We start from the raw sequence: 57,671 nt of genomic DNA on the forward strand, positions 1-57,671 counted from the left end.
TGTGATCCTACTCTACCTGTCGCTCCTAATATGCATACTTTCATATATTATCCCCTCTTCAGTTCTTTCTCTCTATTTTTCCCTAATACATACAAATATACAACAAAAAAGCTTCCTCGTTTATGTGAGGAAGCTCTATTATTTATTTCTTTTCTTTCGAATCAGAAGACTTGTCTGTTCCGCTTGTTTCTTTATCTTTCTTTTCATCTTGCTGTGAAGTTGTGTCATCCTCTTTCTTTTTATCCCCATCTTTACTACAACCTACCATTAATAAAGAACTTGCAAGTGCCATAGCAGTTAATGACTTAACCCATTTGTTCATTTGCGTTTCCTCCCTTTGATAGAATATGTACAATCCCATATTACTCTTTTTTTTTAAAGGGAAGATTTAAAAATAGTAAAGATACAGTAAACTTTTGTAAATTTTCAGATAACATAACCAATCTTTAATCCTCCCATTCTAATTAGACATAAAAAAACTAAGGCGCCTTTCATTCCACCTTAGCTTTTCACGCGAATTTTTCACTTTCATATACATGTTTAATCTTATATTCCTTCTTCACAACATATTGCCAAACACTATAAGCATAACGATTCATTTTCACAAAACAATTTTCCAGAAAAGAACGAAACTCCGGGTTCGCAACTTCTACTGCCACTTGAGCAAACTTTAATGCTAATCGTTTCAAATGTGTAATATAACAAATAGCAATCCCAATATCCCCTGTATACTCATTATCTGTTTCCCTATCCATTTCAGTAAATTCCGGCCACATTTGTTTACAAGTTATATGTTGTATATTTTCTCCTTCTTGAAAATTCACTTGTTCATTATATGCTTGTAACATATACGGCAAATGATGCTGCAAAATATCTTTTAATTCTTCATCTCGAACCTTGCTCGTGTATTCTCCAACTTTATATATAAGTGTGTAACTATATGTCATCAATTCTTTCATACAATCCATTAAAGCGCCTCCCTTCCTATTTCATCTCTATACTATAAATATGATGCGATAACATTTGATATTCTTGCTAGAAACCAATCCCATCTACTAATTTTCTCAAAATCTTCTTCAGAAAATCGTTTTGATTTATGAAAGTCTTCTTTTAATCGACTCCAGACGTCAGCAACGACTGTCTTATCATATATGAAACAGTTAGATTCGCTATTTAAGTAAAAACTTCTATTATCAAAATTTGCTGTACCAATATCAACCATTTCCTCATCGATGATTGTTACCTTCCCATGAAAAAATCCATTTCGATATTGATAAATCTCCGCTCCAGCATCTAACATGTCTTTCAAATAAGGATAGGCAGCCTGTTTTAGCAATACTGCATCACTTTTAAATGGGACGAGGATTTTTACATGGACACCACGATTTAATGCATCTTTCAGCCCCTTCACCATTTCTTTACTCGGTACAAAATATGGTGTAGCGATAATTAAAGAATGTTTTGCCTTCTTTAAAAACGCTCCATACTCCTTCCATAAACCTTTTCCATTCGAAAATACGTATTGATATTTTACATTTCCTTGTACAGGTAACTCTTGGTGTATAGGCAACTTTTCTCCCGTATCTTCTTGCCAATCTTCCGCAAACTTCCGTTCCATATCAGTAGCTCCATTCCCTTCGATGCGTACATGATAATCACGCCACGGACCAAATTTAGGATCCTGTCCAAGATATTCCTTTCCGATATTGAAGCCACCAATGTACGAAACTTTCCCATCTATAGTAACAATGCGTCTATGATTACGTTGATGCAAAGAATAAAATAAGTTTTTTAATTTAGGTTTTTTACTAAATGTAAACTTCACGCCTTTTTCTTTTAATTGATTAATTATTTTTTTCTTAAGCTTATATCCGCCAATGCGGTCTACTGACAATTTCACATCTACTCCGCTAGATGCTTTTTTCTCTAATAACTGTAAGAATTCTTTACTTACCTCATCTTTACCCACAATATAAAAATGAATATATACATTCTTTTCTGCACGATTTATATCCTCAAATAAGCTTCTATATAACTCATCACCGTTCGTATATACTTGAAAATCCCCTGATCGGATTTTTTCTAATTCATATCCACTAGCCATTTTCTTCCCCATTTCCACATCAACGTTCATCCATATGAATACACCTATAAAACAAATTATTACAATTAAAAAGTGCTTCATGGATACGTTCCTTTCTCTAACTACTGTTATTCCTATATCTTTCCTTTTTTAAAACATTATCATACAAAAAATATGTCATTGCATGATATACGTCCATATCAAACAGGAGCTCATCTGCATATTGTATGTTGTATCTTAAAATAAAAGGAGGAAATAACAATGGGCTTCGCACATGGTAATGGATTTGCGCTACTAGTCGTATTATTTATCCTCTTAATTATCGTCGGTGCTGCTTGCTTCTGCTAAGCAGTTATTGTAGTACGATATGGGGATGAAAAAACTATAAAAGCGGACACCTATTTTTAGGTGTCCGCTTTTCATTTCAAAAATCTCCTAACCTATTACAAAATAGTACCACTAGGAAAGTATTTTACATCAAAAAGTTAGCAGTGTAGCTACCTTCTTACTCTCTGCCTTACGAATATGGCGCTGTTCTGCACGTAACACAGCAATTCGATGCAATTCTTTCTCCTCTTCTGTCTCAGGGATAACACGCGGTACAGGGACTGGATTATTCTCCTTGCTAAGCGCAACAAAAGTAACGAATGAAGTTGCTGCTACACGTTTTTTACCTGAAATTAAATCTTCTGCTACTACTTTCACAAATATCTCCATAGAAGTTCTTCCCGTCCAAATTACGAAAGATTCATAACTAACACAATCTGAAGAACGTACTGGATGTAAGAAATCTACCCAATCCATAGACGCTGTGACACATTCCATTCTCGAGTGTCTCGTTGCTGAAATTGAAGCAACCATATCCATCTCCGCCAATATCTTTCCACCAAATAGCGTGTTATGATCATTTAAATCCGTTGGAAATACTCGACTCGTTTTAAACACCCTTGATTCATTAGCTGTTTTACCCTTTACTTCAGTCATTGTTATCACCCCTTTAATTATTTATCCCTAATATCCCAATATACACTACAACTCATGAACTACACGTTTAATATTAACAATTTTTAGAACTTTTAGTCCATAAAAAAGAACCGATTTTATCAATCGGCTCCTCTAAATACATATTGTTCTTTCGGCTGTTCAACTTTATTCCATTTCGTTACCTCTAAAACAGGAATATTTGCATGGAACGGCTGATAAAATTCAGTTGAAATTTCTCCCTCTATCTGAATCCAATCATCATTTTTCCACTCTACACCTTCTGGTTTTTTAACTAACATACCATATACACCCGAATCCGCTACACAATGTATAATACCGAAACGGAATAAGAAATATTGTTCCTTTTTAGAAGAATCATCTCGGAAAACAAATCCTTTATAAGACAGGGTTTTACCAGTAAATTCACCAGGATAATTATAAATTGTCTCCATACCCTTTAAGAAATCTTCATCTTTTAAAGTGATATTATCTTTCGTAACAAACTCTTTCTTCCCTTTTTCCATTACACCACGGTATCCTTCTTTCCCGTAATAAATGCTCGTGTCAGGTCTTAGAAATTGCCTTGTCATAAATGGATCTTTACTTTCTGCTTGCGCTACTGGAAAATGGAATCCCTTCGCCTTAACAATATCGGAATCTAATGTTGCAATTGGGAAAAACAATCCTGTAATGATTGGAAAACAGAATAACGTGTAAGAAAACACTTTTTTCCACCATGTATTCTCATCTTTCGAATGATCATGCCCACAATGACTATGATCACAACTACAATCATGTTTCTCTTTTTCCTTTTGGTGCTCTTTTTGGAAAACGATAATAATTTGTACAATCGTTAAGAAACCTAAAATAATAGCAGCAGTTTTTGATAAATAGGCGTACTTCATATTTATATACTTCGTAATGTTACCGGAAATATGAAGCTGTCCAATTAAAATTGTAAAGCCTAATAATATATATGCTCGAAACATAACCTACCACCCCATCGCATAAATGAGTAGTGAGCTTGCATAAACAACAAGTGTAACTGTAACCGTCACAACAATTACAAATTTTGTTTTAAATGTCGCAAGCATCATAAACATATTTTTAATATCCACCATCGGTCCATATACGAGAAACGCGACAAGTGACGCTGTTGAAAATGTACTTTGGAACGAAGAAGCAATAAATGCATCCGCCTCTGAACAAAGTGATAAAATGAAAGCAAGTCCCATCATTACAGCTGATGAAGAAAACGGACCTTGTCCAATAGCAAGCAATGTTGAAGTTTGTACAAACGTTTGAACTGCAGCAGCAATTAACGCTCCTAACACTAAGTATTTTCCCATTGAGAAAAATTCCTCAACAGCATGTGTACATACATCCCACATTTTTGTACGTAACGGACGCTTATGATTCACTTCTGGGAAGTGATCATCTCTTAATTGATGTTCTTTAAACATAAATGATAATATAATTCCAACGATAATTGCTACGATAATCGCTACAATAGAACGATACCATACCATGTGCATACTACTTCCAAAAGCAACATATGTTGCAAATAATACAACTGGATTAATAATCGGTCCAGTTAACATAAATGCAATTCCTGCATAGGGTGGAACCCCTTTTCCGATTAATCGTCTTACAATCGGAACAATTCCACATTCACATCCAGGAAACATCATACCTAAAAAAGTAGCTAATAAAACAGACAGAAATCGGTTTTTAGGCATCCATTTTGCCACCATATCTTCTGTCACAAACATTTGAATGAATCCTGAAATAAATACACCAATTAGCACAAAAGGAAGTGCTTCGATTAATATTGAGATAAAGATTGTATTCATTTGCAGGAATGCTTTCGGTAATTGAAACAATTCCATGATGTATTTCCTCCAACTTTTCATTAACAATATGTAATTTTAACCCCATTTCATTATTTGAACAAGAGTTATATGGAATTCATAACCTTCATACACATTACATTTCACAAGTTATATTCTGTTCCAAAATTGAGATTTCATAGCAAAAAAAGCTGCGCTAGCACAGTTTTATAACTATGCTAGCGCAGCTTTCCTATCATTAAAAGTAACGTTTCTTCCAAAAAACAAATGCTAAAGTGAAAGATAATGTTACACATATTATAAGTACAATTACAAAACCATGTGCTTCCCCTTCAAACGGAACCTTTACATTCATTCCAAAGAAACTAGAAACCATCGTTGGTAATGATAAAATGATTGTAATAGAAGTCAACAGTTTCATAACACTATTTAAATTGTTAGAAATAACCGAACTAAATGTATTCATCATTCCACTTAAAATGTGACTATATATTTCCGCCATTTCAATAGCCTGCTTATTTTCAATTAATACATCTTCTAGTAAATCTTGATCGTCTTCATACATTTTCAAAAATGTACTGTTTCGCATTAATTTTTGAATTACAATTTTATTTGCCTTTAATGATGTTGTAAAATAAACTAAACTTTTTTCAAGGCCGAGCAATGTGAAAATTTCTTTATTTTTCATCGACTTATTTAATTGGTGCTCTAAATCGATTGTTTTCCGATTAATTTGCTTTAAGTATCTTAAATAATAAGTAGAAATTGTATATAAGAGCTGAAGTGCGAAGCGCGTCTTTTTAAACGTATAAAATTCTTTAATACGTTGATTAATAAAGCGTTCAAAAATTGGATTTTCTTCTAAACAAATAGTAACAAAACAATCTGGCATTACAATCATACCTATTGGAATCGTGTCATAAATTGAATTTCCTTCTTCATCATGTCTGACTGTCGGAATATCCACGATAATTAAAGTATTATTGTCTTCCTTTTCAATACGAGAGCGTTCTTCATCATCCAAAGGGTCTTTAATGAAATCTAAGTCTACATTTAAAGTTTGTACTAGATACTGAATTTCTTCTTCTGTTGGATGAAGTACATTAATCCAGCAGCCCTTTTGCATTTCCTCAACCTCTTGTAGTTTTCCGTTTCGGTCTGTTAAATAAATATTTAACATACTATCACCCCGATTCTTTTTACATGTGGGAATCTACCTCACTTAAACAACAGTTTTTGAACCGCTATTTTCAGCATATGAAACAAACGATTAAATTTCAATAGAAAAATTATTTTGAAAACGTTTTTTTAAGAAAAATCTTGTAAACATAGAAAAAGACAGAGTGTTCTCTGCCTTTAAAAAAGCTTATGTTGCTTTTATAACATATTTAGAAAGCATCCACAAGTTAAAGCCGACTGAAATCGTATAGCCAGCGTATGTTGAAATGATAAAACTTACATAATCAAAATACGGTAGCAATACAATATTTAAAACTATCTTCACAGTTATTCCGATTACTAATCCTAGCACTGTTTTCTGTTGTTGATTAATTCCTTGTAACATGGCAGCGGTTACTGTAAATAGTGAGAATAGTATACAAGCAGGAGCATAATACTGCAAAATAATACTGCCCATCTCCGGATCATTTCCAGCACCAAATAAAAGAGTATACACTGGTTTTGCTAAAATCATCATTCCAATCGCCGCCGGTACGGTAATTCCTACCACTAATAAATTTGTCCTTGTAAAGTGTTTATACAGTAGTTTCTCATTTCCCGCTGTATAAGCTTTCGTCATCTCAGGTACAAGGGACATACTAAAAGCTGTTGCAACAGAAACCGGGATAAGTACAACCATCTGAACAAGGCCAATAATCGCATTAATCTTTTCTGCTTCTCCTTGCATATATCCTACTTGTATAAGTAGCTTATTAATTGTAAATGTATCAATCGTCTGATATAACGGAATCGCTAATCCAACTACAACGAAAGGAATAGAATATGTAAGCAGTTCTCTATACAACGAAAAAAAAGTTTTCGTCGTTTGTGGTATACTGGCAATCTCTTTTTTCTTTAAATGTTTTCTCCTTCTTATATAATACGCACTTAAAACACTTAATCCACCTAGTGCTCCCATAAATGCTCCAAACGTTGAAATACCAACTGCCAACGAAACAGAAGCTTTTATAACATATAAAACGACAAAGCTTCCTATCAAAATAGTTAAGACCCGAAAAAATTGCTCTACAACTACACTGAGCGCAGAAGGTCCCATAGATTGAAAACCTTGAAAGAAACCACGTAACAAGCTCATTACAGGAACGAGTATTAACGCAAAACTTACAATTTGAATATTGTGCGTGACAGCTACCACACTATTCCCCGACTGATCATTTCCATCAATCACAAGTTTAGCTAAATGTGGTGCTAACATATATAATGCTAAACAAGAAATAACGCCCATAATGACCATGAAAACGATACCACTCTTTAGCACTCTCTTAACAGTGTGATAATCATTGAGTTGATCATATTTTGAAACCATTTTTGAAACGGCAAGTGGCAATCCCATCGTTGCAATACTAAGCATAATTGTATAAGGACGGTATGCATACGTATATAATACGTACCCACTCGTACCCACCATTGCTGTAAATGGTATAACATATATAAACCCTAACATTTTAGATATCATCGTTGCTATCGTTAAAAATATCGTTCCACGTAAAAACGGTGATCCTTTCATCACATTCCCCCGCTACGCTTTATTATTACACATTATGGACAACTCCTTTTTTTTAGAACCCAAACAATTAAAAAAGCCAATGAAAAATCATTGACTTTAACGCGCTGCTTTTTTCTTTTTTAAATACTTTAAACCGAAGTATAGAGCAACAAAGAGAACAGCTCCTATAATTATGTAATGTGTGTAATCAGATGCATACTCTTTAATGTGTCGCCAATTTCCACCAAGCTTTTCACCTAAGTATATAAATAGTATTGACCATGGAATAATCGCAACTACTGTATATAGTGTAAATAGTTTTAACGGCATTTTAGCTAATCCTGCTGGAATAGAGATTGCATGACGTACTACTGGGATAAAGCGTGCAGAAAAGATTACTCCTGCTCCGTAACGCTTAAACCAACCTTCCGCTATGTCTAAATGGTGTTTATTAATAAGTAGATATTTCCCATATTTCTCTACAACCGGACGCCCTCCGTAATATCCAAGCCAGTATAAAAAGATTTGGGCTAAAGTACCACCAATAGTTCCGGCGATAACTGCACCGACAAAACTAATTTTACCATCCGCTACTAAAAATCCAGCATACGAAAGTACAATTTCACTCGGGATAATTTCAATCATTAAAGCTAGTGCTACTCCAAAGTAACCTAGACTTGCAAAAAATTGCAATAACTGATCTATTATGCTTGCTAACATATTATTTTCTATCTCCTTTTTTCTTCACATACCATCCCATTATTACATAAAGGTTGCATTCTGCCAATATCTTCATTTTAACAATATGTACAATTCAAGCAGTATTAATCTATTATTTTTTCTTTCTGCGGGTCTTTCATGTAGGCAAACATTTCTTTAATTTGCTCTTCTGTATTTCTAGCAATTGATAAATCCGGCAATTTATCTTCACCAAAAAACTCTATTTCTTCTGTTTCAATACTAACTTTCTTTTCCCCACCAACAATATTACAGCCAATAAAAATCTTATATACATGCGTTGCTGAAGGCGATGGCTGATGCTTTTCTTTATCAAATATAGCTAGTAACTTAAAATGATCTACTTCATATCCTGTCTCTTCGAAAACCTCTTTTGCTGCTACTTCTGTTGGCGTATAACCAACATCAGCCCATCCACCTGGCAATGCCCATTTCCTATCACTTTTTTCTTTCACAAATAATAGTTTTTCATTTTGAAAAATAACTGCCCGTATATCAACTTTAGGTGTTTGATAGCCTGTCTCACTTGCAAATAAATTCTCTACTACTTCCCAATCTGTCTTTGTGTAATGTGACATCATTGAAACTGAAATGTCCCGTAATTGTTGGAAACGCTCTATATCATATACATCCTTAGAATACGTTAAACCCGCTTGAGCTATAGATTGTATTTGTTTTACCCAATCAATCCACTTGACCGTCATGTTTCCACATCTCCATTCTTTATTAAGTGAATATTACGTCAATTCAATTGATACATCTTTATTATACAAAAAAAGAGATTGATAATGTTCCAATCTCTTTCAAAATTAATCCAATTCATGTAAGTGGTCTTGTATATACTTCCTTCTTTTATTTATATATTCATCAATCATATCAGCTTCTTGATCAAATGTTTCTAATTTTTCTTTCATATATGGATCTTGTAGTAAATATGGACGAATCGATTCACACAAACCTTCTACTTTCGGCATCATAAACGAAACGGTAAATTGTTCTTCTAATATTTCTTCCAAAATACTTCGGTATTGTTTTCTAAATACAGGTATATCTAACAATCTTGCACTTAACGTATTATAACCTTGAATACGAATATATTCATGATTAAGTGGTCTCCCTTGTACATCTCGCCCCCAAGTCGCATCATAATCCCACGGTATCACTTCAAATAAATTTGTCTCATCGTTATGATATAGTGCATAGTTATGAACGAAGCCATCAAAGTTTTGCGTAAAAATAACTCCAGCTAACCATCGTAAATATTTATCTACATGTAGAAACTTCCCGATTTCTTTTTCATAATCTTCCCTCGACAAAGTATTCGCTTGAAATACAAATTCACTCAGTTGTTCTTCACTATTTTTATTCGAATATTTAAATTCATAACCCGCAAAGAGCTCAGTTTTAACATCTTTATCTCTCTCGCTCATTAAAGAAAAATTCGCGTCATCATCTATGGCATAATAAATAGAACCACTCGGCAACCCTCTACTTTTTAAAAAGTTTTCATCAACCGATTCTAACTGTAAATATACGCCTTGGATTTGACCATTTATTTTTACAAATACATGCTGCGACTTCGGTGAAAGTACCCCGATATCATTAAAAAAGTCTAGTGATAATTTGTTACGAATAAGAGATGGATCCATAAATTCAGAGTTTAAATGAAATTCCTTCACCCCTTGAAATTTTTTCGGTTTATAAAATTGAACATGATAAGACTTTTTCTCAAACTCACGAATATGAGCACCCCGATAAACGATATCAATATCATACTTCTTTTTTCCATATGTTAACTTTGCTGGCACTGGACTATCTGACCAAATGTCCTTTTTCAATTCCACTAAGTACATTGGATGAACAAAAAAATCATATGAAGGCAGCATGTTTTCTCATCCCTTCTCAGTTCTCTTCATTCAATGTATGCGCCTTGTCTTGTCCATACATCCGCTATCATCTATTTATATAAAATTACACTCTTGTCCTGTTCAGAAAGAAGTCGAATCTCATATCATGTTAAGGAAAAAGAATACCTTTTCAATTTAACACTCGATAAGGAGGATTTCTATGAAACGTGATATTAGAAAAGCTGTTGAAGAAATCAAAAGTGCTGGTATGGAGGATTTCTTACACCAAGATCCAAGTACTTTTGAGTGCGATGATGATAAATTCTCTCATCATAAATGTACAACAGGGCGTAAATGTACAACAGGGCGTAAATGTCCAAGAACAAGATGTACTCGCGTAAAACATTGTACTTTCGTTACAAAATGTACTCATGTTAAAAAATGGACGTTTGTTACGAAATGCACTCGTGTGCGCGTTCAAAAATGGACGTTCGTTACAAAAGTGACGCGTAGAAAAGAATGCGTTTTAGTTACAAAACGTACTCGCAGAAAGCATTGTACTTTCGTTACAAAATGCATACGCTTTGAAAAGAAATTTTTCTGGACAAAACGAAGTTTCTGTAAAAAATGCGAATTCTTCCCTCACGGACACGGTCGCTCTTGCGATGATGATTGTGATCATGGTAAGGACTGTCACGATGATGGGCACAAATGGAATGATTGCAGAGACGGACATAAGTTCCCATCTTGCAAAAACAAGAAATTCGATCACTTCTGGTATAAAAAACGTAATTGCTAGTTTTTTATACCCACCAAAAAAGGCCGCATTGCGGCTTTTTTACGTTTACTGAAAATGGCTTATATCTGCAAATTGTTTTACTTTACCAAGATCTTCATCAAATTCAATCACACTAAGACTCGCGCTATGCATAAATGGCTCTCCCCATACATGTTCAATTTCAACACCTGCAAAATGCCCTACAAGTAATTTCGCTGCTGCAGCATGAGAGACAATTAAAATATTTTCCCCTTTATGCTTTTCTAAAAGAAATTGTATCCCTTCAATTACTCTTTTATGAACGGCCGCAAAGTTTTCCCCTAATGTTGATTGAAATAGATGTGGTTCATTCCAAAATAAATGTACTTCTTCTGGATATTGCATTTCCAAATCAGCAATTGTTTGCCCTTCCCATGTCCCCATATTTATTTCATAGAAATGTTCATCTGCTATAATTGGAATATCGCGTTCTCCTTTAATCAATTCGGCAGTATGAATCGTTCTTTCACTTGGACTACTATATATGGCGTGGAGAGGTAAATCCTTCATACGCTCCCCTAATTGTTTCGCTTGTATCATACCATTCTCAGTTAAAGCTGAATTTTTCCGTCCTTGCATCCGCTTTGCTACATTCCATTCTGTCTCACCGTGCCTTGTTACATATACCGTTGTCTTCATTTCACATGCCCCCTTACCATTTTGGCCGCGATTCCCACGGCTCTACTCTCCCTACAATCCATTCTGTGCATTTACTTTCAAGTCCTTTTATAACTCCGTCAGCAATCTCTTCATGAGTAAGCCATCTTGCATATGTATCTTCTAAAATAAACCCTAATATAATTCTATAATAACTACATAATGTCCCACCTATTTTTTGTGACTTCGTACGCGATGCACTACTACCTAATATATGAAATAGACTGTACTTTTCCGACGACAATTCTACCTCATTACAAATGAGTGATAACGCATCCTTCGCACTTGAGTGTATCCATGCAACAACTAATGTAATTGGACCATTCTGTTCAATTGTATTAGTAATAGATCGCTTTAGATCATCGTCATTTTGATAATCTAAAGGAAGACATGTAATATTTTCTGGTACCGAACTCACTTGCTTAACATTTTCCAATTTCGTACTATCTCGTCCAATAATAGAAACATGAAACCCTTGATCACAAAGCCACATAGAAACTTTCTTTAGCATTCCTGTTCCACCAATTACAAGCGCATGCAACTTCTTCCCCCCCTTAGTAAAATGTCATATGAGGTTTCTCATCTCTATAATAATTTAGACGGTCTTGCAGTGTCCCTGAATGAAACTCGAACTTGTGACCGTCAGGATCAACAAAATATATAGACCCACAATCTCTCACATTACGTTCTCTTCCTTGTAAAATATGAACATTATTTTCTTCTAACCGATGTAACAGGCGTTCAAAATCTTTTTGTTCAACAGAAAATGCGAGGTGCGTATAAGATTGATGAATCTCCTTTCTCGGAATATGTGTTTCTTCATTAAGCGCTATCCATACTCCACATATATTAAAATATGCGAGTTTTCTCCCCTTGACTAATAATTCTCCTTCCAATACTTTCTCGTAAAATGTAATAGAGTTTTCTAAATTGGACACTGAAAAACAAAGATGATTGATTCCCTTTAACAACTCTAATTCCTCCTATACAAATAAAAGATAAGCGAAAATTCGCTCATCTTTTATTATACTATTTCTTTGTAATATATGCCCATTTATAACTGAAGTCTCCACCAAACGTATGGTTAGCGATACCTTTTACATATGTCTTCTCTAAATAAGCCGTACTTTGCTGATACGTAGGAGAGATTGCAGCATCTTGACCAATTAAGATTTTTTCAGCTTCTGCAAGTGCTTTCCAGCGTGCTGCGTCATCTTTTAGTAGTTCTCCTTTTGATTTTGCTACTAAATCATCGTACTTCGGATTTGAATAATCCATTTCATTAAATGAGCTTCCAGTAACGAACATATCAATATATGTCATTGGGTCTGGATAATCTGGACTCCATGCAGATAATGAGAATTCATATTCAAATTTCTTTTCTAAATCTAATTTCTGCTTATATGGTTGTTGCTTCAAATTCACTTTAATACCAGGTAAGTTTTTCTCTAATTCTTCTTTAATAAAGTCGCCCACTTTTTTACGACTACCGTTATCATCATTTAGTAATTCTACTGTAATTGTATCTTGACCAAGTTCTTTCTTCGCTTCTTCCCACAGTTTTTTTGCTTTCGCAGCATTATCTTTACTGTCACGGAAATTTTTATTTACAGTACGGAAGTCTTTTCCATCTGGTCCTGTCGTAAACTTTTCAGGTACTAAGAAATACGCTGGCAATGATCCATCATTCAAAATTACATCCGCAATTCCTTTTTTATCGTACGCTAAATCAATCGCCTCACGAACCTTTTGATTTTTAAACGTTGCATTTTTTTGATTAAAACGTAGGAAATACATACGTGGGTCTAGCTTCGTTTTAAATTCATCTGGTTTATTCTTTTTATATTTGTCTACAAACTCAGAACTTAAAATGACACGGTCTGCTTGATCACTATCATATAAATTTACCCCAGTACTTGTCTCTTTTACTATACCCACATTAATTTCTTGTAATTTTACAGCATCTTTATCCCAATAATTTGGGTTTTTCTTTAACTGGTAACTTTGTTCATGTTTCCATTCACTCATTGTAAATGGTCCATTGTACAATAATTTATCTGCTTCTAATCCGTATTTATCCCCTTGTCCTTTTACATACTTTTCATTTAATGGGAAGAATGTAGGGAACGAAGTAAGCTCAAGGAAATAAGGTGCTGGTTGCTCTAATTCTACTACCAACGTTTTATCATCCTTCGCTTTAACACCTAATTGATCCGACGGTACTTCTCCTTTATTTACTTTCTGTGCATTTTTCACATCAAATAAAATAAATGCATATTCTGCTGCTATTGCTTTATCTAATGTACGTTGCCATGCATATACAAAATCTTGTGCTCGAACTGGATCACCATTTGACCATTTTGCATCACGTAATTCAAATGTATATGTCTTTTTATCTTCACTAATCTTCACGTCTTTGGCCATACCTGGAGTTGGTTTATTATCTTTATCTAGACGATATAATCCTTCCATTGCATTTACAAATACACGGAAAGATACAGAATCTGTTGATTTAGATGTATCCATTGAAGGAATTTCAGCTGTTTCTAGCAAATTTAAAACTTGTTTATCTGCCATTCCCTTACTTGATTCTTTCTTCGTTGTCGAAGCCTTCTCCCCATTCCCACATCCCGCAACCAGTACACTAGTCGATAACGCAAGTGCAGCAATTGTTGTTGTCTTTCTCTTCATTCTTCCTTCCCCCAATCTATATGTATAAGTTAAAACTTGTATAATATATTTTATTATACAAAAAATTCTGATTATTTTAAATGTTTATTTTCATAAAAAGAAAAAAAGCGGTCAGAAATTGCTTTCCCTCCGCTTTGTTGAATAGCATTTACTTGTAAGCCATCCTCTATATCAAATGGATTTTGAACTTTAAATATTTCCTCCATTATCTTCAAAAACTCTTCTTCATTTTTAGATTCACCGTTAATCGTAAGTGAATATGGTTCCACTTCTCCCAATTTATAATCAACAATAAATTGAATTGTCACCTTTTTCCTTGGCATCTCAGGACTCTCCCCCTGAAATTCTACTAATTCTAATCCTTCCGTTCCCCGGTAGTATATCCATCCTGAATTTTGAAAATAATTTTCGAACGATTCACCAATTGAAAAGACTGGATATTCATAAAGCGAGCTTGTACGAACTTTTTGAATAATATCCCGATCAGTTGGGAAAAAGAAATGACTAAACAAAATACTAGCAACTGCTAAAATAGTGACGATTGTTGCTCCCATTTTACTCGTTCCACCACTATCACGGATGAGATAATTTTCAACCGATTCATCTTTAATTCCCCGTGCTTTTATTCGATATATACGCCTTTCTGCAAATTGATAAAATAATCCATTTGCAAAAATCCCCATCCCAAATAGAATGAAAACGAGTAATAAAAACGTGAGAGGCACCATATTAATGATTGGCAATGCTACGTTGAACCCCATATAATAAGAAAATGCATCACATGCTACTAATAACAGTATAAATAAAGCAGCAGGTACGTAATACTTACGATATCCAAGCCAACCTACATTAAAAATAGCAGCCAGACCATTCCAGCTCCACCTAGCAATTCGCTTATTCTCAAGCTCCCATTTTCTTTTGTAATATGGATATTGTCTCCCTACATATACTTCTAATTCTTTGTCTATTAGCGAGCTTTCTTCACCTTGTTCATTATGCAAGTTTCGTTGACAATTTGCACAATTCAGCTGATCATTAATACAAGGTCGCCCACAATTTATACATTTCAAAACAATCCCTCTTTCCATCCATACTTCATTGTGAACTACCCACCACTTAGTATCTCTTGCGAGCTTACCCCGAAGTGGGGGCTTCTCGGTTCATCGTTACTTTTGATAACTAACGAATTTGTCTTAGGACAGCCGAGCTAACTCCCTCGTTCCAAAGGTTGTTTCTTACGATTTATTTAAAATACCTTCATGTTTCAATAACCACTCTTTCCTCCATAAACCACCCGCATACCCAACAAGTTTTCCACTCTTTCCTATTACACGATGGCATGGAACAATAATTGAAATTGGATTCCGGCTATTTGCCCCTCCTATCGCTCGTACAGCTTTCGTATTCCCAACCTTCTCCGCAATATCTAAATATGAAGCACTTACGCCATACGGAACAGTGTAAAGTGCATCCCATACATTCTTTTGGAATGGTGTTCCTTCAGCAGACAATGGAACTGTAAACTCTTTTCTTTTTCCTTCAAAGTATTCATCTAATTCATTTATACATTGTTCAACAAGTTCATTTTTATGTTCTTCTTTTCTATCTTCAACAAATATAACAGACGTAATTCCTTCTTCGTTCGCTGTAATTTCTAACAAACCTAATTCACTATCATAATAAGCCTGGTACATATGTCATCCTCCAATTCATTACATATTATTTATTGTAACACGAATAGACGAAATTTTTCGTATAAGCGTTTTATTAGGGAAACAAAAAAGAGGATGATACAATGTAAGAAAATTCAATCAAGGGGGATATTTGATGGAGTTTCAACTCTTTTCACCTTATACAATTAAGGACGTTACGCTAAAAAACCGTATCATTATGTCACCTATGTGCATGTATTCATCAGAAAATGAGGATGGCCAAGTAACTAATTTTCATCTCGTCCATTATGGAACCAGGGCTGCTGGCCAAGTAGGTTTAGTTATGATTGAAGCAACAGCTGTGTTACCTGAAGGACGAATTTCTAGCAAAGACTTAGGCATTTGGGATGACACTCTAATTGAAGGCTTACATAAAACGACAACATTTATACATAATAACGGTGCAAAAGCAGCCATTCAACTCGCTCACGCCGGAAGAAAGGCTGAATTAGAAACAGATGCTTTCGCTCCCTCAGCAATTCCGTTTAACGATAGAATGAAAATACCAGTAGAAATGAATAAAAAGCAAATTAAAGAAACTGTTTCTGCTTTTCAAAAAGCAGCTTTACGCTCTAAACGAGCGGGGGTTGACGTTATTGAATTACATGGTGCTCACGGTTATCTTATTAATGAATTTCTTTCTCCGCTTTCCAATAAGCGGACTGATGAATACGGGGGCTCACCTGAAAATCGCTATCGTTTCTTACGCGAAATCATCGATGCTGTAAATGAAGTTTGGAACGGACCGTTATTTGTTCGTATTTCAGCAAATGATTATCATCCTGACGGGTTAACGGTTCAAGATTATGTGCAGTATACAGGATGGATGAAAGAACAAGGGGTAGATTTAATCGATTGTAGTTCTGGTGCTGTTGTACCCGCACATATTGATGTGTATCCTGGTTACCAAGTACAATATGCTAAACATATTAAGGAGCATGTTGACATCGCGACTGGTGCGGTAGGATTAATTACAACCGGATCACAAGCAGAGCAAATTTTAAATAATAACGAAGCAGATTTAATTTTTATCGGACGCGAGTTACTTCGTAATCCATACTTCCCAAGAATAGCTGCCAATGAACTTGGCTTTGAATTAAAAGAACCATATCAGTACCGACGAGCACCCGGGAAAATTAAAACTAATAAGTAAAACCGAGAAATTATTCTTCTCGGTTTTACTTATTTTATTTCTATAATATCGTTTGAACTATAAATATGAATACCAGATTCTTCACGTAGCGCTGTTATATACATTCCTTTCGCCACATCTTTAGCTGAAATTGGTTTATACTTTTTAAAAGCCCCTTTAAATATAAACGGAAGAATACGAGATAATTTCTCAGCCATTCTTTCCCCAAAACGATATTCTTGTCGATTTCCAACTAATAATGACGGCCTGAAAATATGTATGCCACCAATAACTAGCTTTTTCAGCTCCTCTTCCATTTTCCCCTTCACTTGCGAGTAAAAGAAAAATGATTTAGGTTTTGCTCCCATTGATGAAATAACAAGAAAATTTTGCACGCCTTGTTTTTCAGCTAAGCAGGCAGCTCGTAATGTATATTCATAATCTACTTTTTTAAAATTCGACTTCGACTTCGCTTTTTTTATCGTTGTTCCTAAGCAACTAAAAACATCATCTACTGCAAAAAATTCTTTGTATTCCTCTAATACTGAAAAATCCACCTGTTTCTGTTGCAATTTCTCATGCTGTAATTGTAATGGTTCTCTTACAAAAATAGTAACCGAATCGTAGTAATCTGAGTCAAGTAATAGTCGTGTTATTTCTTGTCCAACTAGCCCACTTGCGCCAAGTACTAACGCTGTTCGCTTATTCATATATGTGTATACCTCTTTATTTACTATTCTCTCCTATAGCTAATCGTCGCTAACAGGAGTTTCCGTTCTCCCATTTTACCATAAGTAAAGCACTATGCGTACGCATAGTGCTTTACTTACTCTTTTTTCTCTTCTTTTTCTTCCGCTGGCAATTTTGTAATTGTTGTAGCATCTCCTAAATTACTTATTAATCTCCTTAAAAAAATTAAAACAAAAGATAATGGCAATACTACCGCAAGTATTAATAAGATAGCCTCCATGAAGTAACCCAAGCACTCATCCCCTTTTTTTCTGCTCCCTCCCAATATATGAAAGTAACATTGTCACATATGCACCAATCATAAAAATTAATACCTTTCTTTTTGACAAATTTATAACAAAAACAAATCGTAATGATTATTATTTATTGCAACTTTCATAAAGATGTATTATACTAGGTTCGCAAACTAAAACGTAATTATTCCGTTTTGTATTAAAACGATATTTTCTTCTTATATTTGGAGAAAATATAATTGTAAAAAAGAAAAGAGGAGAATTATATGCCTAAAAAATTAGCTCTATTTTCATTTATACTTATTTTCACACTCATCTTTGCTGGATGTTCTAACAACAAAGAAGGTGCAACGAAAAAAGATGGGAAACTTTCTGTTTATACAACCATTTTCCCACTCGCTGACTTTGCAAAAAAAATCGGTGGTGATTATGTAAATGTAGAAACAATTTACCCACCTGGTGCGGATTCTCATACATTTGAACCAAGTCAAAAGCAGACTGTACAAGTGGCGAAAGCCGATTTATTTGTTTATAACGGCGCAGAATTAGAACCATTTGCCGAAAAAATGGAAAAATCATTAAAAAAAGAAAACGTAAAAATTGTAAATGCATCTAAAGATATCGAACTTCGTGCTTCATCTGAAGAAGAGCAGCACGATCATGGAGACGGTCATAAAGAAGATGAACATCATCACGATAAAGACCCACACGTTTGGATAGATCCTACTCTTGCGATGAAACAAGCAGAAAAAATTAAAAATGCACTTGTAGAATTACAGCCTGAACATAAAAAAGAGTTCGAAAAAAACTTTGCAGCACTACAAACAAAATTCACTGATTTAGATGATCAATTTAAAGCAGTTGTTGCAAATGCAAAAACGAAAGAAATATTAGTTTCACACGCAGCTTACGGCTACTGGGAACAACGATACGGTTTGAAACAAATTCCAATCGCTGGAATTTCAGCATCTGATGAACCATCTCAAAAACAGCTTGCTGACATTACAAAAACAGTAAAAGAGCACGGTCTACAATATATTTTATTTGAAACATTCTCTACTCCAAAAGTAGCATCAGTTATTCAAAAAGAAACAGGTACAAAAATTTTACGCTTAAATCACCTTGCTACTATTTCTGAGGATGATGCAAAGAACAATAAAGATTACTTCACATTAATGGAAGAAAACGTAAATACTTTAAAAGAAGCAACAAACTAATCAACTATATTTTCTAGGCAGCTGAATATGTCATTCAGCTGCCTTTTTATGTATTTATCCTTGACTTGACCAAAATAACAAGTAAAATTATCCATATTAGCTTTTAAGCTATATTAATCTAGAAGGTGAGTTGGAATTATGACTCTTCACATTAGTGAAGTAACAGCAAAAAATTGGCGTTCAGTAGCTGCTTTAAACGTCGCAAAAGACCAGCAGCAATTTATTGAAAGCAATGCGTTTTCTTTAGCAGAATCATTATTTGAAGGAAACGGAACGTCAGTAGGTTTATATGATGGAGAAACACTTGTAGGGTATGCAATGTATGGATGGTATTGGGAAAAACGTAAAAGTGTCTGGTTAGATCGCTTTATGATTGATCAACAATATCAAGGAAAAGGATACGCAAAACGTTTCCTTCGCATACTCATTCAATTCTTACAAGAAAAATTTGAATGTAAAATAATTTATTTAAGTTTACATCCTGACAACAAACTCGCAATGGGACTATATGAATCATTTGGCTTCCGTTTAAATGGTGATATTGATGACGAAGGCCCAGTTGTAGGTGTTGTAATGGAATTACTAATAGATGAAAATACAAGCCTGTGAAAACAGGCTTTTTATTATTTATTTATTAATGTCACATTTTCTATATTTAATTTTTTCTCCCTATGTGCTTCGCTTTTGCAATCTAGTATTATCTCCGTAAAATGCTCATTCGATTGAATTAGATGAATCATTTGATTGCTTAAACGTATTACTATTTCTTCTTCCTCATTTGTAACATCTGAAAATAGACAACTAATAATGTCTCTATCTTCATTTGTTATTTCTCCATATAATTTCACCGTATTTATCCCTGTAATTCCCTGTTCCAAACTATTTGGATACATATATTTCTCCATATATTCTCTGCTCTTTTGATCGTCCATTTGTTGTAGAAAGAATTGAAACGGCATCCCCTTCATCGGCTGTATGTATGCATTTTTCCACGGCATAGTTTTCTTAAATAAATTAAAAAACCACTTGTAGTGTAATGGTTCTGGTTTTGTAATTTCAATTCCACCTTCTATCATTTTCCCATACACTTTATCTATATTTTCAACATCAATTGCCAGTCCGATGAGTCCCCTATGGCCATCACAATATTTCTGAACCCACTCTTGTACCCAACCACCCCCATCTTTTGTTTTTACTCTTACTAATTCTAAATATTCTTTTCCAATCCATATGTTAGATACTTTAAACCCTTTCGTTCCCTTTCCACATTTCGGAACATATGGAAGCCCGATAGAATGTACATTTTTAATCGTTTCCTTATTTTCTTGTATTTTTTTATTTACATTTATAACAAGATGATCGATTTTCATATTCTTCCCACCACATTTTTAGTTTTTTAATAGTTTCTCTAACCTATGAATAAATCGAAGTTGCATCTCACATTGTTCATACATATTTTCGAAAATTAGTTTCACATACGCTGGCGCGTTATCTTTTAGTCTTTCTCCTTCCCTCATCTCTTCATAAGTAGATCGTATTTCACTTTTCTGCTCTTCTAGAGCTTCTAAAACCTCCTCTCTCATACTCTCTTCTTCTGACAGAAATGTTAACGCTGTATATAGATGTTTCGGAAACATAACTGAAGTTTTTTGAAACGACTCCTTTAATAACCTTTTAAATTCTTGACTTCCCTTTTCTGTAATACAATATATCGTTTTCGACCGTTTTCCGGTCATTTCAATTGCTTTAACTTGAATGAAATTTTCATTTTCCATTTTTTTTAATGCGTGATAAATAGAAGCTGGGAAAACTTCCGCCCATTTTTTACTTTGCACCATATTTAGCGCCTGCTGTATTTCATAACCAGATAGCGACTCCCTTTTAGTAAGCAATCCAAGAATCATTAAACGCACCTTTTCTCCCCCTACCCCTAACAAAATACTAAACGTTTAGTAATTTCAGATTATTTTAATACAAATTCCAATTTTAGTAAACAAAAAAACAAAAATAAGCCTGCGATTTACGCAGACTTATTTCACACACTCTTGGAAATGTTCTTGGAACCATTCTTTATTAATATCTTTTCCGATGAACACTACTTCGCTTACTCGCTCTTCGCCCTCTTGCCACTCTCTATCGTACGAAGCAGCAAACAATGTATGTACACCTTGGAAAACAATTCTTTTATCTACTCCGTCAATAGATAATATCCCTTTGTAACGATATAAATACTCCCCTAGCTCTTGCACGACAGCTGACATCCACTCATTCAGTTTTTGTAAATCTAACGGACGCTCTTCACGTAGTACAAACGATTTTACACCTTCTAAATGGTTATGTTCTTTATGAGGGTAAATTTGTAACGTATCTTTCGTTTTAAACGTTTGAATTTGTAGTAACGATGGTATATCTACCTCACAGTTAGTCGTCTCGATTAATTTTGCAGTTGGATTAATTCCTTGCAGTTCATGTACGAGACTTTCTTTCTCATTTTCTTCAATTAAATCTAATTTATTTACTAACACAACATCAGCAAAGGCAATTTGTTCTTTTGCTTCTAGTCCCTTTTCAAAATGTTTATGTATATGATAGCTATCTACAACTGTTACAACACCGTTAATTTGGTATGCAGATTGAATAACTGGATCTAAAAAGAAAGTTTGAATAATCGGACCTGGATTTGCAAGACCTGTTGTTTCAATTACTAATCCATCAAAGTCCATTTTCCCTTCTGCTTTCACATCCAGTAATTGTTTTAAAGCAACAAGTAAATCTTCACGCACAGTACAGCATAAACAACCGTTTGTCATTTCCATAATTTCTTCTTCAACGTTCATAATTAATTGATTATCGATACCAATTTGCCCTATTTCATTTACAATCACTGCTAATTTCTTGCCGTGATCCTCTGATAAAATTCGATTTAATAATGTCGTTTTCCCTGATCCAAGAAAACCAGTTAGTATTGTTACTGGAATCATTCCTTACATCTCCTTATAGCTATATGTTTCTACATTATAGCATATAGAGAAAAACGTTTTTGTAGCAAAACATATTTATTGTATGTACAACCGGGTAACTATATAATAATATGTAGCAAGAAAGCCTTTTCAAAAATATTATCATTCATCAAGGGGGTACTTATAATGGAACGAGTTCAAATGGCCGAAACACTAGAATTTTCTCGTATTATTCAAGGGTTCTGGCGTTTAGCAGAATGGAATATGACAAAGCAAGAGTTACTTTCTTTTATTGAAGACTGTATGGATTTGGGGATTACTACTTTCGATCACGCTGATATTTATGGCGGATATACATGTGAAGGATTGTTTGGAGAAGCGTTACAACTCAAGCCTTCCTTACGCGAAAATATGCAAATCATCACTAAATGTGGAATCGCTCCCCCATCCCCTAAATTTCCAGAGCGATATGTTGCTCACTACAATACGAGTGCTGAACATATAATAAAAAGCGCGGAGGATTCATTACAAAACTTACATACAGATTATATTGATGTATTGCTCATTCATCGTCCTGATCCATTCACGGACCCAAATGAAGTGGCAGAAGCGTTCTCACGCTTAAAGCAAGAAGGAAAGGTTCGTCACTTCGGTGTATCTAACTTTTTACCTTCACAATTTAATATGTTAAGTTCGTATTTAGATTTCCCGCTCATTACAAATCAAATTGAAGTATCTGCGATGCAGCTTGAGCATTTTGAAAAAGGTACGATTGATTTATGCCAAGAAAAACGAATTAATCCAATGATTTGGTCACCTCTTGCTGGTGGTGAAATCTTTACTGGTCAATCAGTACGTGCCATACGTGTACGTGAAACTTTACAAAAAGTTGCTACTGAACTAGGTGTTACTAGCATCGATACTGTTATGTATGCATGGTTACTCGCTCATCCAGCTAACATGATGCCAATCGTTGGCTCTGGTAAATTAGATCGTGTGAAAACAGCCGCTCTTGCTACAAAAGTTAACTTAGACCGCCAACAATGGTTTACAATTTTCGAAAGCTCTAATGGACATCCTGTACCATAATAAACAAAAAGAAGAGCTGTTTCTTTACAGCTCTTCTTTTTCATATGTATTTCTCGTCATTGCAAATACACACATATCCCTTAATCCATTTCCATCCACCGCAACACTCGCGCTTTCTAAAGTACCCTCTAATTTAAAGCCTAATTTCTCTGGTATCGCTCTACTCTTCTTATTTAGAGAATCACAACGAATTTCTACGCGGTTTGCTTTCAATTCAGTGAAAGCATAATCTGTTATACCTTTTGCAGCCTCTACCATATAGCCCTTTCCACTAAACCTTGAATCAATCCAATACCCGATTTCAAATTGAGGTATATCCCAATTAATACGATGTAATCCGGCAGATGCAATAAATTCACCTGTTTCGTTCGAAAAAACTAGTAATCTCAAATCCTCACGCTGCAAAAATTGAATATGCGATTTTCTAATACTCTCTTCTATTTCTTCCTCTGTTTGCTCTTTTTGTGCAAAGACCATCCAAGGTTTTAATTCTTGTATTGAAGCTTGAATTGCGTCATATACAACTTTACCATCACCTGGTTTTGGCATTCGAATAAAAAGCCTGTCAGTATAAAATTCAGAAGGAAAATCGAATAATAACGGATTCACTGTAAACACTCCCTATAATTCTTTTATATATAATAATATCCATCTCAAGTTATACAGTAAAGAAATTTCTGAATTTTAAACTTTTTGATCATTCACTTCCATCGCTACACGAACTCCAGATTCAATCGCACCTTGAATCCATCCGTGATACAGCGTTGTATGATCACCAGCAAAATATATTCTCCCCTCAGGTTTTACAATGACTGGCTGTAATTCTGATTCTTGGCCAGCTTGAAATAGTGCAAACCCTCCAAGCGCATATGGATCTAATGTCCAACTCTTTGATATTCCAGACATGAACTCATCATATACTTGACCGCCTAATATTGTTGCTAAATTTTGTAGTGTGTAATAGATACGATCCCCCTTTGATAACCCATCCCATAACAACGCATCATAAGACCATGTATAGCTTCCTAACATCATAGCAGGCCCTTTCTCTCCGATTCCATGGCTTGGATAATACGCATAACGTATAGGAAGATCTGTTATAATTCTCCCACCTAATTGCCCTTGTTCCTCCCAAAAACGACTTTTAAATTGAATTCCTATTTTTGTAGCTGGCATATAATGCAATTCGCGAATTGTTTTCCACTTCGCATGAGATATCGAATCAAATGGATCTACTTCTACAAATCGCATTGTTGAAAAAGGAATTGTAACAATAACTAAATCCCCTGTAATACTACTATATTCAAAAGTTTCCTCGTTCCGGTAATAGGCTGTTACACTATTGGCTTGTTGATGAAGCTTCATTAATTTTTGATTATATATAATATTTCCTTCTAATTGTGGTAAAAAAGACTTTGGTAATCTATCATTCCCACCTATTATTTCGCAAAATCCGCTCTCCTCTTGCATAATATATAAAAAACGTAACGTCTCAACGAATGACCTTTCTAAAAAACCTTCTAAATCTAATAGAACACCTATCATCTCAATCGTTACTGGCGAAAAATACGTATTATATTGATAAGGATGATATTTTAAAAATTGACCTGTAGAATATTTCCCAAAATCCTTTACTACAATATCCCAATTTTTCTCTGGGTTCTTTTTTATAAAATTTATAATGGGCTGTACCGCTAACATTAATAGTTCCTCAGACGTTTTCCCAACTTCATTCATTTCCACAGGATATCTTAAAATACTTGGATCTTTTTCGTATTGTTTTAATGTCGTTTCCCGACCATTTACGTATATAATATCTGTCTCATTCCTATTAATAAAAGGGCTCACCTGTAGCCCAAACTTTCTTATATATGCCATCGTTAATGTATGCGAATACGGAATTCTCATCGCTCCAACATCTAAATATAATCCGGTATCTTCCATCCTAACTGTCTCTATGCGGCCACCTACACGGTTGTTCGCTTCAAAAACCTTCACTTCATGCCCTGCTGCTTTTAATAAAGATGCCGAAACTAATCCAGCCATACCAGCCCCTACTACAATGATTTGTTTCGGACGTGTCGTCTTCTTCAATCCCTTATTTATAACTTTTAACGTTTCATCCATCTCATTGTTAAACATTATATCTTTCTGCACAATCCCACCCCTTACTTCATGAAATACAAATTAGTGGTTTAGTGCATTTTATTCATAAATTCACTTAAACATAACACCACCACAATTTGAAAATTCACTAAAAATACATAAGGTGCAGCTCTCCCCCTTCCACATACTTCATATGATAAACATACAGATAGTAACTGTATGGAAAGGGTGGATACACATGAAACGTACTTACGATTATCAGGCTACAAAAAAACATTTAGAATTAAAGAAACAGCAGTTATGTAAAAAACTCACTAGCGTTAAACTAACTGAAGAAGAACGCAAGCAAATACATTTAGAAATTGATAACTACGAATATATATTAAACTTAGTCGAAATGAATCATTATGAACGAGGGTTTTTTCATTAAAAGCGGATAAAAAATTATTCACTTTTCCTTTTGAGCATTTCATTACGCATTTTTCGTAAGTAAATATATAATAGGATGTACATTAAGATTGAGAGGTATATTCTATGATCAAATTAAGTGTATTAGACCAATCACCTATTTCAGATGGTAGCACAGCAGCCCAAGCTATTTCACATACAGTTACGCTTGCACAAGAAGTTGAGAAACTCGGATTCACACGTTTTTGGGTATCCGAGCACCATAATTCAGTTAGCTTAGCTGGTTCAAGTCCAGAAATACTCATTTCACATATTGCCGCGAAAACTGACCGTATTAGAGTTGGTTCTGGTGGTGTTATGCTGCCACATTATAGTCCATATAAAGTTGCCGAGAATTTCCGCGTTTTAGAAGCACTTTATAAGGGCCGCATCGACCTTGGTGTCGGGAGAGCGCCTGGTGGTATGCCGATAGCAACTCGCGCACTTCAAGAAGGTAAAATGGTCTCACTTGATCAATATCCAGAACAAATTGCAGATGTTGCTATGTACTTACATGATCAAGTACCAGAAAACCATCATTATGCAAACTTAAAGGCTACTCCAGTTATCCCAACATCTCCTGAAATGTGGATGCTCGGTTCTAGCGGAGAAAGTGCAATGATTGCCGCAAAGCAAGGCGCTTCTTTTGCATTTGCACAGTTCATTAACGGATACGGTGGCCCTGAAGTAATGAAGGCTTACCAAGAACAATTCCAACCTTCCTATTTAGGTGATAAACCAAAATCAATCGTATCTATTTTTGTTATTTGCGGAGAAACAAATGAAGAAGCGGAGAAGATTGCATCAAGCCTTGATTTATCGATTTTACTATTAGAACAAGGAAAACGGACTACTGGTACTCCTTCTATTGAAACTGCTCAAAATTATTCGTATAGTGCTTATGATCTATTCCGCATAAAAGAAAATCGTCAACGTATGATTGTCGGTGATCCGTCTTCTGTGAAAGAAAAAATATTAAACTTAAGCAAAGCGTATAATACTGACGAATTTATGATTGTCACGATTACTCATCAATTTGAACATAAATTAAACTCTTATCGCCTATTGGCAGATGCTTTTAATTTATAATAACGAAAAGGAGATGCATCACATATGATGCATCTCCTTTTCTTACTACCAATCAATTGTTTTTGCTTCCTATATATTCAATAGCTTCTTTTAATAACTCATCAAAATTATGAGGATAATCATGATTTAAGTTAGGCACAACTTTATACTTATGTTCTATATTTTTATCCTTTAATAACGTTACAAATTGCTGTGTACCTTCAAAACAATCTTCATCTTGATCCCCACATATTATATATCCTTTTATGCTTTTATCATGCAATATTCCAATCATCTCTTCCCATTCTTCCATTTCCGGAAGCCACGGTGCCACAAAAATAAAACCGTTCACTTCTATTTCACCTTGTAACATGGAATGTAACGCTACTCTTGCCCCAGCAGAAAAGCCACCAATAATAATATTCCCAAATGTTTTATTCACTTTAATCTTATTGTAATGTCCTTTTAACTCATCTCTTCCTCTTTCGATATTATCCCACACATATCCATCTGAAAATTGAATTTGGGAAGATTGAGGCAATGCTAGCATAAAACCTTGTTCCATTACAGAGTTCCAATATGGTTCTATTATTTGTATATTTTCTTGATCCCCATGCAGTGTTATTAGTAGATTTTCAGTTTGTTTGCTGTATTTATATTTCACGTCTGCTTGTTCCGATTTCTTTGCTAATTCTTCTCTTTCTTTACATAATTGAACCATTCTATGAAACTCTTCAAATTTATGTAGTGGTTTTAAATCATCATCGGAAATTAAATACTCACTTCCGTACCAAAATCCATTTTCTATAATTGCTTTCTTCATTAAATGCAACGCTTCTCCTTCAAGTCCTGCTGCACTTGCTAATGCATATTTAAAATTATATATTTGCGCTTCATTACCCATTACATCTTTAGCATTATTCATTATATAAGAATACGCTTCAAAACTTCCTTTATTTGCATAACAATGTAACGTTTCATTTAATAACTTAATATAAGTCATACTATTTTTCATATAGAAATTCCCCCGTAACCTTTTATAATAATTGTTTCTCCAACATTCCTATCATTCTAGGGTCACGGTATAAGTAAATAAATTCTACAATTCAACTTAACAATACCTGATTCTCAGAATGATATTTAATAATTAATGTATGTATACGCATAATACACCACTCCTTCCTATCCACTAGTTGTAGTATAAAGTTAAATAGACTGAAAAATCAATGTTTTAATAACAAAAAAAGACAACAATATATTATTGTTGTTCTCATAACATCTGCCCACTATTCTTTTTTTTCTTATCTGGTTTACTTGAAACTAAATAATGCTTTTCTGAAATATATAAGTTTCTTTTTAATATACGATTTAAATATGGTCCTAGCTTCACTCCGCATATGAGGCGATCTTCACTATCTTCAACAATTGGGAACATTTCTTTTTCTGTTACATATTGATCTACGGCCTTTTGTACGATATCAATTTCTTTAACTAGGTTTAAATTTTCTTCTGTATGTTCAAATACTTCAAGCGTTTCCTTCGTTATCAGAAAAAAATTTGTTGGAAATGCAGGTAAATAGGGCTTTAACAAATCATAATTTACTGTGTAATCATCATTTACTAAAACTGTATAAACGATATTAGCATTCGTTTCTAGAAACTTCGCCATCGCTTGTTCTAATTCATCTTTCGTAATTTCCCTATCTTCTTTTCCAGTTCTGAAAAAGCGAAACATTGTATCGCCTCCTTTTTACTATATTATAGCATAAAAGAAAACTGAAAAATCACAAAAAACTCTATTGAAAGAATTTTTCAATAGAGTTTTTCTTTAATCAATTTATGTTTATTTTAAGAATGCACTTAACATCCACACATGTTGTTCTAATGTCGTATGAATTGCTAATAGCATATCAGCTGACGTTTCATCACCAGCTTCATCAGCTACTTCCATACCTTCTTTTAATTCTTGAATAAGTGCAGAAAAATCGTTTACTAAAGTTTGTACCATTTCTTCTGCAGACTCTTTGCCTGTCCCTTCACTCACAGTAGAAGCTGCTAGATACTCTTTCATTGTCGCTAACGGTTTTCCTTTTAACGCTAAAATACGTTCTGCTAACTCATCAATGTAAGTCCCTGCTTCATTATAAAACTCTTCAAATTTCTCATGTAATGTAAAGAAGTGTGGTCCTGTCACATACCAGTGATAATTATGCAATTTCACATATAACACATTCCAGTTTGCTACCTGCTTGTTTAATACTTCAACAACATTTGTTTTCGTACTCATACAATCCACTCCTCTTATCATTTTATAATTATTATCTTTTAATAACTTAATTACATTTTACCATAGATTTCCTACTCTTCCGAATGAACAGCTTATATGTAACAAAGTTTTAACAACCTTAATATTTCCCTAATATCATATAATTCATGTATTCTTTCAACTACTTCACATGTCTAATTGTCCAAGCTCACACATATGCATAATAGTAAGTCAAGCTCATCATAGAAGAAAGAGGGATAACATGGACAATCAACAATGGCAAGTAGCAAAGAAAGTCGCTGCTACTTATATCGGAACTGTCGTTGGAGCTGGATTTGCTACTGGGCGCGAAATTGTTGAATTTTTTACAGTTAACGGATTTTACGGAACCATTGGCATATGTATAAGTGGATTTTTTTTTATTTGGCTCGGCACAAAGATGATGTTACTTTCATCACAAATAGGGGCATTCTCAGCTCAAGAATTCAACAAATATTTATTTGGGGATGTATTTGGAAATGTCGTAAACACATTACTATTACTCGTATTATTTGGTGTAACGAGCGTTATGTTATCAGGAGCCGGTGCAGTATTTGAAGAACAACTCCGCCTCCCGAGACAACTTGGTATTTTCATCACGGTCATCGCCTGTCTCATTATTGGGAGCCGGGGATTACAAGGTGTTTTTGAAGTAAATACGCTTGTCGTACCTATTATGATGATCTTTATTATCGGACTCGCTATTACAACCTTTTTCCATAGTACAACACCTATTAGTAATACTATTCCTGCAGAGAGCTGGAATATGAAGTGGATTACTAGCCCTATTACATATGTCGCTTTAAATCTTTCGCTCGCCCAAAGCGTTCTCGTCCCGTTAGCCAGTGAAGTAAAAGATCGAAAAGCCATTTTGTGGGGTGGAATTTTAGGTGGTGCAGGACTTTCTTTAATTTTATTATGCAGCCATTTAGCTATCTTATCAGTCGACCAATTTTATCAATACAATATCCCAATGGCTGAAGTCATAAGAAGATTTAATGCAACTTTTCACTTTTTCTTTGTTCTTATTATTTTCGGTGAAGTGTTCACAACTTTAGTTGGTAATGTGTTCGGGATGACAAAACAAATGCAATCCATTACCGGATGGAAAAGTAATAACATTATTTACTTCATATTACTAATTAGTTATTGCTTTAGTTTCATTGGATATAGTGAATTACTTCATATTCTATACCCTATTATCGGTTGGGTGAGCATCATTTTACTACCGATTATTGCCTTTAAACAACTTCAAAAAACATAAAAAAACATCCGTGTATACGGATGTTTTTCATCTTCATTCACAGTCTTCACATACTTCCCAGTACGGCCCCATTTCTACTGCAAGATATGGCTTTAATTGCAAACGAATCATTCGACTTGGCATGCGTTCCAATACGAATTGAATGCCGTCTTCCTCTTCATCCAACTCAACTTTTGAAATAGCAATTCTTTGCATAGTAGTAATAGGGCTTCCATCTTTATATAAAGTGATTTTCACCTCATCATACTCATTAAAATACAATTCAACATTCATTTGCTTTTTTAACATTTCATCAACAATTTCATAATTATCATTTTGTTCCTGGATTATATATTTCCAGCCGCCTCTATCTAATTCTATCGGAGCAGCTTGGAATAATGTCATCAAATCCTCGTACAGCATAAGATAACCCCTCTCTTACTAAAAAACGATGAGTATTTTATATACCCTTTATCTCTATCACTATCCATGTTTATTGTACCATATATCACGAATCTTACTGCATTCATTTGCTTTATAAACACATACAAAACATATAATATTTTCAGTTCACTCTCTATTCACTAGTATGTTCCCTTACTGATAACTTATCACTTTCCTTATTTCCTACACACTACTTATAAATCTTAAAAAACCACAAAAAAGAAGAGTAATTTATATCACTCTCCTCATAAGATTTTTCCTGTAGCTGCTAATGCTAACACTATAATTAAACTTGCAAATAATAGTGATACAATTAAACTAAAAATCGGTAATATTTTCTTTTCATTATTCTTAAATAATAACCTTAAACTAAAAATGATATTTAATGGAACAAATATAAAATAAAAGTATTTAACAATTTGTAATGAGCTATTTGAAAGTGTTTTAAATACAAACACTTCAATTAAAAAAGCAACAAAGAATAAAATGCTTAACCAAAACGAGACATAGCTAAGCCAAGAATATCTTTTCGTTCCCCAATACACTCCCATACTGATCTCCTTTAAACGTAGTATATATTATATTAATTATACACCCGCTTAACAAATTCCTCTATTTTTCGACAAACATTAAATACATTGAACCTCTAATCCGTTTATCAGCTAAAAGACTGTCTCTAATAGCACTAATGCTATTTTGAGACAGCCTCCCCTTTTTATACTTTAAATCTTTCAATTAATACTTGTAACTCTTCAGCCATTTGAGATAGTGTACCAGCTGCAGAACCAATTTCCTCCATGGAAGCTAGCTGCTCCTCAGCTGACGCTGCAACACTTTGTGTACTCGTCGCATTATTTTGTGCCGTCATAGCAATTTGACCAACCGAAATAGATACTTCATTTGCACCTTTTGACATCCCATTAGCCGTTTCAACCATCGTTTTAATTTGGTCAGCAATTTCATTTGTAGATTGTAAAATTTCAGTGAAATTTTGTTTCGTTTCATTTGCAATAACAAGTCCAGATTGCACTTCTTCATTTACATTATTCATAGATTTTACTGTCTTACTCATATCATCTTGTATTTCACAAATTAATTTACTAATTTCACTTGATGATACACTAGATTGTTCTGCTAATTTTCGTACTTCATCAGCAACAATTGCAAAGCCTCTTCCATGCTCACCAGCTCTTGCAGCCTCAATTGCTGCATTTAAAGCTAGAAGATTTGTCTGATCTGCAATATTTTGAATAACTTCTAAAATATCACCAATTTGCTTTGATTTGTTATTCAACAACTGAATAACAGCATCTGACTGTGAAACTGATTCCGCAATAGATTGCATTTGATTTACTGTTTTTCCAACTAGCTTTCCACCATCTTCTGCTTTTTCGCGAGTGTGAGCAGAAGCAGTATTAATAGATGATGAGCTATTTGCTACATGCTGAATCCCTTCTGTTACATCAAACAGTAACATAGCACCATTTTCTACGCTTGCTGTTTGCGTCGTTGCACCACTTGATATTTCATCCATTGCTAATGTAATTTGTTCAGTCGCTTCACTCGCTTGTCTCACACTTGCTGTTAACTCTTCAGATGCAGCTGCAACATGCCCTGCTGAAGTATTAATTCTTCCAATTAACGTTCTTAGTGAATCTGTCATTTCATTAAAACCTTTTGCAAGTTGACCGATTTCATCGTTTGAATGAATTTCAATTGTTTGCGTTAAATCTCCTTCACTTATTTCTTTAGAAGTGGCAACTAATCTCTTTAAAGGTTTTGTAATAGAAAGAGTTACTAAATAAATAAGTGCCCCTCCTACAACTAATGAAATAAGCATAACAATTAACATATTATAAAATACAGGCTGAGCAGCTTCAATTACTTCATTTGAGTACATCGTTCCACCGATTTTCCAACCTGTTTTTAAGTTTGTAGCAAATACCATTTTCTTTTCACTACCATCATACGTGTATGAAAAAGTGCCTTGATTATCTTCGTAAATTCTCTTTGCCCAAGAATCAGCTGCTTTATCTCCTGGTTTTTCTTGAGGATGCGCAATTATTTTTTGTTTTCCATCTAAAATGAAAGTATATCCTTTTTTACCAATATTGATTAACTTTGTTGTTTTCAATAAATTCTCTAAACTTAAATCTACCGCAACAACACCATTTTTATCTTCTGTTTGTTTCGCAATCGTTACGACAATATGTCCATTTCCTTTCGCCTTATACGGTTCAGTGACCACGATTCCACCTTGTTTACTCACTGCATCTTTATACCAAGAACGAGTTGTTGGATCATAATCTGCTGCCATTTGTATATTTGGTTCTTGCACAAACTTCTTATCATTGCCGGCAACATATACTTGTTCAATATCTTTATTTAAATTAATATATTGAGATAATACCTTTCTTAATTCATCTTGATTATCTCCTTGATACATATCACTATGAATCACTCGTGCAAAGTTATTTACTTCGTTAAATTTCGCCTCAATCATTTGATTGATTAAATTATCTAATATTTTTATATTATCGTGAGCACTACTCGTAATTTGTGATTCAAAATTCTTTTTAGCCGTTTGATAAGACATTCCTCCAATAATAGAGACAGCCGCAATTAAAATTATCAAAAATGAAATTAATAGCTTTTTTGCTACTTTTATATCTCGAAACCACCTTAACAGTTTACTCATTATAAACCTCCTACATTTAAATATTAAGTTTTAAAGATAAATAACCAATTATGAATATATCCCATTCCCTATCCTCTATTTTTACAATTCGTTTTTGATAAACACCTTGTAAAGTTTAAACAAATATTCTCCCTTTGTCTATATATATGAATAATATTATTATAAAATTTACAAATACAAAAAACCAAAGGAATAGTCCTTTGGTTTTTTACATTTTTTTATGTTGTTTAGAAATCTTCTTCCACTTATCACGCTCAGCTCTTGCGAGAATAGCATCTTGTTTTCTCATAAAATACGCCAATTCTCTTTGCAACTTTTTATAGCTTTGCAAACGATTTATCGTCATTAGCCCGTTATCAATTGCTTTATGCACTGCGCATCCTGGTTCATTCTCATGTTTACAATCTCGAAAGCGGCATGTTTTTGCAAATTCTTCAATATCAGAAAATGTTGTTTGGATTGCATCGCTTCCTTCCCAAAGTTGTAACTCCCTCATGCCAGGAGTATCAATGACTAAGCTCCCACTCGGTAGTTGGAACAGCTCACGATGAGTTGTCGTATGCCGCCCTTTACTATCTTCCTCACGTATATCTCCCGTTTTCGCTATCTCAATTCCTACGAGTGCATTTAACAAAGTAGATTTTCCAACCCCTGATGAGCCGACTAAAGCAATTGTTTTTCCTGAAGCAACAAATTGTTGTAATGAGTCAATACCTCTATGCTCTAAACTATCGACGACGAAGACCGGAACACCAATTGCAACAGCTTCCGTTTCTACAATTTTTTGTTCCACATCTTCACATAAACTACTTTTTGTTAAAACAATAACAGGCATTGCACCACTTTCATACGCTAATAGTAAATAACGCTCCAACCTTCTTACGTTAAAATCATGGTTAAGTGCATTCACTAAAAATAAATAATCAACATTTGCTGCAATTATTTGTTCTTCAGTTCTATTACCAGCTTCTTGTCTTGAAAAAGAACTTCTTCTCGAAAAAATACGATGAATGATTGCCTTTTTCTCATTTTCTATTTTCTTTATATACACCCAATCACCAACTGCTGGGTAATCTCCTTTCGTTACCGCTTCATGCCGAAACTTCCCAGACAGCTCTGCCATATATTCACCGTCATTACAAATAATGCGATATATATGCTTATGCTCAAGTAAAATACGCCCTACTTCATAATTCTTCTCTACAGCTTGCTCTTCAAAAAATGAATCCCAGCCGAATGATTCTAAAATATTTTGATTCAAATCAATATCCTCCCTAGTTTGTACTAAGTGGAAGGATTGCGAACTATCTTATATAATATCGCCCTTTCCATCCACCTTTGTATTTAATTTATTATTCATTACAGTCATATTCGCCATAATACATCACTCCGATCTTATTTTAATTACTCTCATTATATGGAATGTCGATTTAAAAAGCTACTTTATTTGACGTAATTTTCGAATAACTTTTTCTTTAACATTCTAATTTGTCCACGATGACTAATTTCATCTTCTATCACATGAAACCAAAGATAGTACTGGTTATACGCTACACCTTTAGGCCACTTTCTTTCTGACATTAGCCATGTATCATCTACTTTACTCAAATACTTTAGCGACTCTTCTCGAACACTTTGCAAAAGTTGTATATAATACTGTATTTCATGACCACGAATCGTTCTCCCTGCTTCCCCTAAATACAGTGCATCTTCCCATATTTCTAATTCTTCTTTTGTAAAGTCACGCTTTTGAAATGAAATAAGCTGATGTGCTTTTTCAATAGCTGCTATATGCTTTAGTAACGCTCCGATGGAATTCCCTCCACTCGGCATAATTAAATCTAATTGCTCAACTGATAGCTCGTTTATTTCCTGTAATGTTACAGCCCTCGTATGTTCCAGCATGCTTACTAATTCCCCTATATTTTTTGTATAACCATCTACACTTCTTATTCGATAATCTATATTCATATCACGCACCCCTTTCTACATTCATATTAAGGAATAACCGCTTCATATAATAGACTGAAATATATCAGATTTTTCTGTTATAATTAAATTGAATACGGAATAAACCTAAACAAACTTTCTCAATATGCTTATATGAAATATTAAAAGGAATCAATATAAAATTATCGAATCTTATTCACTAAAAGGAGTGGATTCGATGGAAATGTATCAATGGCTAACCGCAGTTCTCGTTGGTGGCATTACTGGCTTCGTTTCCCATCTAATCAATAACCAAGGCAAGTTATTGCTTCCACGCCGTTTAAAAACTTTTTTTCATTTTGGATTTTTAACTGATATTTTTACAGGTAGCCTCGCCGCACTTCTTGGACTCGTTTTATTCGATGTCACCTTAATAAAAGAAATTATAAAAGTCTCCATTGTGACCGCTATTTCCGGTCAAACGTTTTTACTTCACCAAGCTCTTGGTGGTGAACAGGCTAAAAATACGCAAATTGGGAAAGCTGATGAGAAAATCCAAGAAATTGACAAACTATTACGACGTTAGTCTATACTTTCTCTAAAAATTATTGTTATAATAAAAAATAAATATTTTCTATTGCGTCGTTTGTCAGAAGAAAGGGTGTTTCGTATGACAAAAAAGAAAATAGAAGATTTCTTAACAAACACCGAAAAAGAGGAACTGCTAGAAAACTATAAATGTTTACGAGAAGCCCGCACAAAAAGCGAAGCTAACTATTTTGGTGAGGCAGTAGACCATCTATTAAATAAAGTAAAAAAACGAATTATTGAAGAAGCAGGAATACATGATGAAAATGCGGCAACAGTTCAATCTAAACGAAAAGCACTGTTTTAGCTAAAACAGTGCTTTTTATTACGGCATTTTTCACATTACTTTCACATCTATTTCACAAATATAAGTAGTCCTATATGTTAAACTAAGTATATCCTTTTCCAAGGAACTATATGCCGATATATAAATCCCTATCTCTTTAGGGATTTTTTGTTTTTTGGATTTCCCCGATTTATTTTTAAAGGCTTTATGATGCAATTCCTGTTTCACTATCTTCATTAAGCTTTTCACTTTTTCTAAACAAAAATAAAGCTCCTATATATAGTAACGCAGTAAAACTACCTACAAGTATAAAATTGTGAGATGCTGCAAATAACATTCCTGCTATTGCCGCTCCAATCATTTGGCCAATATACATAGAAGCATTAGCAAGAGCGGCTCCTGTTCCTCTTGCTATACTAGACATATTTTGTAAGCGCCCCATCATCAATACAAACAAAATTCCTGTCATAAAAAATAAAACAAAGAAAAATAACTCTACAAATATAATGTTCTTTAAATGAGGAAGTATGACATATTGCACTGCTGTAAATACAATTCCACCATAGAAAGAAAGGTTATAACCAATTTTATTTACGATTCTCGGCCCTAAAATGTTACCGGTTAAATTTCCTAATCCTAATACGAGCATAGCTGTACCTACTTCATGAACTTGTAAGCCAAATTGACTGGAGAGCCACACACCAAAGAATGAAAATGCTGCAAAATTACCAGTTTGAAAAACAAAATATGCAAAATAAGAAAGTGAAACCTTTGAATCTCTAAGTAATTGCTTATAGCGCTTTAATATATTTTTTTCATTTCCACCTATTTGAACTGGTTGTATTTCTGGTAATGTAACATACATAAGAACGACAAGTAGTGCTGATAATATACCAATGACGAAGAATGGTGTTGTATAATGTATCGTTGCTAAATATGCTCCAATTGGCAGTCCTAAAATTTGGGAGATTGATAACCCTGCTGTTGCAATTCCAATTGCTTTTACAATTTGCTTCTTCTCTATAAGGAACGGAATAGATGCCCATACTTGTGGAGATACAAAAGCTGCACTTACACCTGCTAAAAATCTAAATGTTAGCATCCATAAAAAACTCGGTGCCATTCCACACAAAAATGTACTTAATGCAAAAAAACTCATTCCTAATACCATCACTTTTTTTCTGTTTAAGCCATCTGATATAGGACCAGCGATAAGCGCAAATCCAGCGTATCCTAAAGCATATGAACTCACCATCCATCCTGATAATTCAGTTGATACATGATACACCTGTTGTAATGTCGGCAAAAGTGGTGAAATTAAGAAAGTATCTGTACCAATCATAAACATTATCGTAAAGAATACAGCTAACACTCTTTTCATTTAAACCTTCTCCTTTTATATAAAAAGAGGGCACTATCCCTCTTTTCAACTAATCTTCTAAAATAGATTCAATCTCTTTCATAACTTTTTCATTCAATGAAACATCCACTGCTCTTACACTTTCGCTTATTTGCTTCGCTCGTTTCCCACCAGGAATAACAGTATCAATTCCTTTTTTATTTAATAGCCACGCTAAAGCTAAATGTGATACTTCAAGATTCATTTCTTTAGCTAAATCTTTTAACATCTCAACTTTTTTAAAGTTATTTTTATATGTATTTTCTTCAAATAGATTTACACTTTGACGCCAATCGCCTTCGTTTAATTTAAAATCTTCTGTATATTTACCGCCTAGTATCCCAAAAGCAAGAGGCCCGTACGGTATAAATGAAATACCTGATTCTATACAATATGGCAAAAGTTCTTCCCCAGCAGCACGATCCAACATATTATACGGTGATTGTACAACATCTATATGTCCGTGCTGATTCGCTTCTTTTAATTTCTCTACATTTACGTTAGATATTCCAATTGAACGAATTTTCCCCTCTTCTTTTAGGCGAGTAAGTTCTCCAATTGAATCTATGTAACTTGTTTCAGGATTTGTAAAATGTAAATAATATAAATCAATATAATCAGTTTGTAATCTTCTTAAGCTATTTTCCACAGCATTTCTTAAATAGCTTGGTTCATTATTAATATGAACCTCTCCATTTAATAATGGCTGAATTCCACCTTTTGTAGCAAGTACAAACTCGTGGCGTTTTCCTTTTAATACTTCTCCTACCAATTCCTCTGATCTACCGAAACCGTATGAATCAGCTGTATCAAAAAATGTAATCCCTTGCTGAATTGCTTCTTCTATTAATCTTTTTCCTTCTTCCTCATTCACATCAGCATATAAATTATGTCCCCCAACAGCGTTTGTTCCTAACCCCAACTTCGAAATATTTAGTCCTGCCTTTTGCAATTTTGTATACTTCATTTTTTATCCCCCTATATTTCTATTGTTCGATTATATTCAAACAATAGAAATATACCACTTTATATGTTATAGTGCAAATATATTAACTTATACAAGCAGGTGAAAAAATGCGTACTCTCTATCATCCAAATCGAGAAGAAATTCAATTCTCTTCTGTCTTATATGCACTTAGCGATCAAATTCGTTTACAAATTGTAACTATGCTACTAGAGAAAAATGAACAATCTTGTGGCGCGTTAAACATTCCAATTGCAAAATCAACTTTATCTCATCATTTCAAAGTTTTACGTGAATCTGGTGTTATGTTTACACGACTTGAGGGAACGCAACGTTTCATTTCAATTCGTGAAGATGATTTAAATGCTCGATTCCCTGGTTTATTAGATGTTGTAATACATGCGACAGAACCATACTAAAAAACATCTCATATAAATATGAGATGTTTTTTAGTAATTACTATTCTTTTAATAAATCTATTAATCCATTCCCTTCAGATGTACGTTCATACCCTAAAGGTACAGTCCTTTTTATAAGTTGCGCGTATATTTCCGGCTCTGATAATTTTCTACCGTACTCTCTCTCACACTGCTTAATGAGAAGTGCTAACGCCCCAGCGACATGCGGCGTCGCCATTGAAGTACCACTTAATACCGCATATTTCCCCTCTGGATACGTAGACAGTATTTCATCACCCGGCGCTACTAAATCAATTTCTTGATTTGAATTACTAAAGCATGAAATTTTCCGCTCTAAATTAACAGCACCTACTTCAATTACTTCAGAATAAGCACCTGGAAAATCTAATTCTTCAGTATCATCGTTACAATCTCCATCATTTCCTGCAGCGCACACGACAAGTACGTCTTGTTTTACCGCATTTTGAATAGCTTCATGTAACTCTGGTACATCTTGCGGACCACCAAGTGACATTGAAATAATTCTCACTTTCTCTTTATTCGGTCCTCTCCAATTTACAGCATAATGAATGGCCTCAATAATTTGCTCATAACTTCCAGAACCGTCTCCAGCTAATACTTTTAAAACTAACATTTTAGCAAGTGGTGCGACTCCTAAAACACCCACTTCATTTTCAGTCGCTGCAATTGTCCCCGCTACATGAGTACCATGCCCATTATTATCAAGATAAATATTGGGATTTCCTTCATAATCTTTCGTGAAATTTCTCCCACCAATAATACGATCTTTTAAATCTACATGATTTACATCACAACCTGTATCTAAAACAGCAACGACAATGTCTTTTCCTTTCGCGCTCTTTTCCCATACTTGCGGAGCATGAATCAATTGTACACCTGGTGGAATTTCATTTACTTGTTCAACCACTTTATTTACAGTAAACGGAATTAATTTAATGCCTTTTTGTTTATTCGCTGTACTACTATTCATCGTAATCCCTCCTGAAAATATATTATTTTCATTTCAGACCACTATTGAATGCGTTTAGATTTAACATTCGTTTTATTCGTTCCATTTCCCTTCCTCTCAAATGTTTCTCAATAAACAAAAGAAAAGGACCCATTAAATGGTCCTTTTCTTTTTCAGTTTTTCAAAAGAATAATATAAAGTGAAACTATAATCAGTGGGGGGTGTTCATCCCCCACTGATTATTAGCCCTCACCAATCGGGCGTTTACGGGCAATTGATCTCCCACCTAACTTCTTTGCTTCAGCCGAGTTTTGAGGTGGGAGTTTTACTGCCCACAAATAGCGGGATAAATTAAGACTAAATCTTACTCTTGTTCAAAAACTGCTCAATTTCTTTTATTACATGTTTTGCGCCTTCTATACTAACAGTAATGTTTCCATTTGCTAATGAAATATTTTGATCTGAAACATCACCTGTTATTTGACAAGCATTGTATGGTTGATATTTTTGTAAAATGACTTTGTCTTCTTCTACAAAAATTTCAAGTGGTGATTTGATTTGTATTCCTAATACATCCCGTAATTCTTTAGGAATAACTATCCGTCCCAATTCATCTACTTTTCGAATAATTCCTGTTGCTTTCATGTTACTCCCCCCTTACTCTCTATTATTTTTTTCACCTCGCTATTTTTATTCTATCACTATATATTTGGTAATGCCTTACTCTTTTTAGAAAATATAGTACAAAAGTTAAAAAAACACATTTAACGAATATTCAATCTTTCTTTCAATTGTTTTAAATAACGCGATCGTATAATTAAGAAGTATACAACTTGAATACCTACGAAAATACTTAATACAATTGTATTTTCTTTAAACAGTGAGTACTCAAACATTTGTCCTAACGCAGTTAATGCTACTGCCCCGTGTAATGTTGCAACTCCAACTGGAACGAAGAATAAAAGCGCTAAGCGGATTGTGACTACTTTCGATAATTCCCCTCTCGTCAATCCAACTTTTCGAATCATTTCAAATAAACGAGTATCGTCCTCCAAATCTGAAAATAAACGGAAGTAAAGGAAGCTTCCTGCACAAACGAAAAATACAATACCAATAAAGAAACCTACAAATAAAATGGGTCCTGCGATTTGTAGACTTTGATTTTGATCGTACTCTTCTGCACTAAACGTTGAATGTTCTTGATAAGGCTTAATCTGATTCGTAAGCTCTTTACCAACCTCAATTTCATCTTTCGCGGATTGTGTTTTATACATATAATCTTTTTCTTCTTTAAATCCCTCTTGTAATGAATCATATTGATTTTTAGAGATTACATACACATTACCTCTTAGTATTTTACTCAATGAAGAAGTATTAACTTTTTTCACATTTAAAGGTTCATTCATATTTGGTAAAGTAATTTCTTTTCTTTCTTTCATCGGTGGTCCGGGTATTTCGACTGACAAAAATAAAGCCTCTTTATTTGATACAGTATTAAATGGTTCTCCTGTTAACTTTGCATATTCTTTATAATCTGATTCTTTTATAAAAATGGCGCTTCTTAACGACTGCTCCTCCGTTTTCTTCGATGAAATATTTATTTTTGAGGCTGCTATATTATGTTTCTTTAATCCTTCGTCAATGATTTTCAGATGCTGTGGCTCATTGCTATTACCTTGCTTAGACTGATAGTGAAACGCAATTGGTCTGTCCATAATTTCTTTCGTCATCGAAGCAAACCCAACCAATGTACCTATTGCTGAAAATGCTACTGTTGAAATAATCGTTACAATAAAGAACATTCTTGCGTTATCTCTCATACGGTATGCTAAATCTGACAAAGTAATAATATTTGTCTGTGTCCAATAGAAACGTTTACTTTTTTTACATAGTCTAATAATAAAGACGCTCAACTGCTTGTACAGCAAATACGTACCAATAATGACTACCGTTGTAACAGGAATCATCATTATAAATACCATTGCACCATGTGACATAAGAGCTCCTGCATAACCAGCACTAAGCAATACTACTGCTAATATAGAAGAAATTATAGATGCCTTCGGTTCTGGCTTCGCCTCTGCTGATCCTCTAAACAATTTCATAATTTTATTTTTACGAACCATTCCTGCACTAAACAATGAAATGATCATAAATAATACGAAAAACATAATACTCGTTACAACAATCGCTTTCATCGGTATGTAATAGGATAAAGAGATATCTAGTTTTAATATCATCGGAGCTACAAATATTAATATTCCTGAAAACAACATACCTGAAAGAATCCCAAAAATTATTGCCCCTATTCCAATCATGATATTTTCAAAGAAGATAAGACGCTTTAATTGATATTTCGTCATACCTAGCATCATTAAAATTCCTAGTTCACGCTTTCTCGTTTTCAAAAACATTCCCATTGAATATAAAATAAAGAAAAATGTAAATAAGTAAATAATGGACTGCGCAAAAGACATACTTACGAATACGTACCGTCCTAATTCTCCCGCACTTAATGCTGGATGGAACGCAAAAAATGAATACACAAAAAAGGCCATAATTGCAAATGCACTACTCAAAAAATAAGCTGAGTATGTTCGTCTATTTCGCGTTACATTTCGAAATGCGAGTTCTCTAATGTTCATACTACTTCTCCGCCCTTCTACTAACTATGCTTTTATATTAGTAAAGTACGGAAATAACTTCCATCGATTCAAATGACAAAAACCTTACATTATTGAAAGGTTTTAAACAATTGCTTATATAAAACAGTTTCATTATAATGACTACATTCATACACGCATCCTATTGTATATTCGTTAGTTTTGCGAAATAATAAAGGATAGAAGTATGTACCAATATACATATAAACTTATTTACCGCTTTAATATGAATAGGAGGAAAACATAATGACATTACAAGAACAAATTATGAAATCATTACATGTTCAGCCTGTAATTGATCCGAAAGTAGAAATTCGTAAACGAATTGATTTCTTAAAAGATTATTTAAAAACTACAGGTGCAAAAGGATTTGTACTTGGAATTAGCGGCGGACAAGACTCTACACTAGCAGGACGTTTAGCACAGCTTGCAGTCGAAGAAGTTCGTAATGAAGGTGGTAACGCAACGTTTATCTCCGTACGTCTTCCATACAAAGTACAAAAAGATGAAGATGATGCACAATTAGCATTACAATTTATTCAAGCTGATCAGTCTGTTGCTTTTGATATCGCTTCAACAGTTGATGCCTTCTCAAATCAATACGAAAACTTATTAGGTGAATCATTAACAGATTTCAATAAAGGAAACGTAAAAGCACGCATTCGCATGGTTACACAATACGCAATCGGCGGACAACAAGGACTACTCGTTATCGGAACTGATCATGCTGCTGAAGCTGTAACAGGTTTCTTCACAAAATTCGGAGATGGCGGTGCAGATTTATTACCATTAACGGGATTAACGAAACGCCAAGGACGTGATTTATTACAAGAATTAGGTGCAGACGAGCGACTTTACTTAAAAATGCCAACAGCTGATTTATTAGATGAAAAACCAGGTCAAGCTGATGAAACAGAGCTAGGCATTACTTACGATCAATTAGATGACTATTTAGAAGGTAAATCCGTTCCAGCTGACGTTGCTGAAAAGATCGAGAAGCGTTACAAAGTGAGTGAACATAAAAGACAAGTACCAGCATCAATGTTTGATGATTGGTGGAAATAGAACATAAAAAAGAAGCTAATCTCATTTAGCTTCTTTTTTATACGTTAACGATATACCCCTACTCTTTTCTCTAATAAATCCTGCAAGCAATCTTCATGTTGTTTATTAAACAATGGCGGCATTTTGTCTAAAGGGAAAAACTGCAAATCTAACGTTTCATCACCGTCTATTTTTGTATTCCCTCCAACGATTGAAAACTTAAAGAATATTACAATTGCCTGTGCCTGATCTCCATTCGGATATGTTTGAAAATATTTCGTATACACACCAATGAGCTCATCAATTTCCACATCATATCCTGTTTCTTCTTTTATTTCTCGAATCGCAGTTTCTGCCGCAGATTCCCCGATTTCCATTGCACCGCCTGGAAATCCCCAGGCATTAAAGTCTCCTCTTTTTTGCAGAAGCACTTCACCAAATTCATTAAATACACAACCTCCTGCAAAATTCAAAATAACATAATCATGCCCTATTTTTTCACGTAATTCCTTTATATAATTCGCCATCTGCTTCTCCTTTTTATCCATCTTCCATTATTCTTTTTTATCTTTTTCAAGCAATTCAATAATCCGATCTAACTTCTGATTCATATTAATCACATGTTGTTTTTTCATAGTGTTGTTTTGCAATAATCTTTTAATGAACAGAGTAAATGATACAAAAAACAAAACGATAAGTCCGATTACTAGACAAAAATATATCAATGCAAATATATTATTTTCGAACAAATTCATTCAGCTATCACATCCTCTATTTTCAATTATTTTATCACATAATTCTAAATAGTCACTAGAATTATAATCAAACGCAAAAAGAGCACCTTTTAAAGATGCTCTTTTTCATTAATACGTAAATGTAATTGTCGCTAATGAATAACCTGCCATTGCACTATATGGCGCAACTTGATAAGATACACGCTTTGCACCTTTTGGCCAAGCTATTTCATCTAGTACTTTCTTTATATCTTGCATCGTTCCATCCATTGACTGCTTATATCGTACTTCTACTTTTTCTGGCTTGGAAGCAAATTGTTGCTGTAATTTTTTCTTAAACTCATTGTAATTTTCCGCTCCGTATTGTGCAGATAAATACTTTAAATTTGTTTCATTTAACATTTGTTCATATACAGCAGTTTTTGAACTACCGGCTTTTATTTTGCTTGTTAATTCGTTGAAGTAGCTTGTAGTTGCCGCTGGATATTCACTACGATCCCATTCATGGTCCTTGCTTAATTGTTCATCAGACATATTAAAATATGAATATGTTACGCGCCCAGCTTTATCAGGAACTGGATCATCGAATGTAGTGTCAAGGTGGTACCACTTGTTATCAATGTTCACTAAATTCCATGCGTGAGCTTGTCCATTCCCTGTACCTGTTACAATATGATTTTGAATACCTGCTTCTTTTAGTAATTGATATGTTAACAATGTATATCCTTGGCAAACGGCAGAACGATTCGCTAACGCTTCATACGCTGTATATGCTTGATAAGAAGTATCATATGATACTTCTTTCACAACATAATCATGAATAGCTTTCACTTTTTCATGTTCATCCATGCCTTGTTTAATAATAGAATTTACAATTGCTTTCGCCTGAGACTTTACATACTGTGTTTGCTCTTTTGATTCACGATACTTCACTTGTAATGTAAATGTATAATTCCCTGGCATCCCTTTTATAGAATATTTAGTAGACGCTACATTATATTTTACATACTCATCAGCATCTACAATTTTATTAAACTCGCCATACAATTGGTCCATAATATTTCTAGCATTTCTATCTTTTGTTTTATATGTGATTGTAATATTTTCTTCTCTATTATCAATCTGTTTTTTTAATTCTTTTCTGAAATCATTTAACAACTCTGCATCTGATTGTGTTGTCACTGTAGTCGGATTCGTAGCCGCATAAGATACAGCTGACGCCTGTAAGCCTCCCATTACTATAGTTGAACAAAGTGCGGCAGCTGTCACATACTTACTTGTCTTTCCCATCTTGTCACTCCTTACATTCTATAACTATACAAAAAAGTATCGTATAGTTTCAGAGTATACAATACTTTTCAAAATAGGTCATATGAGATTATGCATATTTAACATTTTTAAAAGGGTTGTTCTTTTAGAAAAAGAACAACCCTTTTTTTAGCAAGTTTGCAACACACAGCATGTATTTTCAAAATGGCGATTTTTCAAGTCTTCATTTCCAATACAGAAATAAAGCATCCCTAAATCTCCCCACATCATATTACAATTTTTAGTATCTGAATCAATTTGGAATAAGAGCGTCATATGCTGTGGATCTATCCCCATATATTGTCCAGTCTCGTACAATACCTCATCTTGTACAGAGAATGGTTCTCCAAACATTTGATGATTATCATAGTTGTCTGGGATTAGCTCTTCAAGTAATTGCAAGAAACGATCTGAATCCGCCTCATCTTCAATGAAAAGCTCCGGTAATTTATACGTCAGTTCAAAAGTAATTGCACACTGGTTATATTTCGCTTGTATTTCATCTGCTCTACGTAATTGCTCTACAGGGATATCATAATAAATTACACGTCCAGCTTCGGTTGGATCCACATCTTCTTCAAAGTAATTTTCAATACTAAAGAAATATAACATCCCTGTCTTAGGAAGATTGTGATCCATACCAACGTTTTGTAAATCACTTAAATTAAATTGTGCGATAAAACGTAACGGATTCTCTTTGTATGTTGGATATTCAAATGTATTTGGCAAATCAGGAACTCCGCCCATTTTCGAACTGCCTATCGCAATTATTTCCTGTTGTTTTGGCACAACTTTTACACAAGGAAATACAGTATTAATAAGCTCCTGTTTCAAATATGTTAGTTCATATTTATCAATTAATATTTCAATTTTCTGTTCCATAAATTCTCCTTACATTTACATACTTATTTGTATCATAGCACAAAGATTATACTTCATTCATTGTAAATTCAACAAGCCCTCCAAAAAACGGGCTTATCCCTCGTACGCGAACAAGTTTAAAAAAGCATAGTATACATTGTTCCTACAAACACGATAGTTCTTTATTTCTTCCAGTACATTTTCCCCTCGTTCATTTTTATTTTTAATTTAAGGAGGAATTCCACATGGGTTACGGATATAGTTGCGGCGGTTACGGCGGTGGTTACGGTTACGGCGGTAGTTGTGGTGGCGGTTGTGGTTATGGAGGTTTCGCTTTATTAATCGTTTTATTTATCCTTCTAATCATCATCGGGGCTAGCTGTTGGGGCGGCTTTGTAGGCTGCTAGTAAACTTAAAAACTATTGTAAAAAAGCACGTACAATACGTGCTTTTTTTCCATTTTCATTTTTTAGAAAGGAAGTATGTTCAATGAAAATTGATGGTGTTTTTGAAGGAGGCGGTGTACGCGGAATTGCGCATGTGGGGGCAATTTGCGCGTTAGCCGAAAAAGGATATGAATGGGAGCGCGTAGCTGGAACATCAGCTGGTTCAATTATCGCAGCGCTTTTAGCAGCTGGATATTCTTGTTCCGAATTAAAAACAATAATAACCGACATTGATTATAATAAATTTATGAAGAAAACTTTTCTTGATAGAATCCCGTTTATCGGTAAAGGAATAAGTGCATGGTCTACTCTAGGTATTTATTCCAATGTATTTATAGAAGAATGGCTTGAAGAATTACTGCGAAAAAAGGGCGTTCACTTATTTACAGATCTACCTGATTTAAACAAACTCAAAATTATAGCTTCTGATATAAGCAACGGTAAAATGGTTGTCTTCCCCGATGATTTACCGAACTATGGATTTTTAAATTATCGCTTCTCTATTGCTAAAGCTGTAAGAATGAGTAGTACAATCCCCTTCTTCTTTGAGCCAGTAAAATGGAGAACGCCAAAATGGAAGCAGCCTTGTTATATGGTTGATGGCGGGATTTTAAGTAATTACCCAATTTGGATTTTTGATTCACCGACTTCTCCTCGCTGGCCTACCTTTGGATTTCATTTTATAAAAGATGAGATTCAAGCTGATCCCGCCCACTATGACGAACCTATTTCCATGTTCAAAGGACTATTTAAAACGATGATGCAAGCTCATGATTTACGTCATTTAGATAAAGAATCAAAGGCTAGAACTATTACAATTCCAACAGGAACCATTACCAGTACTAATTTTCAACTAACTAAAGAAGAGAAAGAATGGCTCTATAACTCTGGTTATAATGCAGCTAATAAGTTTTTACAATCCTGGAACTTCAGGCAATATGTTGATGAGTATAGAGACGGAAATCAGAATCGAAAAACAAATCGGTATTTCCGTCAACTTGACTCATAATTATATTATTTTCCCTGTCACACTTTAATAGTAAATAAGCCTAATAATATAGTACATTATTAGGCTTATTTACTTCTTATGTACTCTCCCATTATTTAAGGATAAGTTAACCCTTCTGCTTCTTCCGCGGTAATTACTATGTAACGGTTTCCGGTTCTTAATCCTAACAGTTCTGCTTTTTTAACTGCATCCTGTTTTGTCTCTGCATAAGCAGCTAAATATTTATCCCCATCGATAATTTGGCAAATCACATATTGTTTCATGTTTTTCTCCTTTTACCCTTTAATTAATTGCGCAATCTTTTTTATTCCAACTTCAATTTCTTCTACAGTTGCATAGGAATAAGAAAGACGTAAAAATTGGTTAGCACTTCTATCATACAAAGTGCCTGGGTTTAATAAAATCTTTTCTTGTAAAGCTTTGTCAAATAAACTACGATTCGAGATTGGTAGATTTATATGTAGCCAAATGTAAAAGCTTCCTACTGGCTCATGCCAAGTTGCAATGCCACTACAATACTTTTCTAACATACTTATCATAAAATCTCTACGTTTTTTCAATTCACTTCTTACAAACTGTAAATGTTCATCATACAATCCATTTTCGAACCACTCCGCTGCAATCTGCTGGGATATAGAACTTGAACCATAATCAGTTTGCATTTTTATATCTGCTAATCTTTGAATAACGGATTCTGATCCAACAACCCACCCAATTCTTAAACCAGGACTAATGACTTTGGACATACTTCCAATATGTAGCACGATCCCATTTTTATCATATGCCTTTAAAGGTTTTGAAACTGGTGCATCGAACCATAAATCTTGATATACCGCGTCCTCAATAATAGGTAATCCAATTTCATTACATATCTCCATCACTTCTTCCCTCTTCTTAGCGTTCATACTAAAATTGGTCGGATTATGAAAAGATGGGATTGTATATAAAATAGATGCGTTAAATTGTTTCTTATATTTTGTAATGTATGAAGTATTTATACCATTCTCATTCATTGGTATTCCAATCAAGCGCATTCCTGCTGATTGAAATACATTAAGCGAATATAAATATGATGGTTTTTCTAATAAAATTGACGCTCCTTTCGGAAGAAGCCCCATAGAAATAAGCTGCAATGCTTGAATTGCCCCTGAAACAATTAAAATAGAGTCAGGAGATACATATACCCCATGCCCTTTTAAATATTCCGCAATTTTTTCTCTTAAATGGAGATTCCCTTTCGGTTCCTCATACCCAAGTGGAACATTTGATTGTAAAATTTTATTAATAATACCCTTCATCTTTTTCTCAGGCAAGAGACTCGGTGAAAGTTCACCTGTTCCTAATCGAATTACATTGGGAGTAAATTCAGCTTGATTAATCTCTTGTACAGCAGGAAGATTAGGATAATGAAGTCCTGTTTCTACGTAAGACTGCCAGTTTGGAGGCGGGGCATATGTTGAAGTATTCTCACTATTTTTTATAACAATTGTTCCCTTCCGTCCATTCCCCTCAATATACCCTTTTGCTATTAACTCATCGAAAGCCATTACAATTGTACTTCGGTTCACTTCAAACGCATGCGCCAAAGCTCTTTGTGAAGGTAATTTAGTTCCAATTGTCCATTCCCCATTAACAATTCTCTCTTTTATATAAGATTCTATTTGTTTATACAAAGGAATAGATGAAGACATATTAGGTTTCCAAACGAGCCTTTCCATTATATCACCTCACATATTTTATGGTTGGTAACCTATCCAACCATATGGATGGATACAAATTTTCATTTCTTCTATACAATATAGACTATCATAATTAATCAAATTAAGTAGGAGGTAATCTGATGAGTGAAGCAATTATTCACGGTATCATCCTTGCATTTGGTCTTATCATTCCATTAGGTGTCCAAAATGTTTTCGTCTTTAACCAAGGCGCTAGTCAACCAAATATTTGGCGAGCTGCTCCTGTAGTCTTGACTGCATCTATATGTGATACATTATTAATATTAATTGCTGTACAAGGTGTCTCCCTTGTCCTCTTAACTTTCTCTTGGTTAACAACCACCTTGTATATGATTGGATTTTTCTTTCTTATGTATATGGGCTGGGTTATTTGGAGAATCGATTCTTCAAATGATGTAAAACAAGAAAAAAGCATGCCTTTAAAAAATCAAATTATTTTCGCCGCATCAGTTTCATTACTAAATCCACACGCAATTTTAGACACAATTGGTGTAATCGGAACAAACTCTATACAGTACATAGGAAGTGAGAAATGGGCTTTCACTTTTGCAACAATTATAGTTTCTTGGATTTGGTTTATTAGTTTAGCTTTTGCCGGGAAATTTCTAAAAGGATTAGACTCAACAGGGAAAACGATCACAATATTAAATAAATTTTCAGGGCTAATCATATGGGGAGTCGCACTTTATATGTTAAAACAAGTTATTTTCCCTAACTAAATTAAGAAGATTGCATGCTAATTACACATCATGCAATCCTCTTTCAAATTATGCAGTCGGTTCAGGCTTCTGCTTTATTTCCATTTCATCTTTTGCCGGCTTAATCCAAATTATTGCTATGACAGCACCAATAGCAGCGAAGATGCTCGTTAAATAAAACACTTCATGGTCTGTCCCTTTCATAAAAAAAGAATACAGGGGTGGTCCAGCTGCTACACCGATAAATCGCATTGAACTATAAAATGACGTAACTGTCCCCCTCTGCTCTTTTTCAATCCCTTGTGTAATAAGAGCATCTAGACATGGTAACACCATACCAATTCCTCCCCCCATAATAACGAGACAAAGAAGTAGCAAATAGATTCCTTTTAGAAATAAAGGTAAGAAGACAGATGCAGCAGCCAGTAAAAATCCAATATAGATACACTTTTTCATAATATCTTGTTTATCTCCAATTTTTTTACCAGCCATATATGAGCTAAGTGATAGTACAAGTAAAGGAATAGCGAGTACACACCCTTTCCATATACCATGAATATCGTACTTCGACTCCAGTATAGTTGACAGATAAAAAAGTATTCCGAATAAAATAAGCATAATAATTGCACCTAGTATAAAAATGGCAATTAACCATCTTCCCTTTTCTCGAAACGTAGAGATAATAGATTGAATAAATTCTTTAAGTGGTGGGACTTCTTCTTCTTGTTTCTTCGCCTTTACTAGTACCAGTAGTAAAACAATCGATATTACACATAAAACTGGAATCGCCCAAAATGGTAAGAACCATACAATAGCTGCAAGAGCTGATCCTAATATGGGACTCAATACTTTTCCAAATGTATTTGACGTCTCAATGATTCCTAAACCTGCACTAACCTGTTTTTCATCTTTGTATAAATCACCGACACATGGTATGACAACTGGCATAGCACCAGCAGCACCTATCCCTTGAATTGCTCTTCCGATAAGAATCCAAACGTAAGGGTTATCAACTTTCCATGATACCCATCCCGTTATCGCTCCTCCAATAGCTGCAATTAATAAACTTGGAACCATTACCATCTTTCGTCCCCATCTATCTGATAAATAACCAGCAATCGGTATAAGTATAATTGCAATGATAGAATAAATTGTAATTATCATGGATACTTGGAAAGATGAAATATGTAATTTCTTTTCAATGGTTGGCAGGATTGGAATAAGCATTGAATTACCTAGCGTCATAACAAGTGGAACTGATGCAAGTGCAATTAAACAACAGTTTTCTTTTTTTAACATGTTGATTTCGGAACCTTTCATCATATATTTCTTACCATATAATAGCCCTGCTGGAAATTATGTTTACATTCCACCAGGGCTATTTCATCTTTACTACTTTCCATTTACAACAAAAGAAATTGGGTAAAATATAGCATTACTCCTATTCTTTGAATCCTGTTCACAATATATCCATACCAATTAATTGAAAATAAAAAAGAAAGGAAGAATCCTTCCTTTCTCCTATAACCTTCTACATTTAGCGAGTATATCCGCCACCAAGCTGTTGTTCTGCCATCGCTACAAGGCGTTTTGTAATTTCACCGCCTACAGAACCGTTTGCACGTGAAGAAGTATCAGCTCCAAGCTGTACACCAAACTCTTGTGCAATTTCATATTTCATTTGATCTAGAGCTGCTTGTGCTCCATGTGATGCTAATTGATTAGCGTTACGATTTCTAGCCATTACCGATCACCTCCTTATATATATTAAACTGTATCAAATCCGAAATTAAATACATGGTAATTTTTGGTTATTGATAAAATAAAAAAAAGTCTCCTAAACGAGACTCTTTCATCATTTCACCTTATGAACTTACTACTTCTAATTTTCTATTCGTTAATGCTTTCATTTCTTCTTTCAATATATCTTTCGCATTATGCCCAAACCATTCAAGCGAAGCAAAATGATCAGTATCTCTCACTTCCCGGATGATTTCATCATAGTTTACAATACCTTCAAATAATGGAACCATTCCTATACGACTTCCAGCAGCGGCATATACATTATTTGGTTCAAACACGTGTAAATACTCCGCTGATGATATATTCTTAAAATGGTAATGTTGTATCCACGGCTTTAATCGATGAAAACTATCTACAGGGTCTGCACCAGACTCCCATATATGAAGAAAATCAAGGTTTATTTTTAAATATGGATGATTTACTTCTTCTAACAATTTCAAAGTAGACGGCAAAGTATCCGTTAACGTATTTGGATGTGTTTCTAATAGTATATACATATTATGCGGAGCAAATAGATCACAAATCATGCGAATTCGCTTCACATACTCTTTTCTCTCTTGTTCCGAGAAATCCTCACTACCTTTTTGCCCGGCAAACGTACGAATTTTATTTGTATTAAACCAATTAGCTAGTGTTACCAGCTGTTCACATTTTTCCATCGTTTTTTGAAAATCCGCTAATAATGATATGTCCAAGTAATCACTTATCATCGTAACTTCTAAATTTTTATCCTTTAAATAATCTATTTCTCGTTCTGTCGTTTCACGCTCTTGTATATATAAATTTTGTGCATGGGTCCCCCACAACTCAATTCCTTCAAAACCGTTTTCATATGCAAATTGAACAATATCAGTAAATGAAATTAGTTGATGGCGAAATGAAATTGTACATAGCGAATATTTCATTGGTTTGAACTCCCTTATCTTAAATTCAATGAACTTGTATTAGTTAAGAAAGACTGATTTGTTGTAATTTCTTTCCATAACAGAAACTGTTTCTCTAGTTCATCCTTGATTTGCAGTTCAATTGTATTCATTTCATCAAGTTTTTCAACAATTGGTAATAACATATCTTTATTATTTGTCATTGCCATTTTAATAGCACGGTACTGTACATTTGTAAATCCTTGTACAATGTCTTCCACTCGATCACACCAATAATCAAATTCTTGCTCCGAATATTGTAAAGTTTCACGGAAGTATGCAAAGGCATGTTCATAGCTATATTTACGTATTGCCAATACGGGTATTTGCTTTACTGCCGTTACGAGCCCGGAAAGTGAATACCCACCCTCTTCATTTACCATTTTTATTATTAATTTTTTAAATTCCATTGTTAGTTCATTATCATCTTTTTTGAATGTTTCCATGAAATAACTTTCTACCATCTCTTGTGTTGGCTCCTGAATTCCTTCTATATCAATGAAATAGCCTCCACCAAATGGGTTGTCTTTAACAGAATGGAGCACTTTTTCTCTTTCCATATTCCCTTCCCAGCGAAAATCAGGATCAAGCATGAACCATTCATCTTCTTTCTCTGTCTTCGATATCATTAAGTAATGCGGAAACGGTTTTTGATGAAACTTATTTTCTCTCTCAGGCAATAAAGACATATCAACCATTACAATTACGTAACGATTTTCCGGCTTATTTTCTACTAATTCTAAAAATGTTTCTACATTGCTACTTTTATCTTTTGAATGATCGTACCATTCGTTCACTTTTATCCCATACAATTTTTCATACCAAAGCAAGTAATTGTCATGGTTAATGTTTTCGGAATGATAAGAAATAATCCCGCCTTCTGTTATATCAAAGTCTCCATCCCATAATCCGAAATAAAATGGACGGAAATCTATATCACTACGCCTTTTTATAATTTCACAAAAACAACTCACTAAACAGTGAACTTTAATTGAAGTCATACTCTCATCCACTTTCTCAAATTTAATTATTCATATTTACTGCTTGTAACGGCTTTAACTCTTCCATAAAGTCAAGCAAAGATCCTACTGTAAGAAACGCCTTTGGATCTATCTCATCTTCTGGAACACATAACTTTAATTCCATTTCAATGTATACAATAAGCTGTAACATCATTACCGAATCTATATATAAATCTTGATTTAAACGCATCGTTTCTTCTAAATGTGTTACATTTTTCAGTTCCATTTTTTCTCTCATAATACTTAAAACTGCTTCTTTTAACATTTCACGACTCATGTTGTTATCTCTCCCATCTCTAATAACTTCCGACTTACTTTCCCTGTTTTATTTTTCGGAATCTCTGCTACATTTTCAATTTCATGTGGCACTTTATAAGACGGTAAATGCTGTATGCACCATTCTCTTATTTGTACTGGTTCAATACGAGAGACTACTTTCGCTTTTACTATTTCTCCCATCACAGGATGCTTGCCCCGGTATACAATTGCCTCCTGAATACCTTCTAATCGAAGCATCGTTTCTTCCACTTCTATAGGAAATACCTTTAGACCGGACACATTAATAACATCATCTATTCGCCCCATGAAATGAAGGCCTTGCTCAGATCTATAACCTAAATCTTTTGTATAAATCTCCTTTTCAGCAATTTTCACTACGATTTCTTCAGGTTCATCTTCATTTGAACCTATGTTAATACTTACATGAGGAAGTGGTTTTCCTAAACCCAAATGTGTTTCCATAGCATGACATATACTAATGCAACCAGCTTCAGAACAGCCGTACTGCTGCATCATGTATTTCGTCATGCCCTTTAACTTATAAAATACCGTTTCTGGCAAAGGTGATCCTGATGTCATAATTTTATGAAACTGAAAAGTCCCTTGTGGAAAACTCCCCATAATATGTAACATAAGTGGTACTGCGTATATGATATGTTTTTCGGTATTACGAACTATATTTAATGCGAATTTAGGGTTTTTGTTTGTAATGATTATAGGCTTACTACCTCTCGTAATTGCTGATAACGTGCCACAAATTAATCCGTATGAATGTGAAACTGGAGCCATTACAATTGGCACTTCGTCTTCTTCACATTTTAAAGCTTCATTGTAAGCGGCAATTTCTGTTTCAATTTCCGTCCATGCTCTACGAATCAGTTTTGGCTCTCCTGTTGTACCTGAACTATACTGCAATAAAGACGGTTCTTCTTGTAATAGATTTGGAACTTCTAATTTTGTAAAGTCGTTACTTTCTCCGTATAAAAGTGCAGTACACTTTGCGCGCTTTGCCATTTCAATAGCTGTATCCTTTGGCGTATCTTCATGAATAAGTAGTACAGATGCTCTTTTTTCTTTTAGGAAAAACACAAGCGTAATAATATCGAATGGATCTTTCAGACAAAGTGCAAATCTATTTCCTTCTGCTTCTTGAAATTGTTCCACTCCCTCGTAACCTTGTAATCTCAATTCAAAATCATATTTGCTAAATTCTTGTTTATTAACGATTAGCATGATTTCCCCCTGTAACAACTGATTTTTGTATTGTAAGTTGCTTTGCTCTATACAATGGATTTGGAACTTCATGAACAAGCGATTCCACATCCATATATAAACGACGCTTCGTTAATTGCTCTGCATGAAATGTAGGTGCATATAATTGTAATGCTTCAAAACGTTCTTTCAAATGCGAAAATCTTTCAAAATGATCTTCTATTTCTTCAACAAGAATGATCCAAAATTGTTCCTCTTTCAACTGATACTCATCTGCCAGCACGAAAGCCAGTTCACCTAGATTGAATAGGAAAAGCGCATCTAAAACCATTTCTTGTAAACATTCAATACGGTCCATTTCAAAGAAATCATTCATTTGACCATTCGCATATGTTTTATGCATTTTAGTAAAGTCAGGACATTTTTCGAGTTCTTTCAAAAATGGACGATAAAACTCCAGTCCTTCATGAAAATCTTTTAGTGCAATACGGACTGGTATTCCCTCTTCATGAACTAAAATCATGTTTTGTCCATGTGATTCTAATGCGACTCCATGCTCTACAACGAGGTGTACAACTGGGATAATTGCTTTTTGAATAAGCAATTGTAACCAGCTTTCTACTCCATATCTCTTTAACCACAAATCAATAGTTGGTGTCCCATCTTTTCCCTTGGCATATAAACCGTTAAATGGGATTGCCTCTTCTTTCTTATCTAAATATTTGTGAACGCTTTCGCGCCAAATACATCCTAATGAGCCATACGTAGCTTTTTTATTCGCATCGTACGTAACACTCGAAAATTCATTTAACAAAATTAAACGCGATTCATCCCTTAAATAAGGGTCATGATTTACTATATCTTTTAACCAATTCGATATAGCAGGTGCACTCACAACCGAATGTGGTTTTAATGTACGGATAGTTGAAGTATTGAGTAAATTCATTGATAACTTTACATATGGTTTCTCTCGATTCGTAACATTTCTTAATGTCCGCATCGACTGCTGCGCGCAATAATCATCTTCTGATTTCCCTAAATAAATAATATATTTATCCTGTATATGGTCAGTATAATTCGGAATAATAAAGTTCTCCCACTGCCAAGGATGAACAGGTATAAACATGTACTTCTTCGAATCACAGTCCATTGTTCGAATACGATCCATATACTCTTCGATTTTCTTTTCACCAATTTCTTCTTTAAAGGTACAGTTATAACTCTCTTCACTTTCATATCCTACAGTCGTATATTTCTCATGAACTGCAATCCATATAATTTTCATTGGTTGCATAAATTCAAATCCATATTGAAAATTATCACGATATTGAAACCCGATGCGTGCTTTATAACTAGGATGATACGGGTGTCCATCTATTAAATGACTTTCAAGCTCATCATAAGATTTCGCAAGATAGTCTTCTTCACAACTTCTCTCATATTGTGCAATCGTATCTTTAAAGATTGTTTGTTCTAATTCTTGAATAAAAGAATCCAATTTCGTTCGATCCACTTGAATAATCCGAAAAATCTCCTGTAAAAATTGTGAAACTGATTGTATTTCTTCTTCCTCATCTTG

At 34.3% G+C, this 57,671-nt stretch carries 67 protein-coding genes (2 of these 67 cut by a window edge); 16 read left to right on the forward strand and 51 right to left on the reverse strand.

Annotation, left to right across the window (positions count from 1 at the left end; genetic code table 11):
• From ABH960_RS04780 to cls, 4 genes are all read right to left on the reverse strand, one after another.
• Positions 1-44, reverse strand: the beginning of a protein-coding gene (locus tag ABH960_RS04780; protein WP_404443191.1) for an NAD(P)-dependent oxidoreductase. Its footprint begins 577 nt before the window's first position; only the first 44 of its 621 coding nucleotides appear in the window; its start codon is at positions 42-44; the stop codon falls past the left edge of the window.
• Between the two features lie 98 nt (positions 45-142).
• On the reverse strand, positions 143-322 hold the full coding sequence (locus ABH960_RS04785) for a hypothetical protein (RefSeq protein ID WP_002065008.1): 180 nt from the start codon (positions 320-322) through the stop codon (positions 143-145).
• A gap of 187 nt (positions 323-509) precedes the next feature.
• Positions 510-968 (reverse strand): spore coat protein, encoded by a 459-nt coding sequence (locus ABH960_RS04790; protein WP_404443194.1) that lies wholly within the window; start codon positions 966-968, stop codon positions 510-512.
• A 32-nt stretch (positions 969-1,000) separates the two neighbouring features.
• Positions 1,001-2,185 (reverse strand): cardiolipin synthase, encoded by a 1,185-nt coding sequence (gene cls / locus ABH960_RS04795; RefSeq protein ID WP_404443197.1) that lies wholly within the window; start codon positions 2,183-2,185, stop codon positions 1,001-1,003.
• A 159-nt stretch (positions 2,186-2,344) separates the two neighbouring features.
• Between cls and ABH960_RS04800 the strand changes: the two genes are divergently transcribed.
• Entirely contained in the window at positions 2,345-2,431 is an 87-nt protein-coding gene (locus tag ABH960_RS04800; protein WP_000505094.1) for a YjcZ family sporulation protein, read from the forward strand.
• A 129-nt stretch (positions 2,432-2,560) separates the two neighbouring features.
• On the opposite strand, the gene ABH960_RS04805 is transcribed toward ABH960_RS04800, so the two are convergent.
• The 8 genes from ABH960_RS04805 to cotH form a co-directional block, all read right to left on the reverse strand.
• Positions 2,561-3,067, reverse strand: a complete 507-nt coding sequence (locus ABH960_RS04805) for an acyl-CoA thioesterase (protein ID WP_002012448.1) — start codon at positions 3,065-3,067, stop codon at positions 2,561-2,563.
• Positions 3,068-3,186: 119 nt separating this feature from the next.
• Complete coding sequence (locus ABH960_RS04810; protein WP_002012447.1) at positions 3,187-4,056, reverse strand: TIGR03943 family putative permease subunit; 870 nt, start codon at positions 4,054-4,056, stop codon at positions 3,187-3,189.
• Positions 4,057-4,059: 3 nt separating this feature from the next.
• Positions 4,060-4,956 (reverse strand): permease, encoded by an 897-nt coding sequence (locus ABH960_RS04815; protein ID WP_000418719.1) that lies wholly within the window; start codon positions 4,954-4,956, stop codon positions 4,060-4,062.
• Between the two features lie 199 nt (positions 4,957-5,155).
• Entirely contained in the window at positions 5,156-6,097 is a 942-nt protein-coding gene (locus ABH960_RS04820; protein WP_000932392.1) for a magnesium transporter CorA family protein, read from the reverse strand.
• Positions 6,098-6,283: 186 nt separating this feature from the next.
• A complete protein-coding gene (locus ABH960_RS04825; protein WP_404443202.1) occupies positions 6,284-7,663 on the reverse strand; it encodes a putative polysaccharide biosynthesis protein in 1,380 nt (459 codons plus the stop codon).
• 96 nt (positions 7,664-7,759) lie between these two features.
• Positions 7,760-8,362, reverse strand: a complete 603-nt coding sequence (gene uptA / locus ABH960_RS04830) for an undecaprenyl phosphate transporter UptA (RefSeq protein ID WP_000881203.1) — start codon at positions 8,360-8,362, stop codon at positions 7,760-7,762.
• Between the two features lie 104 nt (positions 8,363-8,466).
• Complete coding sequence (locus ABH960_RS04835; RefSeq protein ID WP_404443205.1) at positions 8,467-9,084, reverse strand: NUDIX hydrolase N-terminal domain-containing protein; 618 nt, start codon at positions 9,082-9,084, stop codon at positions 8,467-8,469.
• 105 nt (positions 9,085-9,189) lie between these two features.
• Entirely contained in the window at positions 9,190-10,266 is a 1,077-nt protein-coding gene (gene cotH, locus ABH960_RS04840) for a spore coat protein CotH (protein WP_404443208.1), read from the reverse strand.
• A gap of 181 nt (positions 10,267-10,447) precedes the next feature.
• Here cotH and exsB point away from each other — a divergent pair, with 181 nt between their 5' ends.
• Positions 10,448-11,026: an exosporium protein ExsB gene (gene exsB / locus ABH960_RS04845; protein ID WP_193653185.1), complete on the forward strand. Its 579-nt coding sequence runs from the start codon at positions 10,448-10,450 to the stop codon at positions 11,024-11,026.
• A 45-nt stretch (positions 11,027-11,071) separates the two neighbouring features.
• Here exsB and ABH960_RS04850 read toward each other — a convergent pair whose 3' ends face one another.
• The 6 genes from ABH960_RS04850 to ABH960_RS04875 form a co-directional block, all read right to left on the reverse strand.
• Positions 11,072-11,683, reverse strand: a complete 612-nt coding sequence (locus tag ABH960_RS04850; protein ID WP_002189368.1) for a phosphoserine phosphatase 1 — start codon at positions 11,681-11,683, stop codon at positions 11,072-11,074.
• A gap of 13 nt (positions 11,684-11,696) precedes the next feature.
• Positions 11,697-12,242 (reverse strand): short-chain dehydrogenase, encoded by a 546-nt coding sequence (locus ABH960_RS04855; RefSeq protein WP_404443212.1) that lies wholly within the window; start codon positions 12,240-12,242, stop codon positions 11,697-11,699.
• Positions 12,243-12,255: 13 nt separating this feature from the next.
• The gene (fosB, locus tag ABH960_RS04860) at positions 12,256-12,672 is read right to left on the reverse strand and encodes a FosBx1 family fosfomycin resistance bacillithiol transferase (RefSeq protein ID WP_404443215.1); all 417 of its coding nucleotides are present in this window, start codon (positions 12,670-12,672) and stop codon (positions 12,256-12,258) included.
• 58 nt (positions 12,673-12,730) lie between these two features.
• Complete coding sequence (locus ABH960_RS04865) at positions 12,731-14,392, reverse strand: peptide ABC transporter substrate-binding protein (RefSeq protein WP_404443218.1); 1,662 nt, start codon at positions 14,390-14,392, stop codon at positions 12,731-12,733.
• 71 nt (positions 14,393-14,463) lie between these two features.
• On the reverse strand, positions 14,464-15,462 hold the full coding sequence (locus ABH960_RS04870) for a DUF2628 domain-containing protein (RefSeq protein WP_404443221.1): 999 nt from the start codon (positions 15,460-15,462) through the stop codon (positions 14,464-14,466).
• Positions 15,463-15,627: 165 nt separating this feature from the next.
• A complete protein-coding gene (locus ABH960_RS04875) occupies positions 15,628-16,086 on the reverse strand; it encodes a methylated-DNA--[protein]-cysteine S-methyltransferase (RefSeq protein WP_002086069.1) in 459 nt (152 codons plus the stop codon).
• Positions 16,087-16,219: 133 nt separating this feature from the next.
• Here ABH960_RS04875 and namA point away from each other — a divergent pair, with 133 nt between their 5' ends.
• Complete coding sequence (gene namA / locus ABH960_RS04880; protein ID WP_404443225.1) at positions 16,220-17,257, forward strand: NADPH dehydrogenase NamA; 1,038 nt, start codon at positions 16,220-16,222, stop codon at positions 17,255-17,257.
• 29 nt (positions 17,258-17,286) lie between these two features.
• On the opposite strand, the gene ABH960_RS04885 is transcribed toward namA, so the two are convergent.
• Positions 17,287-17,946, reverse strand: a complete 660-nt coding sequence (locus ABH960_RS04885; protein ID WP_002031464.1) for an oxidoreductase — start codon at positions 17,944-17,946, stop codon at positions 17,287-17,289.
• Positions 17,947-18,062: 116 nt separating this feature from the next.
• The gene (locus tag ABH960_RS04890; protein WP_404443351.1) at positions 18,063-18,206 is read right to left on the reverse strand and encodes a hypothetical protein; all 144 of its coding nucleotides are present in this window, start codon (positions 18,204-18,206) and stop codon (positions 18,063-18,065) included.
• Between the two features lie 279 nt (positions 18,207-18,485).
• On the opposite strand from ABH960_RS04890, the gene ABH960_RS04895 reads away from it, so the two are divergent.
• Both ABH960_RS04895 and ABH960_RS04900 read left to right on the forward strand, forming a co-directional pair.
• Positions 18,486-19,436, forward strand: coding sequence for a metal ABC transporter substrate-binding protein (locus ABH960_RS04895; RefSeq protein ID WP_088293937.1), 951 nt, complete (start codon positions 18,486-18,488; stop codon positions 19,434-19,436).
• Between the two features lie 138 nt (positions 19,437-19,574).
• Positions 19,575-20,045 (forward strand): GNAT family N-acetyltransferase, encoded by a 471-nt coding sequence (locus ABH960_RS04900; protein WP_002031458.1) that lies wholly within the window; start codon positions 19,575-19,577, stop codon positions 20,043-20,045.
• Positions 20,046-20,059: 14 nt separating this feature from the next.
• Here ABH960_RS04900 and ABH960_RS04905 read toward each other — a convergent pair whose 3' ends face one another.
• The 3 genes from ABH960_RS04905 to ABH960_RS04915 form a co-directional block, all read right to left on the reverse strand.
• Positions 20,060-20,806, reverse strand: a complete 747-nt coding sequence (locus ABH960_RS04905) for a VOC family protein (RefSeq protein ID WP_404443230.1) — start codon at positions 20,804-20,806, stop codon at positions 20,060-20,062.
• Positions 20,807-20,824: 18 nt separating this feature from the next.
• A complete protein-coding gene (locus ABH960_RS04910) occupies positions 20,825-21,349 on the reverse strand; it encodes a PadR family transcriptional regulator (protein ID WP_002189354.1) in 525 nt (174 codons plus the stop codon).
• Positions 21,350-21,466: 117 nt separating this feature from the next.
• On the reverse strand, positions 21,467-22,417 hold the full coding sequence (locus ABH960_RS04915; RefSeq protein ID WP_404443233.1) for a CobW family GTP-binding protein: 951 nt from the start codon (positions 22,415-22,417) through the stop codon (positions 21,467-21,469).
• A gap of 165 nt (positions 22,418-22,582) precedes the next feature.
• On the opposite strand from ABH960_RS04915, the gene ABH960_RS04920 reads away from it, so the two are divergent.
• On the forward strand, positions 22,583-23,485 hold the full coding sequence (locus tag ABH960_RS04920) for an aldo/keto reductase (protein WP_404443236.1): 903 nt from the start codon (positions 22,583-22,585) through the stop codon (positions 23,483-23,485).
• A 24-nt stretch (positions 23,486-23,509) separates the two neighbouring features.
• On the opposite strand, the gene ABH960_RS04925 is transcribed toward ABH960_RS04920, so the two are convergent.
• Complete coding sequence (locus ABH960_RS04925) at positions 23,510-24,094, reverse strand: GNAT family N-acetyltransferase (protein ID WP_002126982.1); 585 nt, start codon at positions 24,092-24,094, stop codon at positions 23,510-23,512.
• Positions 24,095-24,169: 75 nt separating this feature from the next.
• On the reverse strand, positions 24,170-25,642 hold the full coding sequence (locus ABH960_RS04930; protein ID WP_033730283.1) for a flavin monoamine oxidase family protein: 1,473 nt from the start codon (positions 25,640-25,642) through the stop codon (positions 24,170-24,172).
• 187 nt (positions 25,643-25,829) lie between these two features.
• Here ABH960_RS04930 and ABH960_RS04935 point away from each other — a divergent pair, with 187 nt between their 5' ends.
• Together ABH960_RS04935 and ABH960_RS04940 are read left to right on the forward strand one after the other, a co-directional pair.
• On the forward strand, positions 25,830-26,021 hold the full coding sequence (locus tag ABH960_RS04935; RefSeq protein WP_282914753.1) for a DUF3896 family protein: 192 nt from the start codon (positions 25,830-25,832) through the stop codon (positions 26,019-26,021).
• Between the two features lie 104 nt (positions 26,022-26,125).
• On the forward strand, positions 26,126-27,127 hold the full coding sequence (locus ABH960_RS04940; RefSeq protein WP_002012419.1) for an LLM class flavin-dependent oxidoreductase: 1,002 nt from the start codon (positions 26,126-26,128) through the stop codon (positions 27,125-27,127).
• 52 nt (positions 27,128-27,179) lie between these two features.
• Here ABH960_RS04940 and ABH960_RS04945 read toward each other — a convergent pair whose 3' ends face one another.
• From ABH960_RS04945 to ABH960_RS04955, 3 genes are all read right to left on the reverse strand, one after another.
• Positions 27,180-28,121 (reverse strand): alpha/beta hydrolase, encoded by a 942-nt coding sequence (locus ABH960_RS04945; RefSeq protein ID WP_404443241.1) that lies wholly within the window; start codon positions 28,119-28,121, stop codon positions 27,180-27,182.
• A gap of 255 nt (positions 28,122-28,376) precedes the next feature.
• Positions 28,377-28,841, reverse strand: a complete 465-nt coding sequence (locus ABH960_RS04950; RefSeq protein ID WP_000488199.1) for a DUF3939 domain-containing protein — start codon at positions 28,839-28,841, stop codon at positions 28,377-28,379.
• 108 nt (positions 28,842-28,949) lie between these two features.
• The gene (locus ABH960_RS04955; RefSeq protein ID WP_002126976.1) at positions 28,950-29,393 is read right to left on the reverse strand and encodes a Dps family protein; all 444 of its coding nucleotides are present in this window, start codon (positions 29,391-29,393) and stop codon (positions 28,950-28,952) included.
• A gap of 241 nt (positions 29,394-29,634) precedes the next feature.
• Between ABH960_RS04955 and ABH960_RS04960 the strand changes: the two genes are divergently transcribed.
• Positions 29,635-30,675: a YkvI family membrane protein gene (locus ABH960_RS04960; protein WP_002064968.1), complete on the forward strand. Its 1,041-nt coding sequence runs from the start codon at positions 29,635-29,637 to the stop codon at positions 30,673-30,675.
• 33 nt (positions 30,676-30,708) lie between these two features.
• Here the strand turns inward: ABH960_RS04960 and ABH960_RS04965 are convergent, their stop codons facing one another.
• From ABH960_RS04965 to ABH960_RS04985, 5 genes are all read right to left on the reverse strand, one after another.
• Positions 30,709-31,077, reverse strand: coding sequence for a DUF3979 family protein (locus ABH960_RS04965; protein ID WP_002086098.1), 369 nt, complete (start codon positions 31,075-31,077; stop codon positions 30,709-30,711).
• Positions 31,078-31,343: 266 nt separating this feature from the next.
• On the reverse strand, positions 31,344-31,649 hold the full coding sequence (locus ABH960_RS04970; protein ID WP_404443246.1) for a hypothetical protein: 306 nt from the start codon (positions 31,647-31,649) through the stop codon (positions 31,344-31,346).
• A gap of 164 nt (positions 31,650-31,813) precedes the next feature.
• Positions 31,814-33,796 carry a methyl-accepting chemotaxis protein gene (locus ABH960_RS04975; protein WP_404443249.1) on the reverse strand — a complete coding sequence of 661 codons (1,983 nt, stop codon included), beginning with the start codon at positions 33,794-33,796 and terminating at the stop codon, positions 31,814-31,816.
• Between the two features lie 208 nt (positions 33,797-34,004).
• Positions 34,005-35,057 (reverse strand): ribosome small subunit-dependent GTPase A, encoded by a 1,053-nt coding sequence (gene rsgA / locus ABH960_RS04980; protein ID WP_002126970.1) that lies wholly within the window; start codon positions 35,055-35,057, stop codon positions 34,005-34,007.
• 182 nt (positions 35,058-35,239) lie between these two features.
• Positions 35,240-35,767 (reverse strand): DinB family protein, encoded by a 528-nt coding sequence (locus ABH960_RS04985; protein ID WP_404443253.1) that lies wholly within the window; start codon positions 35,765-35,767, stop codon positions 35,240-35,242.
• Between the two features lie 196 nt (positions 35,768-35,963).
• Between ABH960_RS04985 and ABH960_RS04990 the strand changes: the two genes are divergently transcribed.
• Together ABH960_RS04990 and ABH960_RS04995 are read left to right on the forward strand one after the other, a co-directional pair.
• Positions 35,964-36,311: a DUF4257 domain-containing protein gene (locus tag ABH960_RS04990; RefSeq protein WP_000426320.1), complete on the forward strand. Its 348-nt coding sequence runs from the start codon at positions 35,964-35,966 to the stop codon at positions 36,309-36,311.
• An 84-nt stretch (positions 36,312-36,395) separates the two neighbouring features.
• Complete coding sequence (locus tag ABH960_RS04995) at positions 36,396-36,620, forward strand: hypothetical protein (protein WP_002012407.1); 225 nt, start codon at positions 36,396-36,398, stop codon at positions 36,618-36,620.
• Between the two features lie 184 nt (positions 36,621-36,804).
• On the opposite strand, the gene ABH960_RS05000 is transcribed toward ABH960_RS04995, so the two are convergent.
• Both ABH960_RS05000 and ABH960_RS05005 read right to left on the reverse strand, forming a co-directional pair.
• Positions 36,805-37,980: an MFS transporter gene (locus ABH960_RS05000; RefSeq protein ID WP_404443257.1), complete on the reverse strand. Its 1,176-nt coding sequence runs from the start codon at positions 37,978-37,980 to the stop codon at positions 36,805-36,807.
• A gap of 49 nt (positions 37,981-38,029) precedes the next feature.
• Positions 38,030-38,965 carry an aldo/keto reductase gene (locus ABH960_RS05005; protein WP_404443260.1) on the reverse strand — a complete coding sequence of 312 codons (936 nt, stop codon included), beginning with the start codon at positions 38,963-38,965 and terminating at the stop codon, positions 38,030-38,032.
• Positions 38,966-39,072: 107 nt separating this feature from the next.
• On the opposite strand from ABH960_RS05005, the gene ABH960_RS05010 reads away from it, so the two are divergent.
• On the forward strand, positions 39,073-39,381 hold the full coding sequence (locus ABH960_RS05010; protein WP_016102179.1) for an ArsR/SmtB family transcription factor: 309 nt from the start codon (positions 39,073-39,075) through the stop codon (positions 39,379-39,381).
• 40 nt (positions 39,382-39,421) lie between these two features.
• Here ABH960_RS05010 and ABH960_RS05015 read toward each other — a convergent pair whose 3' ends face one another.
• From ABH960_RS05015 to ABH960_RS05025, 3 genes are all read right to left on the reverse strand, one after another.
• Positions 39,422-40,372, reverse strand: coding sequence for a serine protease (locus tag ABH960_RS05015; RefSeq protein ID WP_404443264.1), 951 nt, complete (start codon positions 40,370-40,372; stop codon positions 39,422-39,424).
• Positions 40,373-40,708: 336 nt separating this feature from the next.
• Positions 40,709-40,996, reverse strand: coding sequence for an AbrB/MazE/SpoVT family DNA-binding domain-containing protein (locus ABH960_RS05020; protein ID WP_002012401.1), 288 nt, complete (start codon positions 40,994-40,996; stop codon positions 40,709-40,711).
• 119 nt (positions 40,997-41,115) lie between these two features.
• Positions 41,116-42,996 carry an ABC transporter permease gene (locus ABH960_RS05025; protein WP_404443268.1) on the reverse strand — a complete coding sequence of 627 codons (1,881 nt, stop codon included), beginning with the start codon at positions 42,994-42,996 and terminating at the stop codon, positions 41,116-41,118.
• Between the two features lie 264 nt (positions 42,997-43,260).
• On the opposite strand from ABH960_RS05025, the gene nadE reads away from it, so the two are divergent.
• Positions 43,261-44,079 carry an ammonia-dependent NAD(+) synthetase gene (gene nadE, locus ABH960_RS05030; RefSeq protein ID WP_215556074.1) on the forward strand — a complete coding sequence of 273 codons (819 nt, stop codon included), beginning with the start codon at positions 43,261-43,263 and terminating at the stop codon, positions 44,077-44,079.
• Between the two features lie 44 nt (positions 44,080-44,123).
• Here the strand turns inward: nadE and ABH960_RS05035 are convergent, their stop codons facing one another.
• From ABH960_RS05035 to ABH960_RS05050, 4 genes are all read right to left on the reverse strand, one after another.
• Positions 44,124-44,585 carry an NUDIX hydrolase gene (locus ABH960_RS05035; protein ID WP_404443272.1) on the reverse strand — a complete coding sequence of 154 codons (462 nt, stop codon included), beginning with the start codon at positions 44,583-44,585 and terminating at the stop codon, positions 44,124-44,126.
• A gap of 27 nt (positions 44,586-44,612) precedes the next feature.
• Positions 44,613-44,813: a DUF4083 domain-containing protein gene (locus tag ABH960_RS05040; protein ID WP_002141377.1), complete on the reverse strand. Its 201-nt coding sequence runs from the start codon at positions 44,811-44,813 to the stop codon at positions 44,613-44,615.
• 108 nt (positions 44,814-44,921) lie between these two features.
• Complete coding sequence (locus tag ABH960_RS05045; protein WP_404443275.1) at positions 44,922-46,082, reverse strand: transglutaminase domain-containing protein; 1,161 nt, start codon at positions 46,080-46,082, stop codon at positions 44,922-44,924.
• A 147-nt stretch (positions 46,083-46,229) separates the two neighbouring features.
• On the reverse strand, positions 46,230-46,982 hold the full coding sequence (locus tag ABH960_RS05050) for a YwqG family protein (RefSeq protein ID WP_404443278.1): 753 nt from the start codon (positions 46,980-46,982) through the stop codon (positions 46,230-46,232).
• Between the two features lie 224 nt (positions 46,983-47,206).
• Between ABH960_RS05050 and ABH960_RS05055 the strand changes: the two genes are divergently transcribed.
• Complete coding sequence (locus ABH960_RS05055) at positions 47,207-47,368, forward strand: YjcZ family sporulation protein (RefSeq protein WP_002012392.1); 162 nt, start codon at positions 47,207-47,209, stop codon at positions 47,366-47,368.
• 82 nt (positions 47,369-47,450) lie between these two features.
• Positions 47,451-48,416 (forward strand): patatin-like phospholipase family protein, encoded by a 966-nt coding sequence (locus ABH960_RS05060; RefSeq protein WP_002012390.1) that lies wholly within the window; start codon positions 47,451-47,453, stop codon positions 48,414-48,416.
• A 95-nt stretch (positions 48,417-48,511) separates the two neighbouring features.
• Here the strand turns inward: ABH960_RS05060 and ABH960_RS05065 are convergent, their stop codons facing one another.
• Positions 48,512-48,679: a DUF3933 family protein gene (locus tag ABH960_RS05065; protein ID WP_404443283.1), complete on the reverse strand. Its 168-nt coding sequence runs from the start codon at positions 48,677-48,679 to the stop codon at positions 48,512-48,514.
• 12 nt (positions 48,680-48,691) lie between these two features.
• The gene (locus tag ABH960_RS05070; protein WP_404443286.1) at positions 48,692-50,134 is read right to left on the reverse strand and encodes an aminotransferase-like domain-containing protein; all 1,443 of its coding nucleotides are present in this window, start codon (positions 50,132-50,134) and stop codon (positions 48,692-48,694) included.
• A 122-nt stretch (positions 50,135-50,256) separates the two neighbouring features.
• On the opposite strand from ABH960_RS05070, the gene ABH960_RS05075 reads away from it, so the two are divergent.
• On the forward strand, positions 50,257-50,874 hold the full coding sequence (locus ABH960_RS05075; RefSeq protein ID WP_404443289.1) for a LysE/ArgO family amino acid transporter: 618 nt from the start codon (positions 50,257-50,259) through the stop codon (positions 50,872-50,874).
• 48 nt (positions 50,875-50,922) lie between these two features.
• Here ABH960_RS05075 and bcbE read toward each other — a convergent pair whose 3' ends face one another.
• The 7 genes from bcbE to ABH960_RS05110 form a co-directional block, all read right to left on the reverse strand.
• Positions 50,923-52,152: a bacillibactin exporter BcbE gene (bcbE, locus tag ABH960_RS05080; protein ID WP_404443292.1), complete on the reverse strand. Its 1,230-nt coding sequence runs from the start codon at positions 52,150-52,152 to the stop codon at positions 50,923-50,925.
• Positions 52,153-52,390: 238 nt separating this feature from the next.
• Positions 52,391-52,597, reverse strand: coding sequence for an alpha/beta-type small acid-soluble spore protein (locus ABH960_RS05085; protein WP_000113539.1), 207 nt, complete (start codon positions 52,595-52,597; stop codon positions 52,391-52,393).
• Between the two features lie 121 nt (positions 52,598-52,718).
• The gene (locus tag ABH960_RS05090; protein ID WP_113938254.1) at positions 52,719-53,561 is read right to left on the reverse strand and encodes a sugar phosphate isomerase/epimerase family protein; all 843 of its coding nucleotides are present in this window, start codon (positions 53,559-53,561) and stop codon (positions 52,719-52,721) included.
• A 14-nt stretch (positions 53,562-53,575) separates the two neighbouring features.
• Complete coding sequence (locus ABH960_RS05095; RefSeq protein WP_404443296.1) at positions 53,576-54,580, reverse strand: DUF6005 family protein; 1,005 nt, start codon at positions 54,578-54,580, stop codon at positions 53,576-53,578.
• A gap of 22 nt (positions 54,581-54,602) precedes the next feature.
• Entirely contained in the window at positions 54,603-54,878 is a 276-nt protein-coding gene (gene asbD / locus ABH960_RS05100) for a petrobactin biosynthesis protein AsbD (protein ID WP_242308669.1), read from the reverse strand.
• On the reverse strand, positions 54,875-56,113 hold the full coding sequence (locus ABH960_RS05105; protein WP_404443300.1) for an AMP-binding protein: 1,239 nt from the start codon (positions 56,111-56,113) through the stop codon (positions 54,875-54,877). The genes asbD and ABH960_RS05105 overlap by 4 nt, the downstream gene beginning before the upstream one ends.
• Positions 56,100-57,671: the 3' portion of an IucA/IucC family protein gene (locus tag ABH960_RS05110; RefSeq protein ID WP_404443302.1), read on the reverse strand. It continues 270 nt past the right edge of the window; 1,572 of the gene's 1,842 nt are visible here — the last part of the coding sequence; its start codon lies off the right edge, out of view — the gene reads right to left on this strand; it ends in the stop codon at positions 56,100-56,102. Before ABH960_RS05110 ends, ABH960_RS05105 begins: the two co-directional genes overlap by 14 nt.

It is taken from the genome of Bacillus sp. RC252, from assembly GCF_044909215.1.
GTDB lineage: Bacteria > Bacillota > Bacilli > Bacillales > Bacillaceae_G > Bacillus_A > Bacillus_A mycoides.

Bases quoted from the DNA above. Each gene is read 5' to 3' on its own strand.
- ABH960_RS04785 (WP_002065008.1), bottom strand. From the start codon at position 322: ATGAACAAATGGGTTAAGTCATTAACTGCTATGGCACTTGCAAGTTCT.
- ABH960_RS04790 (WP_404443194.1), bottom strand. From the start codon at position 968: ATGGATTGTATGAAAGAATTGATGACATATAGTTACACACTTATATAT.
- cls (WP_404443197.1), bottom strand. From the start codon at position 2,185: ATGAAGCACTTTTTAATTGTAATAATTTGTTTTATAGGTGTATTCATA.
- ABH960_RS04800 (WP_000505094.1), top strand. From the start codon at position 2,345: ATGGGCTTCGCACATGGTAATGGATTTGCGCTACTAGTCGTATTATTT.
- ABH960_RS04805 (WP_002012448.1), bottom strand. From the start codon at position 3,067: ATGACTGAAGTAAAGGGTAAAACAGCTAATGAATCAAGGGTGTTTAAA.
- ABH960_RS04810 (WP_002012447.1), bottom strand. From the start codon at position 4,056: ATGTTTCGAGCATATATATTATTAGGCTTTACAATTTTAATTGGACAG.
- ABH960_RS04815 (WP_000418719.1), bottom strand. From the start codon at position 4,956: ATGGAATTGTTTCAATTACCGAAAGCATTCCTGCAAATGAATACAATC.
- ABH960_RS04820 (WP_000932392.1), bottom strand. From the start codon at position 6,097: ATGTTAAATATTTATTTAACAGACCGAAACGGAAAACTACAAGAGGTT.
- ABH960_RS04825 (WP_404443202.1), bottom strand. From the start codon at position 7,663: ATGAAAGGATCACCGTTTTTACGTGGAACGATATTTTTAACGATAGCA.
- uptA (WP_000881203.1), bottom strand. From the start codon at position 8,362: ATGTTAGCAAGCATAATAGATCAGTTATTGCAATTTTTTGCAAGTCTA.
- ABH960_RS04835 (WP_404443205.1), bottom strand. From the start codon at position 9,084: ATGACGGTCAAGTGGATTGATTGGGTAAAACAAATACAATCTATAGCT.
- cotH (WP_404443208.1), bottom strand. From the start codon at position 10,266: ATGCTGCCTTCATATGATTTTTTTGTTCATCCAATGTACTTAGTGGAA.
- exsB (WP_193653185.1), top strand. From the start codon at position 10,448: ATGAAACGTGATATTAGAAAAGCTGTTGAAGAAATCAAAAGTGCTGGT.
- ABH960_RS04850 (WP_002189368.1), bottom strand. From the start codon at position 11,683: ATGAAGACAACGGTATATGTAACAAGGCACGGTGAGACAGAATGGAAT.
- ABH960_RS04865 (WP_404443218.1), bottom strand. From the start codon at position 14,392: ATGAAGAGAAAGACAACAACAATTGCTGCACTTGCGTTATCGACTAGT.
- ABH960_RS04875 (WP_002086069.1), bottom strand. From the start codon at position 16,086: ATGTACCAGGCTTATTATGATAGTGAATTAGGTTTGTTAGAAATTACA.
- namA (WP_404443225.1), top strand. From the start codon at position 16,220: ATGGAGTTTCAACTCTTTTCACCTTATACAATTAAGGACGTTACGCTA.
- ABH960_RS04885 (WP_002031464.1), bottom strand. From the start codon at position 17,946: ATGAATAAGCGAACAGCGTTAGTACTTGGCGCAAGTGGGCTAGTTGGA.
- ABH960_RS04890 (WP_404443351.1), bottom strand. From the start codon at position 18,206: ATGGAGGCTATCTTATTAATACTTGCGGTAGTATTGCCATTATCTTTT.
- ABH960_RS04895 (WP_088293937.1), top strand. From the start codon at position 18,486: ATGCCTAAAAAATTAGCTCTATTTTCATTTATACTTATTTTCACACTC.
- ABH960_RS04900 (WP_002031458.1), top strand. From the start codon at position 19,575: ATGACTCTTCACATTAGTGAAGTAACAGCAAAAAATTGGCGTTCAGTA.
- ABH960_RS04905 (WP_404443230.1), bottom strand. From the start codon at position 20,806: ATGAAAATCGATCATCTTGTTATAAATGTAAATAAAAAAATACAAGAA.
- ABH960_RS04915 (WP_404443233.1), bottom strand. From the start codon at position 22,417: ATGATTCCAGTAACAATACTAACTGGTTTTCTTGGATCAGGGAAAACG.
- ABH960_RS04920 (WP_404443236.1), top strand. From the start codon at position 22,583: ATGGAACGAGTTCAAATGGCCGAAACACTAGAATTTTCTCGTATTATT.
- ABH960_RS04935 (WP_282914753.1), top strand. From the start codon at position 25,830: ATGAAACGTACTTACGATTATCAGGCTACAAAAAAACATTTAGAATTA.
- ABH960_RS04940 (WP_002012419.1), top strand. From the start codon at position 26,126: ATGATCAAATTAAGTGTATTAGACCAATCACCTATTTCAGATGGTAGC.
- ABH960_RS04945 (WP_404443241.1), bottom strand. From the start codon at position 28,121: ATGAAAAATAGTATGACTTATATTAAGTTATTAAATGAAACGTTACAT.
- ABH960_RS04950 (WP_000488199.1), bottom strand. From the start codon at position 28,841: ATGTTTCGCTTTTTCAGAACTGGAAAAGAAGATAGGGAAATTACGAAA.
- ABH960_RS04955 (WP_002126976.1), bottom strand. From the start codon at position 29,393: ATGAGTACGAAAACAAATGTTGTTGAAGTATTAAACAAGCAGGTAGCA.
- ABH960_RS04960 (WP_002064968.1), top strand. From the start codon at position 29,635: ATGGACAATCAACAATGGCAAGTAGCAAAGAAAGTCGCTGCTACTTAT.
- ABH960_RS04965 (WP_002086098.1), bottom strand. From the start codon at position 31,077: ATGCTGTACGAGGATTTGATGACATTATTCCAAGCTGCTCCGATAGAA.
- ABH960_RS04970 (WP_404443246.1), bottom strand. From the start codon at position 31,649: ATGGGAGTGTATTGGGGAACGAAAAGATATTCTTGGCTTAGCTATGTC.
- ABH960_RS04975 (WP_404443249.1), bottom strand. From the start codon at position 33,796: ATGAGTAAACTGTTAAGGTGGTTTCGAGATATAAAAGTAGCAAAAAAG.
- ABH960_RS04985 (WP_404443253.1), bottom strand. From the start codon at position 35,767: ATGAATATAGATTATCGAATAAGAAGTGTAGATGGTTATACAAAAAAT.
- ABH960_RS04990 (WP_000426320.1), top strand. From the start codon at position 35,964: ATGGAAATGTATCAATGGCTAACCGCAGTTCTCGTTGGTGGCATTACT.
- ABH960_RS04995 (WP_002012407.1), top strand. From the start codon at position 36,396: ATGACAAAAAAGAAAATAGAAGATTTCTTAACAAACACCGAAAAAGAG.
- ABH960_RS05000 (WP_404443257.1), bottom strand. From the start codon at position 37,980: ATGAAAAGAGTGTTAGCTGTATTCTTTACGATAATGTTTATGATTGGT.
- ABH960_RS05005 (WP_404443260.1), bottom strand. From the start codon at position 38,965: ATGAAGTATACAAAATTGCAAAAGGCAGGACTAAATATTTCGAAGTTG.
- ABH960_RS05010 (WP_016102179.1), top strand. From the start codon at position 39,073: ATGCGTACTCTCTATCATCCAAATCGAGAAGAAATTCAATTCTCTTCT.
- ABH960_RS05015 (WP_404443264.1), bottom strand. From the start codon at position 40,372: ATGAATAGTAGTACAGCGAATAAACAAAAAGGCATTAAATTAATTCCG.
- ABH960_RS05020 (WP_002012401.1), bottom strand. From the start codon at position 40,996: ATGAAAGCAACAGGAATTATTCGAAAAGTAGATGAATTGGGACGGATA.
- ABH960_RS05025 (WP_404443268.1), bottom strand. From the start codon at position 42,996: ATGAACATTAGAGAACTCGCATTTCGAAATGTAACGCGAAATAGACGA.
- nadE (WP_215556074.1), top strand. From the start codon at position 43,261: ATGACATTACAAGAACAAATTATGAAATCATTACATGTTCAGCCTGTA.
- ABH960_RS05035 (WP_404443272.1), bottom strand. From the start codon at position 44,585: ATGGCGAATTATATAAAGGAATTACGTGAAAAAATAGGGCATGATTAT.
- ABH960_RS05040 (WP_002141377.1), bottom strand. From the start codon at position 44,813: ATGAATTTGTTCGAAAATAATATATTTGCATTGATATATTTTTGTCTA.
- ABH960_RS05045 (WP_404443275.1), bottom strand. From the start codon at position 46,082: ATGGGAAAGACAAGTAAGTATGTGACAGCTGCCGCACTTTGTTCAACT.
- ABH960_RS05050 (WP_404443278.1), bottom strand. From the start codon at position 46,982: ATGGAACAGAAAATTGAAATATTAATTGATAAATATGAACTAACATAT.
- ABH960_RS05055 (WP_002012392.1), top strand. From the start codon at position 47,207: ATGGGTTACGGATATAGTTGCGGCGGTTACGGCGGTGGTTACGGTTAC.
- ABH960_RS05060 (WP_002012390.1), top strand. From the start codon at position 47,451: ATGAAAATTGATGGTGTTTTTGAAGGAGGCGGTGTACGCGGAATTGCG.
- ABH960_RS05065 (WP_404443283.1), bottom strand. From the start codon at position 48,679: ATGAAACAATATGTGATTTGCCAAATTATCGATGGGGATAAATATTTA.
- ABH960_RS05070 (WP_404443286.1), bottom strand. From the start codon at position 50,134: ATGGAAAGGCTCGTTTGGAAACCTAATATGTCTTCATCTATTCCTTTG.
- ABH960_RS05075 (WP_404443289.1), top strand. From the start codon at position 50,257: ATGAGTGAAGCAATTATTCACGGTATCATCCTTGCATTTGGTCTTATC.
- bcbE (WP_404443292.1), bottom strand. From the start codon at position 52,152: ATGTTAAAAAAAGAAAACTGTTGTTTAATTGCACTTGCATCAGTTCCA.
- ABH960_RS05085 (WP_000113539.1), bottom strand. From the start codon at position 52,597: ATGGCTAGAAATCGTAACGCTAATCAATTAGCATCACATGGAGCACAA.
- ABH960_RS05090 (WP_113938254.1), bottom strand. From the start codon at position 53,561: ATGAAATATTCGCTATGTACAATTTCATTTCGCCATCAACTAATTTCA.
- ABH960_RS05095 (WP_404443296.1), bottom strand. From the start codon at position 54,580: ATGACTTCAATTAAAGTTCACTGTTTAGTGAGTTGTTTTTGTGAAATT.
- asbD (WP_242308669.1), bottom strand. From the start codon at position 54,878: ATGAGTCGTGAAATGTTAAAAGAAGCAGTTTTAAGTATTATGAGAGAA.
- ABH960_RS05105 (WP_404443300.1), bottom strand. From the start codon at position 56,113: ATGCTAATCGTTAATAAACAAGAATTTAGCAAATATGATTTTGAATTG.